Annotated in this window: 53 protein-coding genes and 1 pseudogene; 30 read left to right on the forward strand and 24 right to left on the reverse strand. The window is 59.2% G+C overall.

Annotation, left to right across the window (positions count from 1 at the left end; all coding sequences use genetic code 11):
* The 3 genes from JMJ97_RS01925 to JMJ97_RS01935 all read left to right on the forward strand — a co-directional run.
* On the forward strand, window positions 1–774 hold a 774-nt coding region (locus tag JMJ97_RS01925), incomplete at its 5' end, for a hypothetical protein (RefSeq protein ID WP_260698971.1).
* A gap of 250 nt (window positions 775–1024) precedes the next feature.
* Window positions 1025–1660: a GyrI-like domain-containing protein gene (locus tag JMJ97_RS01930; protein WP_260698972.1), complete on the forward strand. Its 636-nt coding sequence runs from the start codon at window positions 1025–1027 to the stop codon at window positions 1658–1660.
* A gap of 50 nt (window positions 1661–1710) precedes the next feature.
* Window positions 1711–1962: a histidine kinase dimerization/phospho-acceptor domain-containing protein gene (locus JMJ97_RS01935; protein ID WP_260698973.1), complete on the forward strand. Its 252-nt coding sequence runs from the start codon at window positions 1711–1713 to the stop codon at window positions 1960–1962.
* A gap of 79 nt (window positions 1963–2041) precedes the next feature.
* Here the strand turns inward: JMJ97_RS01935 and JMJ97_RS01940 are convergent, their stop codons facing one another.
* From JMJ97_RS01940 to JMJ97_RS01965, 6 genes are read right to left on the reverse strand one after another with little or no spacing between them, the layout of a single operon-like run.
* Entirely contained in the window at window positions 2042–3439 is a 1398-nt protein-coding gene (locus JMJ97_RS01940; RefSeq protein WP_260698974.1) for a sensor histidine kinase, read from the reverse strand.
* A gap of 26 nt (window positions 3440–3465) precedes the next feature.
* Window positions 3466–4128 carry a response regulator transcription factor gene (locus tag JMJ97_RS01945; protein ID WP_260698975.1) on the reverse strand — a complete coding sequence of 221 codons (663 nt, stop codon included), beginning with the start codon at window positions 4126–4128 and terminating at the stop codon, window positions 3466–3468.
* Window positions 4129–4173: 45 nt separating this feature from the next.
* Window positions 4174–4362 carry a hypothetical protein gene (locus JMJ97_RS01950; protein ID WP_260698976.1) on the reverse strand — a complete coding sequence of 63 codons (189 nt, stop codon included), beginning with the start codon at window positions 4360–4362 and terminating at the stop codon, window positions 4174–4176.
* Window positions 4355–5170 carry an ABC-2 family transporter permease gene (locus JMJ97_RS01955; RefSeq protein ID WP_260698977.1) on the reverse strand — a complete coding sequence of 272 codons (816 nt, stop codon included), beginning with the start codon at window positions 5168–5170 and terminating at the stop codon, window positions 4355–4357. The genes JMJ97_RS01950 and JMJ97_RS01955 overlap by 8 nt, the downstream gene beginning before the upstream one ends.
* Window positions 5170–5940 (reverse strand): ABC-2 family transporter permease, encoded by a 771-nt coding sequence (locus JMJ97_RS01960; RefSeq protein ID WP_260698978.1) that lies wholly within the window; start codon window positions 5938–5940, stop codon window positions 5170–5172. The genes JMJ97_RS01955 and JMJ97_RS01960 overlap by 1 nt, the downstream gene beginning before the upstream one ends.
* A complete protein-coding gene (locus JMJ97_RS01965; protein ID WP_260698979.1) occupies window positions 5937–6665 on the reverse strand; it encodes a lantibiotic protection ABC transporter ATP-binding protein in 729 nt (242 codons plus the stop codon). Before JMJ97_RS01965 ends, JMJ97_RS01960 begins: the two co-directional genes overlap by 4 nt.
* 374 nt (window positions 6666–7039) lie before the next feature.
* Here JMJ97_RS01965 and JMJ97_RS01970 point away from each other — a divergent pair, with 374 nt between their 5' ends.
* Entirely contained in the window at window positions 7040–7408 is a 369-nt protein-coding gene (locus tag JMJ97_RS01970) for a hypothetical protein (RefSeq protein WP_260698980.1), read from the forward strand.
* A gap of 370 nt (window positions 7409–7778) precedes the next feature.
* Here the strand turns inward: JMJ97_RS01970 and JMJ97_RS01975 are convergent, their stop codons facing one another.
* Entirely contained in the window at window positions 7779–8198 is a 420-nt protein-coding gene (locus JMJ97_RS01975) for a YjdF family protein (RefSeq protein ID WP_260698981.1), read from the reverse strand.
* Window positions 8199–8506: 308 nt separating this feature from the next.
* Between JMJ97_RS01975 and JMJ97_RS01980 the strand changes: the two genes are divergently transcribed.
* Window positions 8507–8737, forward strand: coding sequence for a hypothetical protein (locus JMJ97_RS01980; RefSeq protein ID WP_260698982.1), 231 nt, complete (start codon window positions 8507–8509; stop codon window positions 8735–8737).
* 12 nt (window positions 8738–8749) lie between these two features.
* On the opposite strand, the gene JMJ97_RS01985 is transcribed toward JMJ97_RS01980, so the two are convergent.
* Window positions 8750–9190: a MerR family transcriptional regulator gene (locus tag JMJ97_RS01985; RefSeq protein ID WP_260698983.1), complete on the reverse strand. Its 441-nt coding sequence runs from the start codon at window positions 9188–9190 to the stop codon at window positions 8750–8752.
* A gap of 105 nt (window positions 9191–9295) precedes the next feature.
* On the opposite strand from JMJ97_RS01985, the gene JMJ97_RS01990 reads away from it, so the two are divergent.
* From JMJ97_RS01990 to JMJ97_RS02000, 3 genes are all read left to right on the forward strand, one after another.
* Window positions 9296–9835, forward strand: a complete 540-nt coding sequence (locus JMJ97_RS01990) for a flavodoxin family protein (protein ID WP_260698984.1) — start codon at window positions 9296–9298, stop codon at window positions 9833–9835.
* Window positions 9836–9896: 61 nt separating this feature from the next.
* The gene (locus JMJ97_RS01995) at window positions 9897–10664 is read left to right on the forward strand and encodes a carboxymuconolactone decarboxylase family protein (protein ID WP_260698985.1); all 768 of its coding nucleotides are present in this window, start codon (window positions 9897–9899) and stop codon (window positions 10662–10664) included.
* Between the two features lie 2 nt (window positions 10665–10666).
* Window positions 10667–11638, forward strand: a complete 972-nt coding sequence (locus tag JMJ97_RS02000; protein WP_260698986.1) for an alpha/beta hydrolase — start codon at window positions 10667–10669, stop codon at window positions 11636–11638.
* A 77-nt stretch (window positions 11639–11715) separates the two neighbouring features.
* Here JMJ97_RS02000 and JMJ97_RS02005 read toward each other — a convergent pair whose 3' ends face one another.
* On the reverse strand, window positions 11716–12021 hold the full coding sequence (locus JMJ97_RS02005; RefSeq protein WP_260698987.1) for a hypothetical protein: 306 nt from the start codon (window positions 12019–12021) through the stop codon (window positions 11716–11718).
* Between the two features lie 197 nt (window positions 12022–12218).
* Window positions 12219–13139 carry a procyclic acidic repetitive family protein gene (locus JMJ97_RS02010; RefSeq protein WP_260698988.1) on the reverse strand — a complete coding sequence of 307 codons (921 nt, stop codon included), beginning with the start codon at window positions 13137–13139 and terminating at the stop codon, window positions 12219–12221.
* A gap of 321 nt (window positions 13140–13460) precedes the next feature.
* Here JMJ97_RS02010 and JMJ97_RS02015 point away from each other — a divergent pair, with 321 nt between their 5' ends.
* Window positions 13461–13991 (forward strand): flavodoxin family protein, encoded by a 531-nt coding sequence (locus JMJ97_RS02015; protein ID WP_260698989.1) that lies wholly within the window; start codon window positions 13461–13463, stop codon window positions 13989–13991.
* Between the two features lie 194 nt (window positions 13992–14185).
* Here the strand turns inward: JMJ97_RS02015 and JMJ97_RS02020 are convergent, their stop codons facing one another.
* Both JMJ97_RS02020 and JMJ97_RS02025 read right to left on the reverse strand, forming a co-directional pair.
* On the reverse strand, window positions 14186–14560 hold the full coding sequence (locus JMJ97_RS02020) for a DUF6508 domain-containing protein (protein ID WP_055309967.1): 375 nt from the start codon (window positions 14558–14560) through the stop codon (window positions 14186–14188).
* Window positions 14561–14569: 9 nt separating this feature from the next.
* The gene (locus JMJ97_RS02025) at window positions 14570–16303 is read right to left on the reverse strand and encodes a DUF262 domain-containing protein (protein ID WP_055309968.1); all 1734 of its coding nucleotides are present in this window, start codon (window positions 16301–16303) and stop codon (window positions 14570–14572) included.
* A 270-nt stretch (window positions 16304–16573) separates the two neighbouring features.
* Between JMJ97_RS02025 and JMJ97_RS02030 the strand changes: the two genes are divergently transcribed.
* Both JMJ97_RS02030 and JMJ97_RS02035 read left to right on the forward strand, forming a co-directional pair.
* A complete protein-coding gene (locus tag JMJ97_RS02030; protein ID WP_260698990.1) occupies window positions 16574–16879 on the forward strand; it encodes a flavodoxin family protein in 306 nt (101 codons plus the stop codon).
* Window positions 16880–17044: 165 nt separating this feature from the next.
* Window positions 17045–18334 (forward strand): ATP-binding protein, encoded by a 1290-nt coding sequence (locus tag JMJ97_RS02035; protein WP_260698991.1) that lies wholly within the window; start codon window positions 17045–17047, stop codon window positions 18332–18334.
* Between the two features lie 96 nt (window positions 18335–18430).
* On the opposite strand, the gene JMJ97_RS02040 is transcribed toward JMJ97_RS02035, so the two are convergent.
* The 3 genes from JMJ97_RS02040 to JMJ97_RS09575 all read right to left on the reverse strand — a co-directional run bounded on the left by JMJ97_RS02040 (window position 18431) and on the right by JMJ97_RS09575 (window position 24254).
* Window positions 18431–20671 (reverse strand): DNA gyrase subunit A, encoded by a 2241-nt coding sequence (locus tag JMJ97_RS02040; RefSeq protein WP_260698992.1) that lies wholly within the window; start codon window positions 20669–20671, stop codon window positions 18431–18433.
* A 45-nt stretch (window positions 20672–20716) separates the two neighbouring features.
* Window positions 20717–22714, reverse strand: coding sequence for a DNA gyrase/topoisomerase IV subunit B (locus JMJ97_RS02045; protein ID WP_260698993.1), 1998 nt, complete (start codon window positions 22712–22714; stop codon window positions 20717–20719).
* A 157-nt stretch (window positions 22715–22871) separates the two neighbouring features.
* Window positions 22872–24254, reverse strand: coding sequence for an ATP-binding protein (locus JMJ97_RS09575; protein WP_040358713.1), 1383 nt, complete (start codon window positions 24252–24254; stop codon window positions 22872–22874).
* 406 nt (window positions 24255–24660) lie between these two features.
* Here JMJ97_RS09575 and JMJ97_RS02055 point away from each other — a divergent pair, with 406 nt between their 5' ends.
* Entirely contained in the window at window positions 24661–25677 is a 1017-nt protein-coding gene (locus tag JMJ97_RS02055; RefSeq protein WP_161145419.1) for a hypothetical protein, read from the forward strand.
* Between the two features lie 112 nt (window positions 25678–25789).
* Here the strand turns inward: JMJ97_RS02055 and JMJ97_RS02060 are convergent, their stop codons facing one another.
* Window positions 25790–30157, reverse strand: coding sequence for a hypothetical protein (locus JMJ97_RS02060; RefSeq protein WP_260698994.1), 4368 nt, complete (start codon window positions 30155–30157; stop codon window positions 25790–25792).
* Between the two features lie 155 nt (window positions 30158–30312).
* Complete coding sequence (locus JMJ97_RS02065) at window positions 30313–31317, reverse strand: helix-turn-helix domain-containing protein (protein ID WP_260698995.1); 1005 nt, start codon at window positions 31315–31317, stop codon at window positions 30313–30315.
* A gap of 26 nt (window positions 31318–31343) precedes the next feature.
* Between JMJ97_RS02065 and JMJ97_RS02070 the strand changes: the two genes are divergently transcribed.
* The 4 genes from JMJ97_RS02070 to JMJ97_RS02085 all read left to right on the forward strand — a co-directional run bounded on the left by JMJ97_RS02070 (window position 31344) and on the right by JMJ97_RS02085 (window position 33201).
* Complete coding sequence (locus JMJ97_RS02070; protein WP_260698996.1) at window positions 31344–31559, forward strand: hypothetical protein; 216 nt, start codon at window positions 31344–31346, stop codon at window positions 31557–31559.
* 414 nt (window positions 31560–31973) lie between these two features.
* A complete protein-coding gene (locus tag JMJ97_RS02075; protein ID WP_022093836.1) occupies window positions 31974–32294 on the forward strand; it encodes a PadR family transcriptional regulator in 321 nt (106 codons plus the stop codon).
* Window positions 32281–32904: a DUF1700 domain-containing protein gene (locus JMJ97_RS02080; RefSeq protein WP_260698997.1), complete on the forward strand. Its 624-nt coding sequence runs from the start codon at window positions 32281–32283 to the stop codon at window positions 32902–32904. The genes JMJ97_RS02075 and JMJ97_RS02080 overlap by 14 nt, the downstream gene beginning before the upstream one ends.
* Before the next feature lie 15 nt (window positions 32905–32919).
* Window positions 32920–33201 carry a hypothetical protein gene (locus tag JMJ97_RS02085; RefSeq protein ID WP_260698998.1) on the forward strand — a complete coding sequence of 94 codons (282 nt, stop codon included), beginning with the start codon at window positions 32920–32922 and terminating at the stop codon, window positions 33199–33201.
* Window positions 33202–33261: 60 nt separating this feature from the next.
* Here JMJ97_RS02085 and JMJ97_RS09650 read toward each other — a convergent pair.
* Window positions 33262–33489 (reverse strand): annotated as a pseudogene (locus tag JMJ97_RS09650) (leucine zipper domain-containing protein); the annotation flags it as partial.
* A gap of 376 nt (window positions 33490–33865) precedes the next feature.
* Here JMJ97_RS09650 and JMJ97_RS02090 point away from each other — a divergent pair.
* Window positions 33866–34408 (forward strand): hypothetical protein, encoded by a 543-nt coding sequence (locus JMJ97_RS02090; protein ID WP_260698999.1) that lies wholly within the window; start codon window positions 33866–33868, stop codon window positions 34406–34408.
* Window positions 34398–35162: a trypsin-like peptidase domain-containing protein gene (locus JMJ97_RS02095; protein ID WP_195621436.1), complete on the forward strand. Its 765-nt coding sequence runs from the start codon at window positions 34398–34400 to the stop codon at window positions 35160–35162. The genes JMJ97_RS02090 and JMJ97_RS02095 overlap by 11 nt, the downstream gene beginning before the upstream one ends.
* 168 nt (window positions 35163–35330) lie before the next feature.
* On the opposite strand, the gene JMJ97_RS02100 is transcribed toward JMJ97_RS02095, so the two are convergent.
* Window positions 35331–36482 (reverse strand): sensor histidine kinase, encoded by a 1152-nt coding sequence (locus tag JMJ97_RS02100; RefSeq protein ID WP_260699000.1) that lies wholly within the window; start codon window positions 36480–36482, stop codon window positions 35331–35333.
* Complete coding sequence (locus JMJ97_RS02105; protein ID WP_260699001.1) at window positions 36479–37171, reverse strand: response regulator transcription factor; 693 nt, start codon at window positions 37169–37171, stop codon at window positions 36479–36481. Before JMJ97_RS02105 ends, JMJ97_RS02100 begins: the two co-directional genes overlap by 4 nt.
* Window positions 37172–37318: 147 nt before the next feature.
* Here JMJ97_RS02105 and JMJ97_RS09715 point away from each other — a divergent pair, with 147 nt between their 5' ends.
* The 5 genes from JMJ97_RS09715 to JMJ97_RS02130 all read left to right on the forward strand — a co-directional run bounded on the left by JMJ97_RS09715 (window position 37319) and on the right by JMJ97_RS02130 (window position 43801).
* On the forward strand, window positions 37319–37390 hold the full coding sequence (locus JMJ97_RS09715; RefSeq protein WP_254179316.1) for a CD1871A family CXXC motif-containing protein: 72 nt from the start codon (window positions 37319–37321) through the stop codon (window positions 37388–37390).
* A gap of 205 nt (window positions 37391–37595) precedes the next feature.
* Window positions 37596–38285 (forward strand): 4Fe-4S binding protein, encoded by a 690-nt coding sequence (locus JMJ97_RS02115; protein WP_249934446.1) that lies wholly within the window; start codon window positions 37596–37598, stop codon window positions 38283–38285.
* A gap of 29 nt (window positions 38286–38314) precedes the next feature.
* The gene (locus tag JMJ97_RS02120; protein WP_260699002.1) at window positions 38315–39286 is read left to right on the forward strand and encodes a TlpA family protein disulfide reductase; all 972 of its coding nucleotides are present in this window, start codon (window positions 38315–38317) and stop codon (window positions 39284–39286) included.
* Between the two features lie 253 nt (window positions 39287–39539).
* Entirely contained in the window at window positions 39540–42794 is a 3255-nt protein-coding gene (locus JMJ97_RS02125) for an ABC transporter ATP-binding protein/permease (RefSeq protein WP_260699003.1), read from the forward strand.
* Between the two features lie 53 nt (window positions 42795–42847).
* The gene (locus JMJ97_RS02130; protein ID WP_260699004.1) at window positions 42848–43801 is read left to right on the forward strand and encodes a tRNA dihydrouridine synthase; all 954 of its coding nucleotides are present in this window, start codon (window positions 42848–42850) and stop codon (window positions 43799–43801) included.
* A gap of 171 nt (window positions 43802–43972) precedes the next feature.
* On the opposite strand, the gene JMJ97_RS02135 is transcribed toward JMJ97_RS02130, so the two are convergent.
* Entirely contained in the window at window positions 43973–44218 is a 246-nt protein-coding gene (locus JMJ97_RS02135) for a glutaredoxin family protein (RefSeq protein ID WP_260699005.1), read from the reverse strand.
* A gap of 51 nt (window positions 44219–44269) precedes the next feature.
* Window positions 44270–45097 carry a TipAS antibiotic-recognition domain-containing protein gene (locus JMJ97_RS02140; RefSeq protein WP_260699006.1) on the reverse strand — a complete coding sequence of 276 codons (828 nt, stop codon included), beginning with the start codon at window positions 45095–45097 and terminating at the stop codon, window positions 44270–44272.
* Window positions 45098–45238: 141 nt separating this feature from the next.
* Here JMJ97_RS02140 and JMJ97_RS02145 point away from each other — a divergent pair, with 141 nt between their 5' ends.
* The 4 genes from JMJ97_RS02145 (at window position 45239) to JMJ97_RS02160 (ending at window position 50518) form a co-directional block, all read left to right on the forward strand.
* Window positions 45239–45976, forward strand: coding sequence for a tRNA (N6-threonylcarbamoyladenosine(37)-N6)-methyltransferase TrmO (locus JMJ97_RS02145; RefSeq protein WP_253276064.1), 738 nt, complete (start codon window positions 45239–45241; stop codon window positions 45974–45976).
* Between the two features lie 112 nt (window positions 45977–46088).
* Entirely contained in the window at window positions 46089–47303 is a 1215-nt protein-coding gene (locus JMJ97_RS02150) for a MalY/PatB family protein (protein WP_260699007.1), read from the forward strand.
* Window positions 47304–47459: 156 nt separating this feature from the next.
* On the forward strand, window positions 47460–48329 hold the full coding sequence (locus JMJ97_RS02155; RefSeq protein ID WP_260699008.1) for a substrate-binding periplasmic protein: 870 nt from the start codon (window positions 47460–47462) through the stop codon (window positions 48327–48329).
* Complete coding sequence (locus JMJ97_RS02160; RefSeq protein ID WP_260699009.1) at window positions 48326–50518, forward strand: hybrid sensor histidine kinase/response regulator; 2193 nt, start codon at window positions 48326–48328, stop codon at window positions 50516–50518. The genes JMJ97_RS02155 and JMJ97_RS02160 overlap by 4 nt, the downstream gene beginning before the upstream one ends.
* A gap of 70 nt (window positions 50519–50588) precedes the next feature.
* On the opposite strand, the gene JMJ97_RS02165 is transcribed toward JMJ97_RS02160, so the two are convergent.
* Window positions 50589–51068 carry a pyridoxamine 5'-phosphate oxidase family protein gene (locus tag JMJ97_RS02165; protein WP_117746139.1) on the reverse strand — a complete coding sequence of 160 codons (480 nt, stop codon included), beginning with the start codon at window positions 51066–51068 and terminating at the stop codon, window positions 50589–50591.
* Between the two features lie 42 nt (window positions 51069–51110).
* Window positions 51111–53915: an ATP-binding protein gene (locus JMJ97_RS02170; RefSeq protein WP_260699010.1), complete on the reverse strand. Its 2805-nt coding sequence runs from the start codon at window positions 53913–53915 to the stop codon at window positions 51111–51113.
* A 245-nt stretch (window positions 53916–54160) separates the two neighbouring features.
* On the opposite strand from JMJ97_RS02170, the gene JMJ97_RS02175 reads away from it, so the two are divergent.
* From JMJ97_RS02175 to JMJ97_RS02185, 3 genes are all read left to right on the forward strand, one after another.
* The gene (locus tag JMJ97_RS02175) at window positions 54161–54586 is read left to right on the forward strand and encodes a potassium channel family protein (protein ID WP_260699011.1); all 426 of its coding nucleotides are present in this window, start codon (window positions 54161–54163) and stop codon (window positions 54584–54586) included.
* Between the two features lie 35 nt (window positions 54587–54621).
* Window positions 54622–55155 carry an LOG family protein gene (locus JMJ97_RS02180; protein WP_260699012.1) on the forward strand — a complete coding sequence of 178 codons (534 nt, stop codon included), beginning with the start codon at window positions 54622–54624 and terminating at the stop codon, window positions 55153–55155.
* A gap of 125 nt (window positions 55156–55280) precedes the next feature.
* Complete coding sequence (locus tag JMJ97_RS02185) at window positions 55281–56585, forward strand: chloride channel protein (protein WP_260699013.1); 1305 nt, start codon at window positions 55281–55283, stop codon at window positions 56583–56585.
* Window positions 56586–56653 lie beyond the last annotated feature (68 nt).

Below are 56653 nucleotides of genomic sequence, written 5' to 3' on the forward strand. Positions count from 1 at the left end.
ACCGCAGGAAGCTTGGATACGCCTAGGCGCGGTCCAAGAAATCGTCCGCACCCCCATTTTCGTCACATGCAAATAAAGCACTTTGAATCTCTGCCGTCTCTTCTTGGGAAGAAATACCTCGTAGAAGGGAAGAGCTTGTTCCGATACGGGAATGCGTTGTTCTCGGACCAGTCTATGCTTGCGCATTGCCCCGACCATCGTAGCTTTCGATCATTTATAGATGCAATCACTACAAACGATTTGACGATTGCCGACTTTTACGAAGGGTGCTCAGCCTCACTTGAAGAATTGGTCAACGAAGGGTTTATCTGCATCTCCGTTGATGGCTTCATCGAAGCAACCCCCAAGACGAAACTGCTTTACCGGGTTTGGCAACGTGGCGCTTTCCCGATGTGTCTTCTGCCTGAAGAACTCAAGGCAACTGTCGATGGATTAATTTCGGAGAGGATGCTGGAATACTCAGAACACCTGTTGACTCCAAATGAGGCAGACTACATGAATTTCATGTTTAACGATGCCAAGTTCAGCAACTCAATGGCTCTTCGCAACAGATATGATCACGCCGACGGAGCCGTCAGTGATCCTAATTCGCAGGGGATTGAGCATGATTACTGCTATTTGCTCACTTTGCTCATTTGCCTTGTTCTTAAAATCAATGAGGAACTCTCTGTGTTCACCGGAAAAGGTGGAGTTGAGGATTTCGTCGATTGGCCTTGGATCGACGAGAAGATGCTTAATGATATCCTCACCCGCATGCCACAAGGACAAGAGTGAATGACGCTATCCAGTGAGTATCAAATGGGTACCACTTTGCGGAACATCCTCACGCACTGCATGCAACGTGATGGAATCAGAGCAACACCATAAACCTTATGGACGCTTCTCCTCATTGAGTGGGAATAGAACAAACGTTCGATTCTGTGTTATAATATCCTGCAATGGGCGCGGCCTCTTCCGAAGCCGCGCCCATTGCTATATTTGGTCGGATATCGACGGAAACTCAAGCTCAGGGAGGTTTGTTGCGATGGCGTACGATTTCAAGAAGGAGTTCAGGGAGCTCTACAGGCCGTCGGGCAAGCCGGGCGTCGTAACCGTTCCGCCTATGAGCTACGTTGCCGTGCGGGGCAAGGGCGATCCCAATGCCGAAGGCGGCGAGTACCAGAACGCGTTGCCGCTGCTCTACGGCGTCGCATATACCATCAAGATGTCGAAGAAGGGCCCGCGGGAAATCGAGGGCTATTTCGACTTCGTCGTGCCGCCTCTCGAGGGCTTCTGGTGGCAAGACCGCGCCGATGGCGAGATTGATTATGCGCGGAAGGATGACTTCAACTTCATCTCGTGCATCCGTCTGCCCGATTTCGTCACTCGCGAGGACTTCGACTGGGCAGTTTCGGAAGCTGCCGCCAAGAAGAAGCTGGACTTCTCGGCGGTCGAGCTGCTGAGGGTCGACGAGGGCCTTTGCGTTCAGTGCATGCATACCGGGCCTTACGACGACGAGCCGGCGACCATAGACGCCATGCGCACATTCGCGGCGGAACGGGGCTACGCCCCCGACTTCTCCGAAGCCCGTCTGCATCACGAGATTTACCTCTCCGACCCGCGCAAGTGCGCGCCGGAGAAGCTCAAGACCGTGATCCGTCATCCCATAAAGTTGATTTAGCGAAGCGAGTGACGCCGATCGCTTCGGCTTTTTTTGGGGGGGGGCTCACCGTGGCGTGGTCGGCAACGGGACGCGCCCTGCGACCGGTGGCGGAGGCCGAGGCGCGGGAGCACGCGTTCGTTTGCACCGCCTCGCACGACCTCGTCACCCCGCTCATGGCGGTGACCGCGAACTGCGACGTGCTTGAAGCGGAGGCATCCGATCAGGCCGGCCTTGCGTCCTGGGTCGCCAACATCCGTGCAGCGGCGGACGAGATGACGACTCGCATCGCCGACATGCTCATGCGCATGGGCGGCGACTAGACAGGGTGATCCCTGCAACGGGCATTATTATCCGGGAAGCGTTTGATTGCGAGCCACGCCGGTGTGAGGGCCCGAGTCGTCAGGCCCCGCACAGGGGGACCGCGATGGTGGCCACCGCGCCGCCCGAGGGGCTGTTGGCGAGCGAGACGGAGCCCCCGTGGGCGCTCGCGGCCTCGGAGGCGGCGTGGAGGCCGAGCCCGTAGTGGCGGCCTCCGTCGCGCGAGGAGCGGGAGGAGTCGTCTGTGAAGAGGCGCTCACAGCCGCGTTCGAGGGCGGCGGGAGAGAAGCCAGGTCCGTCATCAGCGACCTCGATGACGAGGTACCCGCCCGCGACGTCGCAGGAGACCGCCACGCGCGAGCGCGCGTGCTCGGCGGCGTTGGCCACGAGGTTCGCGGCGGCTCGCGCCAGGGCGGTTCGGTCGAGCGGGGCCTCGGGCGCGCCCGCGACAGCGGGGCCCGTGGCCGCGTCGAGCGTCACGCCTCGCGCCCGGGCGATCTGGGCGGCCTCGGCGAGGACCTGCTCGCAGAGCTCGGCCGGCCGCATGGGGGCCCTCTCCGCCCCGCCGGACCCGCGCGAGGCCTCGATGAGCAGGCGCACGTAGCCGTCGAGCCTTTCGACACTTCCGGCTATGTCGCGCGCGGCGGCCGCGAGGTCGGCGTCCTTCTCGTCTTCCAGCTCCTCCGCCACGAAGTCGGCGTTGGCGCGCAGCACGGTGAGCGGCGTCTTGAGGTCGTGGGCGAGCGACGCCACCTGTTCGCGCTGCCCCCGCTCCGCGGCCCAGCGGGCCTCGAGCGACTCGGCGAGGGAGGTCCGCATGGCGTCCATCGCGGCGAGGACGTCGTTCACCTCGCGCACGTTGGTGCTGCCGACCGCGAAGTCGAGCTCCCCCGCGCCGACGCGCTCCGCCGCCTCCGCGAGCGGCGCCATCTTGCGCGAGATCACGCGGCTCGCGCGGCGCGCCACGAGCGCGAGCGCGAGCGCGCTTCCCGCAGCGGCGCCGACGAGCATGAGGTTCTGCGGGTTGGGAAGCAGGCCGGCGAGGTCGCGCGAGACCCACTGCGGCAGGTACTCGCTGACGAGTGCGCAGGCCCCGCCGCCCTTGAGCGGGAACGCGGCGTAGGTGAGGCCCGAGCCCCCGCCCTCGATCTCCACTGTGCCCGGATCCGTGGCGAGTGCCGCGCGGGCCATTTCCGTCGCGTCCTCGAGCCGCGTGCCCTCGAGGTCTGTCATCAGCACGTATCCGTCCTTATTCAGGATGAGGTAGCGGTACGCCGTCGGCACGTCCTGCTGCCCGCAGACGCCGTCGCGTGCCAGACCCTCCGCGACCTCGCGCGCATTGGCCGGCCCCCAGCTTGCCTCGTAGACAAAGCCCGCGTTGATCGCCGCGGAGAGCGCCATGAACGAGGCGAGCCACGCCGTGGCGACCGCCGCGAACGCGTAGGCGAAGTAGCGCGCGATGACGAAGGAGAGCGGCATGCCCCCGCGACCTCGCGCCCCGGTCCTCAGAGCTGCCACTTGTACCCCATCCCCCAGACGGTCGCGATCGGATCGGCGCCGGCCTCGGAGAGTTTCCTCCGGGCGCGGCTGACCTGCATGGATATGGCCGCGTCGTCGGCGTCGCTCTCCCAGCCGAGCACTGCCTCGCGGATCTGCGCGCGGCTCATGACCTGCCCGGGGTGGCGGGCGAGGTACTCGCAGATGGCGTACTCGGTGGGCGTGAGCGGCACGGCCTTGCCGCTCACGGCGAGGCCGCGCGCCCCGAGGTCGATCCGCACCTCCCCGAAGGAGAGGGCGTGCGAGCGCGGCCGGCGCTCACGGCGTAGATGGGCCGCGACCTTGGCGCGCAGCTCCGCGGCCCCGAAGGGCTTGCGGACGTAGTCGTCGGCGCCCAGGCCGTAGCCGGCCACGGCGTCCTCCTCGGCCACGCGCGCGGTCAGGAAGATGATGGGCCCGTCGAAGTCCGGGCGGATCTGCCGCACGAGCTCGAAGCCGTCGAGCCCCGGCATCATGACGTCGCAGAGCACGAGGTCGAAGCGCGAGAGGTCCATCCCCGGGACCGCCGTCGGGTCCGCTGCCTTGACGACCTCATGACCGTCGCGGCCGAGGACGCGCGCGAGCGCGTCGAGGATCGCCCGCTCATCATCCACTGCCAGTATCCTCGCCATGTTCGACCTCCTGAAACTCCCGTCGGCATTGTACTTGCGCCGCGCTCAGCGGTCCAGAGCCCCGCGCGCAGCCGCGGGCGCGGGCGCCCACATGGCGATCTCAGGGTTGGGCAGCACGCGGTCGGCGATCGAGCGCAGCGCCGACCCCCAGCCGGCGTCGAGCAGGGCATTCCCGCCCAGGACGAGCGCTGCGGAGAGGAGGGCGAGCACGGCGGCGAGCGGCTTCCTACTCATCTGCCCTCCCGTCCTCGAAACGGCAGAACCAGGCCAGAAGGACGGCGGCGGCTGCCAGGGTGAGCACGAGGCCAGCGAGCGCAGTCGTGAGGAGAGGGCCCGCCGCGCGTGCGGCGTCGATGAAGGCCTCTACCCCGAGCGACCCCAGGCGCGCGGGCCAGGCGAGCGGCACCCAGCTCAGGGGCGTCGCCAGGGCACCGGTGAGCTCGCCGGTCATGAGGCCGTGCGCAAGTCCGCCCACTGAGAAGAACGCGAGGAGCATCCCCGCCGCGCCGGCGCCGATGGCGGCGTTGCGGCCGAGGCGCAGGGCCACGCCGAGCTCCAGCGCGTAGAGGGGCAGGCTGCCCAGCACGATGCCCGCCCAGGCGGCCGCAAGCGGAGCGGGCCCGAGCGGCAGGCGCCCGGCGACGGCGAGCACGGCCCCGAACACGCCGAGCGCCACGGCCAGCGCGCCCGCGCCGAGCGCCGCAAGGGCGAGCAGCTTCGCCGCGACGGCGCGCCCGCGCGAGGGGACCGCCGTGAGGTTGGCGAGGCGCCCGGCAGTGCGCTCCTCGTCCACGGCGAGCCCGCAGACGATGGCGGACATGAGCGGCATGAGGGCGCCGAGGAACTGGGCGTAGGCGTCCGCGCCCAGCGCCGGGTCCCATCGGGTTACGGAGAAGTACTCGCCGCAGGCAAGACCGGCTGCCAGGCCGCAGACGAGGTGCACCGCCGTGAGCGGGGAGCGCGCCAGGCGCAGGGCCTCGGAGAGCAGGGCCCGCGGGAGAGTCATGCGCGGCGTCGGGTCGGAGAGTCGTGTCATGGCCATCACCTCTCCTCGGAGCGCGCGAACCAGGCCGCGCCCGCCGCCGTGAGCGCGGCGAATGCGAGCGCGCAGACCGCAAGGCCCGCCAGTGTGAGCATGCCGTCCGCCGTGAGCGCCCCGCCGAGCGCCATGTCCGCCGCGAGTGGCTCGCCGCTCGGCAGCACGGGGATGAAGCTCGTGGGGATGACCATGCTCGCCGACGGCGGAAAGAGCTGCGGCAGCGGCACCAGCGACCAGGCGAACCCACCCACGAGCTGTGCGGCGAGCGGGCAGAAGATGCCCGCGAGCATGCCGAGTCGCGCTGTGAGGAAGAGCCCTGCGGGGATCATCCACGCCGCGGTCACCGTGTTGGCGAGCGCGCAGAGGAGCATCGTGAGCGTGCCCGCGGCCGTGAGGCCCTGCGAGGAGAACGCCGAGCCCGCGAGGTAGATGCCGAAGACCACGAGGTTCGAGAGCGTGCAGAGCGCGAGGCACCAGAGCGCCTTGGCCCACCAGGCGCGCCCGAGCGGGAAGCCCAAGCCTAGAAGCCCCCGCATCCGCGTGCGCGTGTCCGCCCGCGCGACGCACGCCACCACGAGCGAGAGGGCCACGGGCAGGAAGAGCGCGTACCAGTAGTTCCACGCGCTGAAGATCTGCACGCCCCGGTAGGGCATCGCGCCGAGCAGCGGCATCGGCAGCGCCATGAGCACGGCCAGGCGAACCGGTGCCGCGTGGCGCGACTTCAGGGCCTCGGCGCGCAGGCACGCGAGCAGGCCGCCTTTCTCGCCCGTCATGCCGCCACCTCCCCGCGCGCTCGACGCCCCTCCCGGCAGACGCTCATGAAGAGTTCCTCGAGGTCCTGCCCGGGCCGAAGCGCATCCTCGTAGGCGAGGCGCCCCCCGTAGATGATGCCGATGGTGTCAGCCATCTGCTGCACCTCGGAGAGGATGTGGCTCGAGACGATCACCGTCGTACCCGCCGCCGCGAAGCCGCGGATCTGGTCGCGCAGCTCCTCGATGCCGATGGGGTCGAGGCCGTTGGTGGGCTCGTCGAGCACGAGCAGGCGTGGCCGGGCGATCAGCGCCAGCGCGAGCCCCAGGCGCTGCCGCATGCCCATCGAGAAGCGCCCGGCGCGCTTCTTCCCGGTGTCCGCGAGGCCCACGGCGGCGAGCACCTCATCTACGCGGCTCTCGGGAAGGCCCAGCAGCGTGGTGCGCACGCGCAGGTTCTCGCGCGCGGTGAGGTTGGGGTAGAGCGGCGCCTCCTCGATGAGGCTGCCGATTGCGTAGAGGTCCTCGCGGCGCCAGGCGTGCCCGGCAAAGAGGATCTCCCCGGCCGTCGGCCGCAGCATTCCGCAGATCATCTTGAGCGTTGTCGACTTGCCGGCGCCGTTGGGGCCGAGCAGCCCGTACACCTCGCCCTCGCGGATATGAAGGCTCACGTCGGCCACGGCGTCCTGCGCCTGGTCGCCGCGGCCGAAGCGCTTGGTGAGCCCGCGCGTCTCGAGCATGTAACCCATGGGTTCGTCCTTTCTCTTCCGGGCGCGCGGGCCGAGTCGCCGTGCCCGCGCGCCTTACCTTTCGGGTTCACCATCCATGGTGGGGCGCGTTTCTAACGAAGCCGTAACGGCCGTTGGGCTCTTTTGGCGCCAACCCTTCTCGACCCGTAGGCCACTCATGGTATGTTTATCGCGATAACAAGGACGGAGGTGCCCGCGGCACGCAATAAGTACCCGGAGGAGGCGGTCGAGAAGATCAGGGGTGACGGCCCAGCGAGTGTTATTTTGCGAGCTATGCGCATTGAAATCGACCTTTCGTGGTATAAACTACTCGCCGGAAGCCGCGGCTTTCAGAGTACGGCTTACGTGTACGTTTAACCTCCGTGGGCGACGGGGTGCCGCAAGGCGTAGAATATCGCCCACCTGTAGGGGCCTGCAACGATGCGGGCCCCGCTTCGTATGAAGGGGGCGTAACCGATGAAGATCGTATCCATCCCCAGGACTTCTTCGATCTCGTCGAGGGCGACCGCGAGCCCATGCTTAAGCACAATCGCCCCTGCATCGTGGTGGTGAGGCTGCGTTTCCGCGGGAAGCGCAGGGACTTCGCCGTGCCGCTGCGCTCCAACATCGCCCCTAACGTGCCCAAAGACCAGTACTTTGTGTTGCCACCCCGCCCCACGACGCGCCCCGGCTGCCGCCACGGCATCCACTACATCAAGATGTTCCCCATAACCAAGGCCTACCAGCGCCGCTTCAGGACCTAGGGCTCGGCCTACTACGAGACGTTCCGGCGCATCATCGATGGCAACACCAAGCGCATTGTCTCCGAGTGCCAGGCGTACCTCGACCGCTACGAGCGCGAGGGAAGGCCTCGCTTTGCCGTCGACATCGACCGCATCGTGGGGCTGCTGGAGGGCGAGAAGTAGGGCACCTCGGCTCAGTCTCGAGCCATGCGGAGTCGCTCCGCATTTTTGAACGCCGCGTGTGCGTCCCAAATACTTGAGAAACAAGCTGTGAAGTGCAGTGGCGCGCCCGTGCCCGCGCGCAGCCGTTACCATCAGCGTCTACGCGGCGTCGGCTTCAAGTGGAACTGACGCCGCTGCTGTATATGGTTTGCCTTGCTGCGAATGGCGATCAAAGCCCGCGATGTTTCTGCTTGCGCTTCAACTTTCGCTGCTCGAAGCGCGTCTCCGCCTCATCCGCGCGACGCTGACTTCTTGCTTGAGCCGACTCCCGCTTCATCGCTTCCCGCTGTGCCGCGAGCGCCTGTTGTGCCTTGGTGCTCATCGCGGGCCGTTTAAGGGCTTTCACTGCCTCGCGAGCGCGCCGCTTGGGGTTCTTCGCGGACTTGCTCGCCTCGGTCGGATCGTGGCCGAAGAACGAGAGCTTCGCCCATTTGTTGACAACGAATCGCAGGATCTCCTCATTGGACGGTTCTGCGCCGAAGACGATGCGGGCGGCGCCGTATCTGCCGTCCTCGACGTGCTCCGCCAGCCCGACCCAGAATTGGCCGTCGTGATATACGGTCAGGGTGGACGACACGCTGATCTGCATGGTTGGTTCCTCCTTTATGTAGATGACCATGCAGAGAAGGGACAACCAAGGAGGCAGGTTACTGATGCGGACTAGCGCACGCCCACGACTACCCGACGGGGACTGTGTTTTCATCTCTGGTGGTTGGATTGTAGCACGTGCGAATGCGCCCGGCATCGCTGCTGACATGGCGCTACTGGGATTCGCTCCTCGATGCATCCTTGTGCACATTGCCTTCTCGGTTTCGAAACTTTAGAAATAATCGAGTTTCGAAACCGAGAAGGAGTGGATTATGGCTTGGGTAGACCGCAATACGTACCGACTCCACCGTGTTGGAGAGGCTGGCCGAGTACATGATGGACAACTCCGGCAACCTCAACTCGCCCAACAACATCGCCAACGTCCTCGACGCCAACAGAGTTCCCACCAACCACGTCACCGTCGGGCGCTATATCTTCTACCTCCGCGACGCCTTCGTCTTCTATGAGGCAAAGCGCTATGACATCAAGGGGAAGAAGTACATCACTAACCGAAGAGGACTCCTCACCGAATTCCCTTGAGATCGGGCGGCATTATTGAGTGTGGGCGTTATCGTAGGTATCTTTGATTTCTTTTGGCAAATTGTCGGGAATCAGCGCCTTCACTCTATCCTCGTTGCCATCTTGGATTGCCTGCTCGTAGTACCAGCATTTGAACTTCAACATATCCAGCGCACGGTTCATGTTTGCGATCTCCGACTCCATGTGGGCCTTCTGCTCCTCGAACATGGCCTTGCGCTTGGGATATGTCGATGGGCCCTCCGCGCACCATTCCATGAACAGCCGGATGTCCTTGATCTCCATCCCAGCCTTCTTCAGGCATTCGATGACCCGAAGCGCCTCGAGCTCCGTATCGCCGAATCGGCGAATGCCGGACGTCCGCTCCAATTCCGGAAACAATCCCTGCTTGTCGTAATACCGCAGCGTGGAAACGGGCAGACCGAACATCTCCGCCACCTGTCCGATTGTGTACATGGTCCCTCCGTACGAATCTCGAATTCACTCCTTGACCTAAAGTCAGGTTTAGGTATTACCTTCATTCTCGTCAATATAAATCGCGAGTTCAAGGGGTATTCCGTAATGAGCAAAACGGTTTTGATAGTCTCCTCAAGTCCTCGAAAGAACGGCAACTCCGAGACGTTGGCGGACGCGTTCGCCAAGGGCGCGCGGGAAGCGGGCCACAGCGTGGAGACCGTGCGCCTGCGCGAAAAGCAGCTCGGCTTCTGCAAGGGCTGCCTTGCCTGCCTGAAGCTGGGGCACTGCGTCATCCAGGACGATGCTGTGGGAATTGCCGCCAAGATGCACGATGCGGATGTGTTGGTGTTCGCAACGCCCGTCTACTACTACAGCGTCTGCGGCCAGCTCAAGACCATGCTGGACCGCGCCAACCCGCTTTTCAGCTCCGATTATGCATTCACCGAGGTGTATCTGTTGGCGACGGCGGCGGAGGACGGGTGCTCGACCTTCGACGGCGCGAAGAAGGCGGTGCAGGGATGGGTTGACTGCTTCCCTCGTTGCACGCTTGCCGGAACGGTACTCGCCGGCGGCGTGAACGGCGTGGGCGAAATCGCCGGGCATCCCGCTCTTGACCGGGCGCGACGAATGGGCATGGGAGTCTAGGCGCGGCTTAGTTGCGCGGAAGCAGTTTTGCACTCAAAACCATCGACAGGAGGAATCAAACATGACGATTAAGCAGACGGCGGGCAGGGATGCCCTGGGGGACTTTGCCCCCAAATTTGCACAGCTCAATGACGATGTGCTGTTCGGCGAGGTGTGGAGCCGAGAAGACGGGCTTTCCCTTCGAGACCGCAGCGTGGTGACGGTGGTGGCCCTGATGGCGCAGGGACTGACGGACTCTTCGTTCCAATACCATCTGATGTCCGCAAGGAACAATGGCGTGACTAGGACGGAGATAGCGGAAATCCTTACGCACGCGGCGTTTTATGCGGGATGGCCCAAGGCATGGGCGGCCTTCCGCATGGCGAAGGAGGTCTGGGCGGACGAGGGCGACGGCACCGACGCAAAGGCCCGACACCAAAACGAGATGGCTTTTCCCATCGGTGCCCCCAACGACGCATTTGCGAAGTACTTTATCGGGCAAAGCTACCTCGCGCCCCTTTCCACCGAGCAGGTCGGCGTCTACAACGTGACGTTCGAGCCCGGCTGCCGCAACAACTGGCACGTCCATCACGCCAAAAGCGGTGGCGGACAGATCCTCGTCTGCGTGGCCGGTCGAGGGTTTTACCAGGAATGGGGCAAATCGGCACAGGAACTGCGCCCTGGCGACGTGGTCAACATCGCCCCGGGTGTGAAACATTGGCACGGTGCGGCGCCCGACAGCTGGTTCTCCCATCTCGCAGTGGAGGTTCCGGGCGAGGAGGCCTCCAACGAGTGGTTGGAGCCCGTGGACGACGAGCAATACCTTAAAGCGACTGACAAGGAGGCTTAGGCATGGAGCAGTTGAAACTGACGCGGGAATGGGACAAGGTGTTCCCCAAAAACGACAAGGTTGAGCACAGCAAGGCGACCTTCCACAACCGCTACGGCATCACGCTGGCTGCCGACGTGTACGTGCCTAAGAACGCGGAAGGCAAGCTGCCCGCCATCGCCGTCAGCGGCCCGTTTGGCGCGGTGAAGGAGCAGTCCTCCGGTCTGTACGCGCAGAAAATGGCGGAGCTGGGCTTTTTCGCAATTGCCTTTGACCCGTCCTATACCGGCGAGAGCGGCGGTACGCCCCGCTATGTGGCATCCCCGGACATCAACACCGAGGACTTCTGCGCAGCGGTGGATTTCCTCTCCGTGCAGGAAAGCGTTGACCCGGAGCGTATCGGCATTATCGGTATCTGCGGTTGGGGCGGCATGGCAGTCAATGCGGCGGCCATCGACACCCGTATCAAAGCTACCGCGGCTATGACCATGTACGATATGACCCGCGTGACCGCAAACGGCTATTTTGACGCCGAGGATTCCGAGCAGGCGCGCTTTGAAAAGCGGAAAGCGTTGAACGTGCAGCGCACCGAGGACTATAAAAACGACGGCTATGCGCTGGCGGGCGGCGTGGTCGATCCGCTACCGGAGGACGCGCCGCAGTTTGTAGCGGACTATTACGCCTACTACAAAACTCCGCGAGGCTACCATCCCCGCAGCCTGAACTCCAACGGTGGTTGGAATGTGACGTCCTCGCTGTCGTTCCTGAATATGCCGATTTTGCAATACAGCAGCGAAATTCGCTCTGCGGTATTGCTGGTGCATGGCGAGAAAGCACACTCCCGCTATTTCAGCGAAACCGCGTACAGCAAGCTGACGGGGGACAACAAGGAATTGCTCATTATCCCCGGTGCCAGCCACACCGACCTCTACGATCAGATGGACGTCATTCCGTTTGGAAAGCTGAAAGCGTTCTTTGAGGAGTATTTGAAATAAGACGCACCTTGCTTTTTACTTATTAACGGTCATGCATTTAGCGAGGACGGTTTGCGGCAAGACGCCTCGCCGCGCTACTAGTCGTCGGCCCGCGCCGCCGAGAACAAGGCACCCAAGTCTGCCTGGATCGCCTCTGCCTTGCTTCCAAGCTGCAGCGGAGCCGAATCGCCCGAGATGTTCACGCTCAGCAGGTGCGCATCCGGCAGCTTTGCGGTCATGCTCCAGAACGGGAGTGTAATGATGCCGGGGGTCATCTCGCCCACGCCGAGCTCCAGCAACAGCACGCGGCTACTACCGCGCTCGCGCACGAAGCGCTCGTATCGTTCGAGACTCTCGCGCCATACCGTGCCCAGCAAAAACGTGTCGTCTCGCACCCACGGCACAAGCTGCCAGCCGCAGTGCGGGCATCGGGGGACATCATCGCTGCGGATCTCGAAGCCCGCACTGCCCACGTGGTTGTAATGATTGGCGTGAAGGCGGCCGTTGGAAAGAAACTCATTTCCGTGGGGAAGAAACTTCTCGGTGAGTAAAGCTCATCGGAGCGGGGATAGAGCTTTGTCTGCGGGGTACGAAATGCTGGCTAGCGGTTGCGACGCCTTGTTGCGGAAATGCCAACTGCTGCAATTACGCCACCGGCAACACTCAGGGCGGCTGCCATCGCACCGTTGTCGCCCGTCGCGGGTAAGGTGGTCCCGGCTGGTTTAACCGCCGCTACTGCCTTAGTGGAAACGGGATTTGCCGCGGGCTTGTCTGCCTTGGGCTGCGGTGTGGGCTCGGGCTTGGTTTCCGGTTCGGGTTTGACCTCTGGGCTCGGTTTAACACTTGGATCGGGTTTGGAACCGCTCGTATCGGTTGCAATCAAGTGCACGTCGCTGTCGAAGACGTAGCGGATGTAGTAATCGTGCCGCGTTTCGTGCATTATCCCCTGCCCGCTGTCGAAGTCACGGTCAACGTGTGTGCTAAGGTGAGTTGAGCTGATGAGGTTCAGCCTGTAAGGGATTTGGTCGTCGGCGTAGCCGCCTGTAAAGACTGCGGTTGCTCTAACGTGATTGTCGATCATGGTCAGGGCAATAGAGACGCTGGCCTCTTTGGGGTTCTCGGTTTTTATAAGGCCTTCGGTATCGGTGTCAATCTTGAAGAGAAGGACGGTGTCGTTAAGCCCGTAGATGAAGTCTTCGGGTTTGTCGGGGAAATCGTATACAAACGCCTCATTCTGGACCAACATAAAGGCAGGAGGGAGCTCCAGGTCATAGTTATGGTCGACAACGGTGGTAGCTGTGAGGCTGCCTTCCGCGTTGGCTTCGTCGCAGGTAATGGGTGCTGCGACATCGGTTTCGGGCATTTCTGTCGCCAGTGCTGCGCAGGGTAGCAAAAGCAGTCCTGCCACAAGAATGCTTACTCCGAAGGCGGCGATTCTGGCGTCTGCATGACGCTTGACGTCGCGGATAGACAGGCCAGTCCGTTTGTTATGGGTCTGCGGTGCAACATACTGTCCATACATAAGACGTTCCTTGTTCGTAGGCCGGTTTCCGCGGATCTATATTGCGCCTGGCCGATGCGGCTAGGCTCTTTCACGCGAACGCTTATGCGAGCAGGGAGAAAGCTCAAGCTAATTTTCTCACAGTCGATACTTTGCGAGCAACGATTTGCTGTTCAATTCTCGGAGAGAGAATCAAGGTGGCCGAGGAGTTATCAGGCAATGAGATTGTGTCTAGAGAACACGAACGAGAGATGCGATCTACAGACGACTGAATAGCTCCATCCGTTTTGGTTACAACGAAATGTATGCCGCGCGCCTGCGGCATGAAGAAGGGAGATTCTTATGAATATCGTTGTATTGAGCGGTAGCCCGCGCAAGGGCGCCAATACCGACACCATGGTCGAGGCGTTTGCTGAGACCGCGCGTGAGGGTGGCCATACGGTCGAGGTCATCCGCGTTGCCAGTAAGAAAATCGCTGGTTGTCTGGGGTGTCAGTATTGCTTCGCCCACGAGGGCACTTGCGTGCAGAAGGATGACATGGCCAACGTGATCGAGTCGCTGAAAGACGCCGACATGGTTGTCTTCGCTTCGCCTATCTACTGGTTTGATATCACCGCGCAGGAGAAGGCCGCCATCGACCGCCTGTACGCCTTCGGTGCCACGGGTTTCCCGTTCACCAAGACGGCCCTTTTACTCGATAGTCACAGTGAGGGCGTCTATGATGCGGCGATTGCTATGTACAAGTCAACCTGCGCGTACTGCAAGTGGGAGGACCAGGGCATTGTCACCATTAGCGGTATGACCGAGCGCGACAGCATGGCATCGTCGCTCAAGTTGGAAGAGGTGCGAGAGCTCGCTCGCAAGCTCGCCTAAGGGCAAGAAGAACGCATGGCAATCGGTGTTGGTGGAAAGCCTACTTCTCTTGCCAAGAGGGTTACTGATTGCCATGCATAGTTGCTGACATTTTCTTTTGCAACTTTTGCTATTTTTTGCAAGTTTTGCTATCAGCTGTAACTGGCCTTTATCTGAGGAACGCTCCTTGATTTATTGCTTATCGTTGGTAGCTGTCACGGTCGAAATGTCTTCGCGGCAGTCGATCGGCCCTCGTCGAGCTCCTTCAGCCGGGAGAGGCAACGGTCCAGAAACCCGCTCCTGGCTTGCGCGGCAAGGAGTCCGTCGCAGAAGCGGTCGCCACGAACGCACCACGTGATGCATGCACGTATCAGGTCAATGTCCCCATGGTCGATGTCGCAGCTGTCTATGCCTTCCGAGGTGTCGATGCTATGGCGTTCAAGCGTCTCGAAGTAGCTGGTGTCCGCGAACCCGTCCAGTTCATAGAAATCGTCGACGAAATCCTCGAGTCCGAACGTCCCGCCCCCAAACTCGACATTCATGTTTCTGTCCGCCAGCTTGCCAGCGTACTTGGTTAGTCTTTCGAACATGTTCGCTCCTTAGCTCAAAAGCCCGTTGTCGCCCAGGTAGTCCACGAAGGCATCGATGATCCGTGCCGTGCGAGTCGCGATGTCTATTTCGGTGAAGTCTCCCATGACTTGCGTCAGGCGCTTGAGTTCCGCGATATTTGTTCCGGCTTTGCGCTTGCCGTTGCCGTCGGTGTATCCCTCATAGTACTTGCGTTTATCGCAGAATCTGTAGTCGGCCGCGCGGATGTTTACACGCTTCTCGAGCAGCGCCTTGTTACCCAGCGCCTCCAGGCTGGATTGATCGACGAGCGGGTCTATCTCGTTGCGCTTCTTGGCATAGATGTGCTCAATTTCGAGCGTGGTGTCTAGGTCCATGAGTGGTTGATCTGGGTCTGCGTACGCCCACCAAGTGAGCATGGACTTCGTTACAGGCCTGCCGTTGGTGAACACGTAGGTCCGGAATCGCTCAGCAATATTTGCGCGATTGAAGTGGTGGTTAGGAAACTCCACCGGGCGGTGCTCCACGATGTTGATCATCTCGGGATACACTGGCGAACGCAGCGCGTTCACGCCGGGTCGCTCAATGGCGTAGGCGAAAATGAATGCCGTGATCTTGTTTAGAAAGCCGTAGAGTGCCTCGTCATCGAGGACACCTTTGCTGTCGCTGTTGGCAAGGAACCATACGCTTAGCAGATAGGTCCACATGCCGTTGGGGGCGTAGTTCAGCACGAAGAGCCTGCGGAGCACGCGCTCGCTGAATCCTTCCTGCGCGTCGACGCGTTGCCAGAAGCCGAGCAGGGCCTCAAGATCGCCGAGCGTGGCGTCCTCCTTGAGTATGGCGTAGCCATCGGCACCGAAGAAGTCGCGCAACGATGCGGTGGTCGTGTCGCGGATGCCTTTCTTCGCGCGGCGGTAGTACATATAGCGCGTAAATAGCTCATCGGTTGGTGTACCGCGCATGGGCCGGAAGATAGCGTTCGCTCCCTCCTCGAGCCCCTTCCAGCGACGGATGAACTCATCCTTGCGCCCCGTGTCGGAATAATGCTTGTAGAACTGGCTCTTGAAGATGTCGGCATCCGAGAGAGGCAACCCTCGGTCGTTTAGAGTCGAGAAGATGCGTAGCGCGGTGTCCTGCGACTCCGCTTCAATGGGCAACAGTATCACATTGTTGATGACGCGTGTGGCCATGTAGACGGTGTAGGTGGGCCACTCGCTCACCAGTTGCTCAATTTTCCTCTGGAAGAAAGCAAAGTTGCGGGCATAGGCGCTTTTCCAGCCATCGCCTACATTGCCCTCTCGTAAAATCTCGAGGAATTCATTTTTGTCGTTGTCCGATGCAACCTCGGAGTCGATCTTGAGACGCTCCATGTCGGGCTCGTCGAACTCGTCGGTCTTCCATACACAACGGGCGATTGCCTCGCGCATCTTCACAGACTGCTTATCCTTCATGTTGGTGAACTTGTCGTAGAACGCGCGGAGCAGCAGCATGATGGTGGTGAGGCGTTGCTGGCCGTCAATGATCTCGAGTTGGCCAGAGAGGTTCTTAAAGGTGACGATGGGTCCTAGGAAGTATTCGTCGTTCTCGCTGTCGAAACGCTCGTAGTCATCGCCTGGAAAAGCGAACGAGAACAGGTCATCCCACAGCGTTGCGCATTCATCCTCGCCCCAGGCGTAGGGCCTCTGGTAGTCGGGGATGAGGAAGTCTGATCGCTTATCGGTGAGAAGATCGCGAATCGATCGCTGGTCGATGTTGAGCTTGGACATGAGCTGTACCTTCCGCGCGGGAACAATCAAGATGACACGGATTATATCGCCGAAGTCGTCATTCGCTCTATTGCTGCGAGCTACCGAATCTAGCAACCTCTGGCCAACCCTTACGGTTTCATGTCGTGATTCATATCGGCGCCGATCAATGCCCGTGATGCTTCTGCTTGCACCTTCTTTGGAGAGCGCGAACGAGAGATGCGATCTACAGACGACTGAATAGCTCCATCTGTTTTGCTTACAACAAAATGCGTGCCGAGCGCCTGCGGCATGAAGGAGGGAGTCTTCGCTTCGCCTATCTACTGGTTTGATATCACCGCGCAGGAGAAGGCCGCCATCGACCGCCTGTACGCCTTCGGTGCCACGGGATTCCCGTTCACCAAGACGGCCCTTTTGCTCGATAGCCACAGCGAGGGCGTCTATGATGCGGCGATCGCCATGTGCAAGTCAACCTGCGCGTACTGCAAGTGGGAGGACCAGGGCATTGTCACCATCAGCGGTATGACCGAGCGCGACAGCATGGCCTCTTCGCCCAAGTTGGAAGAGGTGCGAGAGCTCGCTCGCAAGCTGGCCTAAGGGCAAGAAGAACACATGGCAATCGGTTGTATCGCGAGTATATGAATAGGGGTGTATTCCCTCAAGTACCGTATAGAACAATTTTTAAACGCAGAAAAATAACTGAAAACAAATTAATCCGCGTTAAAATATTGTTAAACAGAAATTCATGAGGGAAGGTTGCGTATGCGTCGCAAGGCAGACGAGCTCCTTAGGGAATGGCGAGACAAGGCTGATAGAAAACCTTTGCTGGTCAAAGGCGTGCGCCAGTGTGGCAAGACCTATCTGCTCAGAACGTACGCCCAGGATCTTTTCGAATCGGTTGTCTACGTTAATCTTGAGAACGACCGGTCGGCGCGAGCAGATTTTTCGGGCGGTCTTGACCCTCATTCGATCGTACGCGCGATCGAGGCTCGTACGGGACAGCGTATCGTGCCTGGCAAAACCTTACTGTTCATTGACGAGATCCAGGCATGCGAGGAAGCGCTCACTTCCCTTAAATACTTTTGCGAAGATGCTCCCGAGTATTACGTTGCGGCTGCTGGGTCGCTTCTTGGGGTTGCCATTAACCATCAGTCGTATTCGTTCCCCGTTGGAAAGACCGACTTGATTGAGATGACTCCACTCGATTTCGAGGAGTTTCTCTGGGCGATGGGGCACGATCAACTGGTCGACGAGATACGCTCGTCATTCGAGCTAATGGGTCCTCTTGCGCCAAGCCTTCATGAAAAGGCGCTTGGGCTCTATCGACAGTATCTTGTTGTTGGCGGAATGCCCGAGGCGGTCCAAACGTACATCGATGATCAGTCAATCATTGATGTGGCCGAAAAGCATCGGATTATTCTCGACGGATATTCCGCCGACACCAATAAATATGCTGATGAACGCTTGAGCGCAAAGACGCGTGCGTGCTTCGATTCCATTCCACAGCAGCTTGCCAAAGAGAATCGTAAATTTCAATACAAGGTAGTGCGAGCGGGAGGCAATGCGTCTCTCTTTGGAGATGCTCTCGACTGGCTTGTATTGTCGGGTACGGTGGCGCGCTGCAGCCTAGTCGGGCAGATCGAAAGCCCGTTAGAGGCCTTCGTTAACCCCTCTGCTTTTAAAATCTATCAGGCGGATACGGGGCTGTTCGTCTCCAAGGCCGGTGCTCAACGCGCCGATATTCTTGCCGGCATCGGCGGTACATTCATGGGTGCACTTACCGAAAACTACGTTGCCCAACAGCTTTCAGCCATGGGTTATCCGCTGCATTATTGGGCGCGAGATAATCGTGCGGAAATCGACTTTGTAGTAGAGAAGCAGGGATGCTTGTCTGCGATTGAAGTCAAGGCGGGGGAGAACACAAGATCTCGAAGCCTGTCCTCACTTAAAAAGACCCATCCGGGCGTGCGCCTTATCAGACTATCGACTAAGCCCTTTGGAATGAATGATGGGCTTATGTCTGTTCCGCTTTATGCGGCATTTTGTCTATAGGGATGATGCTGCTGTAATGCATGGGGCTCGGAGCGCAGCATTTACTGCGCTCCGGGCCCCGCCGTTTTGAGAGCTTATGGCGGTTCTGCCGTCGTCCTAGTCAAACAGGCTCGGCATGTCGTTTTCCTTCATGAGGGCACCGGCGGAGGGTAGGCTCTGCGCGGTGAACTTTTCGGCCGAGACGCCGGTGCCAAGGATTTCCTCGGTCGTGCCGACGGTGGTGACCGAGCGGCCCTTCTTGGCGGTAAAGGCCTGGACACCCTGCGTGTTGGTGGTCGTCTTGGTCTTGAGCAGCGACGTGTTGAAGTTCATCAAACGATAGTCGCTCGAGACCAGCGCGATGTCGCGATCTGTGTTGAGCACCTGGGCATACAGCAGCTTGCTGCCACCGTAGATGGCGTTCTTGAGGCGTTTGCGGTTGGTCTTGGTGACGTATCCAGAAAGCGCGACGCGCACCACGCGGCCGTTCTCAAAGACAAACAGCACGTCGGCCTTGTAGTCCTCGGGGTCGATGGCCCAGATGACACTCTCGTCGGGTTCCATCTCAAGATCGGTCGGCAGGTACGAGCCCAGCTGGGCCGACTTGGTGTCCTCAAACGCCGCAACCTTGCACTTGTACACCTGGCTCTTGTTGGTAAACACGAGCAGCTCGTGCGTGTTGGAGGACGGGAACTCGATAAAGGGCTTGTCGCCGTCCTTGTACTTGAGCGTGGTGGCCTTCTTGAGCACGCGGTCCGTCATCTTTTTGAGATAGCCGTCGCGTGAGAGCATGATGGTCACCGGGTACTCCTCGACCTCGGGCTCCAGGCTTACCTCGATAACCTCATGGGGCTCGATCCTGCCCGTGCGGCGCGGCATCACATACTTTTTGTTGACCGCTGCCAACTCGTCGCTGATGACCTTCTTGATGTTCTCCTCGCTGGAGAGGATCTCCTCAAGCTCGGCAATCTCGCCCTCGAGCTTAGCGATGTCCTTGGTGCGGTTGAGGATGTACTCCTCGTTGATGTTGCGGAGCTTAAGCTCGGCAACAAACTCGGCCTGGGTTTCGTCGATGTCGAAACCCTTCATAAGGTTGGGTACGACCTCGGCTTCGAGCTTGGTGCCGCGGATGATGGCGATGGCCTTGTCGATGTCGAGCAGGATTGCCTCAAGGCCGTGCAGCAGGTGCAGGCGCTCGGACTTTTTGCCCAGGTCAAAGTTAATGCGGCGACGCGTGGACTCAATACGCCACTTGACCCACTCGTGCAGGATCTGACGCACGCCCATAACGCGAGGGTAACCATCGACCAACACGTTGAAGTTGCACGAGAACGAATCCTGCAGCGTGGTCGAGCGATAGAGCTTGGCCATGAGCTTGTCGGGGTCGACGCCGCGCTTAAGGTCGATGGCGATGCGCAAGCCCGAGAGGTCGGTTTCGTCGCGGATGTCAGCGATCTCCTTGACCTTGCCCTCTTTGGAGAGCTTGACGATGCGCTCGATGATGACATCGGTCTTGGTGGTGTAGGGGATCTCGTAGACCTCGATGATGCGCTCTTCGGGAATCCAACGCCAGCGGGAGCGAATCTGGAAGCTGCCCAGGCCGGTCTCAATAATCTTTTCCATCTCCTCGCGGCGGTAGATGATCTCGCCGCCGGTCGAGAAGTCGGGCATGGGCATGTACTCGAGCAGGTCGCAATCGGGATCCTGCAGGTAGTGCATCGTGGCGGTGCAGACCTCGTTGAGGTTGAAGCCGCAGATGTCGGACGCCATGGCGACGCCGATGCCCTTGTTGGCCGAGACAAGGATGTTGGGGAACGTGGTGGGCAGCAGGCGCGGCTCCTTCATGGCACCGTCGTAGCTGTCGACGAAGTCGACCGGGTCCTTGTCGATGTCCTTGAAGATCTCGGCGCTGATGGGGGAGAGCTTGGCTTCGGTATAACGCGAGGCGGCGTAGCTCAGGTCGCCCGAATAGTACTTGCCAAAGTTGCCCTTCGACTCAACGAACGGTGCGAGCAACGCCTCGTTGCCGGTTGCCAGGCGCACCATCGTCTCGTAGATCGCGGCATCGCCGTGCGGGTTGAGCTTCATGGTCTGGCCCACGATGTTGGCGCTCTTCTGGCGCTCGCCCTTGAGCAGACCCATCTTGTACATGGTGTAGAGCAGCTTGCGGTGCGAGGGCTTAAAGCCGTCGATCTCGGGGAACGCACGCGAGACGTTGACGCTCATGGCGTAGGGCATGTAGTTGACCTCGAGCGTCTGCGTGATCGGCTGGTCGGTGACCTCGGAGTGCAGGCCGATGACGTTCTCGGCGTTGACCTGCTTTTTCTTTGGCTGGTTCTTCGTCTTCTTCTTTGCCACGATATCCTCTTGAACTTCTTAAGGGCCGTCGTTATCGATTTGCTGCTACTGCAGGTCCAGCTGGTCCAGGTATTCCTTGCCATGCTCTGAGATATGGCGCTTGCGGCCTGCCTCGTCATTGCCCAGCAACAGGTTGAACATGGTCTCCATCTTGGTGACGTCCTCGGGCTCCACCTTGATCAGACGACGCGTCTCGGGGTTCATAGTGGTGAGCCACATCATGTCCGGGTCGTTCTCACCAAGACCCTTGGAGCGGTTGATGGAGCACTTTTGGTCGCCAATCTCCTTGAGGATGCCGTTCTTCTCGAGCTCGGTGTAGGCAAAGTAGGTCTTCTCTTTGCAGTTGATCTCGTAGAGCGGCGATTCGGCGATATACACGTAACCCTCGTCGATAAGCGTGGGCACCAGGCGGTAGAGCATGGTGAGCACGAGCGTACGGATGTGATAACCGTCGACGTCGGCGTCCGTACAGATGATGACCTTGTTCCAGTTGAGGTTGTCCAGGTCAAAGGCACCAAGGTTCTTGATGCGCTTGTCCTTGATCTCCACACCGCAGCCCAGCACGCGCATAAGGTCCATGATGATGTCGGACTTAAAGATGCGCGGATAGTCCTCCTTCAGGCAGTTGAGGATCTTACCGCGGACGGGCATAACGCCCTGGAACTCGGCATCGCGCGAGGTGCGAATGGCGCCTGCCGCCGAGTCGCCCTCTACGATGTAGATCTCGCGGCGGCTCTTGTCCTTGGAGCGGCAGTCGATGAACTTCTGCACGCGGTTGGCCATGTCGGTCTTCTGCTGTAGGTTGGTCTTGATGCTCTGACGCGTCTTCTCGGCGTTCTCGCGCGAACGCTTGTTGATGAGCACCTGCTCCATGATCTTGTTGGCAGCGTCTTTGTTCTCGATTAGGTAGGTCGAGAGCCGCTCCTTAAAGAAGGCCGTCATGGCCTGCTGGATAAAGCGGTTGTTGATGGCCTTCTTAGTCTGGTTTTCATAGGACGTCTGGGTGGAGAAGCAGTTGGTCACCAGCACCAGACAGTCCTGGACGTCCTGCCACTTAATGCCGCTCTCGTTTTTGTTGTACTTGCCCTGTTGCTTAATGTAAGCATCGATGGCACTGGTCAGAGCGCTGCGGGCGGCCTTCTCGGGCGAACCGCCGTTCTCGAGCCACGATGAGTTGTGGTAGTACTCCTGCATCATGAAGGTGCGCGAGAAGCACATGCACGCGGTAATCTTCACGTTGTAGTCGGGCAGGTCCTCGCGATCGCGACCGCGACGGTCGGCCTCGATAAAGAAGGGCTCGGTGAGGTAGTCGGTACCGACCTTCTCGAGCACGTAGTCCTCGATGCCCTTGGGATAGCAAAAATCCTCTTCGGAAAACTCGCCATCGTCGCCCTCGATACGCAGGCGGAAGGTCACGTTGGCGTTGACCACGGCCTGGCGGCGCATTGTCTCGCGATACCAATCGTGGGGGATGCTGATGGAGGTAAAGACCTCAAGATCGGGACGCCACTTGATGGTGGTGCCGGTGCGGTCCTCGTCGCTGGGCTCAATCTCGAGTGCCTTCTTTTTGGCGCCGACGACCTTGCCCTTCTTAAAGTGCAGGGAGTACTTGTTACCGTCACGCCAGACGGTGACATCCATGTACTCGGAAGCGTACTGAGTCGCGCAGGAGCCCAGGCCGTTGGTGCCGAGCGAGAAGTCGTAGTCGCCGCCCTGGTTGTTGTTGTATTTGCCACCTGCGTAGAGCTCGCAAAAGACGAGTTCCCAGTTAAAGCGTTTTTCGGAGGGGTTCCAGTCGAGCGGGCAGCCGCGGCCGTTGTCCTCTACCTGAATGGAACCATCGCGAAAGGCGGTAAGGATGATGAGCTTGCCGTAGCCCTGGCGCGCCTCGTCAACGGCGTTGGACAGGATCTCGAAGGCGGCATGCGCGCAGCCGTCGAGTCCGTCCGAGCCAAAGATGACGGCGGGGCGCAGGCGTACGCGCTCCTCGTCCTTGAGCTGGCGGATACTGTCGTTACCATAGTTTGCGGTGTTTTTTGCCATACTCGCTCTCTCGGTGCTCCTTTGCTGCGTTTAAGTCATATAGATAGTCAAGGTAGCATAGCCCAGCCCACAGACGATTCCAACCAACACGAAATCCATCGAACAACCGTTCGATTAGATAATGAATGCTTGGAATGCGGGAGGGACCTGTCCTGTCCTATCCAAACATCTGCGGCAGGTCGATGAAGACGGTTCGATCGCTTTCGCCAGCTTCGAAGCCCGAACGGGAGAAGAATCCATAGCGATGGCACTTGAGTCCCGTTGCCTCGACTTGGGCGATTTCCTCGTCGACCATTTTTTGCGTGATGGGGGATTTGCGGAACTTTGCTTCGTAGAATGCGTAGCCCTCGGGGTCTTGCGTTACCACATCGAATTCGCCGCTCGTTTTGTTTGCGGGGTCGTCGTACCAGTACTTGCCTATGGCGTCGAAAGCCGGTTCGATCTTGCCGGTCCTGTTCTGCCGCACGAGGTATTGACGGCAGATCTCCTCGAACATATGAGGAACGTAGTTTTCCTCGAAGTCTTGGAAGACGTGACGATCATAGAAGACTTCCGGGTCGAGCAGCTGACGCGCTGAGGCATTGCGGAAAACATAGCGATAGTAAAAGAGCGAAAGCGGATCCACTACAAAGTAGCCAGACTTGCGCTTGTTCGTAGGGTCGTTGATGGGTGCACGCTTTTGGACGATTTCGAGTGACATGAGCTTGTCGAGCACGTCTGCCATGGCCGGACCGCTCGAGACGTGCGACTGTGCCAGCACGTCCCCCCAACGGGAGTAGCCTTGTGCGAGAGCCCCGAAAACTTCGTTGGCGTTGGTCATCTTCGAGATCTCGGCGTTGAGATAGGACGGCACCTCGCTTTCTAAGCGGGCGCCAGGTTCCGTGACGAGCTCGATGATGTTGTCGCGTACGCTTTGGGATTGATCGATGAGGCGATTGTAAAAGGGGATACCGCCAAAAACGCTATAGAGCCGCACCTTGTCCTCGGGCGAGAACGCGGGATAGAACTTCGCAGCGTCAAAGTAATCCATGGGCTTAAGCTCAAGCGCGAGATCAATTCGCCCGTAGAGGGGGCTTTCATGCTCGATGAGGGATTTCATAATCTCAACGTAGGAGCCGCACAGGACAATGTTTAAACGTGAGTCTTCCCTGTGGGCGTCGATTGAGGTCTGAAGAATGCTGTCTAAGCCTTTAACCGCATCTCTCAAGTAGGGGTATTCGTCGAGAACGAGGGTAATGTTCTTGTCTTTAGCTTGGGCAAACAGAAATTCGATGAGCTCGCGGATGCCTGTGAAGGCGAGCGGAGGAAAGCTCAGCGCTTCAGCAACAAGGACGGACAGACTCTCGAGGTTGTCTGCCTCGGAGGTTTGGCGGCACTCGTAATAGACCGTTGCGACGTCCGACAAATCGGTTAGCGCCTGCTTGATGAGCTCACTTTTTCCGACGCGACGCCTGCCGTAAATGAGAACATTGCGCTGCTCGGGTGCTTTGAGCGTTTTCTTAATACGGGCGAGCTCACGCTCCCTGCCAATAAATTCCACTTACTCGGTTCCTTCCGACTCGGTTTTGTCCGAGTTAATTGTATCGCATGGATCAGTTTATGCTCGAGTTTACTCGGACAAAACCGAGTCGGTTCTGCCCGAGTAAATTTGAAGGCGGCCGAATGCGTCTTGCTGCGTTTGCGGTTGGATACGTTGTCGAAAACGTGTCGTGCGGATTGTTGGATCGAATCGAACATTGGGACAGACGTCTCGTTTTATGGGCCGGGGGCGTGCATGTGCGAGTTCTTTTGGCCCATAAGGAACGCTGGTGGGTCGTTATTTGGGCCACGGGTCACTTCGTCGGCGCCGTGTTTCGTCATACGCTCATAGTGGAAGCCGATGCCACGGGGTCGACTTGGGACTCGGGCAATGGATGAGCTGCAAGCCGAAAGGAGCGGTGAGAATGATGAGGCCCATGACAAAGAAACTGCTGTTAGGAATTCCCACCGTGACGCTTTCGGCCGTGCTGGCGTGTACAGTGGCCGGCTGTGGCGGTAGTGCTCCGAGCGGCTCGCCTGGCGGTTCGGGCGGCAGCGCGCCTGTGCAGGAAAAGCCCAGGGCCTATGATTCGCAGACGGTCGAGGTGGCAGGCATTACCTATGAGTCGGTGGCTCACGGTACGTTCTATCGCGGCGATGCCAAGCTGCAGGACGGCTTTTACCTGCACATCAAGATCACCAACAACAACACAAAGAACAGGACGTTCAGTTCCTTTAACGTGCATGCTGCCCAGGGCGATCTTGAGGCAGGCGACCCGTTGTTTACTTCCGGCAAGGCGGCCGTGCTCGACTACGTTGCAAGCGAGGCTCCCGATGAGCTGCACGAGGGCATCGACCTTTCCGAGAGGCCAGATATCGGCCCGGGCGAGACCGTTGAGTACGTGTATTTCTGGGCGCCCAAGACGGCGTACTACGGGCCCATCACTGTCGAGTTCGTAGACGCTTATGCCCCCGCCAAGAATCATGAGGCCATGCACTTTGACACCACGGGATGCGAGACCAAGGAGTTCAAGGCGGCCGGCGGCGTGGCCGATTCTGGCGAGAAGGCAGATTTAACGGGAATCGACTGCGCATCGTACAGCATCGAGGCCGCCGATGGGTACACGCTGGATTCGTCCGACGAAGAGCGCGAAAAGGCAAACTTCTTCCACGACGAGACTGGAGGACGCCTGAACATCAGCATCTTCCCGCGCTCGCCGGAGGAAGAGGTTGCAAGCCTAGAGCAGGTCTACGAAGGCAAGGAGACAACAACCGACCAGGTCGAGTACAACGGCATAACGTGGCTGCGCTTTACCGGTCCCGACAACGGCCATACGCTGTTTGCGACGGCTCCCGCGACGGGCGAGACCGTCCGCGTGTCGATTGGCTGGAAGATCGATTGGGACGCCGCCGCGCCCATGATGGAGGCATTGAAGCTCAAGTAGCGGGTTGCGATTCCCATGTCAGGCGACTCAGGGCTGGCTCCGAGTTATCGGGGCCAGCCCCTTTTGGTGTTCGATGAGCCGAGTCGGCGTCTCTCACAAAAGTAACTAGGAGCTAGCGAGACCTATCCGAATTGACCTCATTGGCGGTGTCTTTTTCGAGCGCCGTGCGGCGGGCGCTGTAGGCGATGAGGCCGGCGCCTGCCGCGGCGAGTGCTGTAGCGGCTGCCGTAAGGGGAGCATTGACATCGCCCGTGCCAGCGAGCGCGCCCGCTTTTCCGGAGCGCTTGTTATTGCTGTGGTCCTTGCCACTGCCGGAGCTCCTTCCGCCGGAGCCGCCGCCCTCGTCGGTACCGCCGCCACTCGAGCCGCCATCGTCGTCTGCTGTCATCGGGGCGTCGTGAAGTTCTGTCGTATCCGCGCTGTCGCATACGCCGACCTGAACTTCTGAGCGTTCGCATGCCGCGTCGGGCACATGAAGCTCGTGCAGTACGGCACCCAGCGCCGAGTTTGCGCCCGGTCGAATTTCCTCGAGCGTTACGGGATCGAGCGCCACCAGATTACGCGCCTTCGCATATAGCGTTACGCGTTTGCCCACCTCGTCGCTCCAACTCTCGGGGATGGCGAAGCTCATGCGGAATTGTGCCGTGCAGCCCGGTGCCAGCACGGCGTTTCCATTGTCGGCAACCAGCGGGTGCGTTGCAAAACGTGTGTCCAGCGTCTCGAGCGCGTACTTCACGTGTGCCATGTCGTTGGCCGAAGCGTCCTCGGCAAGCTCCGGATCGTAGATCGATGCCGTGCGTGCGTTCGCTCCGAATCCGATGGATGCGCTGGAGAACGGCTGGTTGGAACCCTCTCGGTACAGATCGATCGTTCCGGCGGTCAGCAAGGTGTTGCCGTCGTTTCGCACCGTGACCATGAAGGATTCGCCTGCTGCTCCGGGCACCACCGCGCCCGAGGTAGCGACCGCGCCCGTCGGAGTGGCACACGCCACTAAGGGCACTTCGATGCCGTGTAGTTCTGCCTCGCTCTTCTCCGCGCTCACAATGTGCGTGGCGAGCGCGGAGAGCATGCTCCCCGACGTCAAAAATGTCGTTATCTGATCGACGGGATGGTCCAGCTCGCACATCACGAACGGCTCCGTAAACAGATCGCCTGCCAAGGTGCTGGCGAAGATGCGGAAGTGCTTGCCCATCACTGCTACCGGGTTGCCTTCTTCGTCGTAGGTTTGCCCCACCTTGCCATCGGTGTTCTCTACATAGAGCACGCACCTGCCGTTGTTGCTTACGCTAAACGATGCCGGGCCACAGCCTGCGGCACCCACGGGCTGCGTTGCAAACGCCGATGCGCCTCGCGTCCAAGTAATATGCTGCAGTTGCTCGTTGACGGTTGCCAAAAAGCCCGAATGTTGTGGCCACGGCACCGCGTGGGGTACTGTGGCATCTGGCGGCATAACGCCCCAACCCGCGATGGACTGGCCGATCACGGCATACGATGCGCAGCCACAACCGTTTGCAGTTTCGTATGCAACGGGCACCACCATTTTGCCGTTGATATTCTCGGGCGCGCCGAGCTCGATGCTCGACGGTGCTTGCGGAAAGCGGAGAACTTGGCGGAACGTCAGGCTGTCGCCCGAAACGTCCGACCACAGGGTAAAGCACTCCAGCGCAACCTCAGCCTCGCTGCCGAGCGCCTTTTCTGCGGTGGTTCCGCGGCGGTGGAGGTAGGCACCCGACAGGCGCCCGTCGACCAGCGTCTTGCCCACCGTGATGCGTGGGCACTGCAGACAATGGTGGCCATCCTCCTGAAGGCGGCCGCGCGAGATGCTGCGCCACGACGTGTGCGATACCACGCGAACTCCGTCGTTGCTTATGCGCAGGCGCACAACGGACAGTATGCCGGATGTGCTTGCCGTATCGAAAAGGGTGTTGTCGCCGTCGGGGCGCTCGCCCGAGACCAACAGCACGTAGGCGTCCTGGTTTTCTCTTCCGTCCGTATATTCCACCACGTCGAAGTCGTAATCGTATATGCCGTCGTGCTCCACGTCGTTCTCGCCAAACCCAAGGGGAAAGTCCACGGGCGTGGGAGCGGACCACGTGCCGTTTGCCTTTGTGTGCACCACCAGGCGCGAGCGACCATTGTCGCCGTAGCGCACCGAGGCGATACGGAACAGGCATTCTACGCCGGCAATCATTGCCAGCTTCATGTGGGCTTCGCTGAGCACGCCAGCAAACAGCACGTTGTCGCTCGAGGGCTTGATGCCGCCACGCTCGTCCTCCGACACGCCGGCAGAATCGGCGTTCGGGTCGGCAACGGTGTTCGTTGCCTGACCGATGTAGGTGTACTCATACATCGGCGCGGCGTTTTCGTCGTTCTCTATCAGTGCATGGACGAAATGCTCGATCTGTCCCGTGTCGTCGCTTTCTGCATCCGCCTCGAGCTCAATGCGCGTGACCGCTTGATCCCAATCGCGCACGACAGGCGCGGCGTTTACGGCAGTGGCCTTAACCTCGGCGCGTGCGAGCAGTTCGGCGTTGGTGACGATGGTGGCCGATGCGATAAATTGCGGCACGCCGCCCGCCTCGATGTCGCCGGGCGTGCCGAAGCGGGCATCCAGCGTGTAAGGCGTATCTCCACCCAATGCGAGCTCAGAGCGCTGGAGTACATACTGGTCGCCATTGTCCACCGACATATTCCACGAATCGATGAGTGTGGGCCACGACCCCGACCAAGCCTTGGTGGTCCACTTGAACATGACGAACTGGAGTATCACATCGACATCGACGTCTGCACCTACGCGCAGTCGCGGAAGCTGGTGTCCATCTGCCTTCTCGTACCCAATGAACAGCGTGAGGGATGCGGCGCCGCGCACGGCAGACGAAGCGACGCCTGCAACGCCGGCGCCAAAGGTGACGGCAAGCCCGATCTGGATGGTGAACGAGCCCGACGTGTTTGAATAGTCGAGCGAAATGTTTTTAAAAAACGCCGCGCCGCTGCCGTGCGTGTGGGCACCCACGGCGAGCGCCAGTTTTGCCAGCACCCAGGGGTTGACGTTTAGGAAAAATGGCACCGGTCCTAGGGTAAACTGCTCGGTCCAATTGAGGTCGGTTCTTACCTGGAAGAGGGCCTTAATATTGCCGTATGCGGGGTCGTTGTTGTTACCCCAGGTTTTGCCCACCCAATCGTAGGCGAGCGAGCCGTACAGCTGTGTGGCGATATCCATCGTGAACAGCGGCGTGCAATGGTGGCGAAGGAGCTTGGTGTTTCTTGGATCGGTGCCCGATCCGGCACTCATACTCTTGTACTGATTCCACTTCCCCTCCATCTCGTCGAGGTAGCGGTTTGCCTGCTTGGCGCCCGACTCGCGCGGCGATTTCTTCCAGTATTCCGGATCAGGGTTGCCCGAATCGTTCATATAGCTGGCTGGTTTGTATCCTCCGCCAAACAGCACGTATCCAGCAAACGAGAAATCGAAGAGGATTGGAAATGTGGGCATCCAACACGTGAACTTATTGCCGCCGATACCGGGAAACGCCGCGGGGAAATCAAACGGAGTGATCTCTTGGTCCATGGTGGTGGGAATGATGGTGGTCGAGCCCGATTCCGCCTTTGCGGCCGGCGCGGTGACAACGGCCATAGGGGATGAGAGCGTGTAGGTTTTGCCCTGGTAGTCGAGCATAAAGCGCAGCTTGCACCCTTCCTCCAGAAGGCCCGAAGCTGCATCGAGGAACGTGTCTTCAAGCGTGAACGTCGCCAGATTATCCGCGCCCGATGCGCTGGCCTTGATCTGGCCGATCTGCGTGACGGTTTCGGTTGAGCTGCCCGCAGCGGGCATCACTTTATTGATATGCAACGTTGCCTGCCCGCCCTGCGGCAGATGAGCCTGCACGGTAAAAGCGTGCGTGTCGGGCTGGTCGTTTGCTGCTTCGTCCGCTGGCATTGCCATAAACGTGGCGTCGGCGTACTGGATGTCCCATTCGTCGAACGTGAGCTGTCGAAAGTACGGCTCGCCATCGGAGAGCGGACGTGTGGGTGCGGTAATAGCGGTGCCGCCCTGGATACGCGCAAGGGGAATCTCGACATCGCGGTAGCCTGCCATGCTAATGGAGATGCCGCCGTTAAAGTCGTACGCGTCGAGAAGCGTTGCCTCGTCCACGTAGCCTTCTGAAAGAGGGGCGACCTCAAAGATGGCCGTGCCTTCGTCATCGGTCGTGGCGGTGAGCTGCTTGCCTGCGGCATAGCGCGATGTGAGCGTGACCTGGGCACCCGTGATGGGCGTATTCTTGTTGGCGACGTCGACCACGACCACACCAAACATGGTGCGCGAGAGAACGAGCACCCTGAAGGGGTCTTTTTCGTCGGCATAGGCTTCGGTGGGCGCGATCGGCAATATGAAGGCGTTTGCGCTTCCCGGCACGCGCGGCAACATAATGCTCGCCAGCGAGGACGCTCCGGCAACAAGTAACGAACGGCGATCAAGCATCTTTGGCTCCCATCCCGCAGGTATCGGTGGAAATAATCCAATTTTGCGAGAAGGTGCCCCGTGGTGGTAGTGCCGTTCAAGGGTCAAAATGTCCAAATTGATCGAGCGAAGCGCCGGGTTCCGGAACGCGTTCGATGCGCTTGGCAGCCCGGTTGTTAACGCAACATATGCGCGACCAGCTCGGCGCGTGTGCCGATACCAAGCTTTGCGTATACGCCGGATAGGCGGTTTTTGACGGTGCCCGGCGATACTCCCATATGGCGTGCGATTTCGGCGTTGGTCCACCCACGACAGGCGAGCATGGCCATGGTGAATTCCGTGGTCGTTAGATCGTCGGCCACGTCCTCGCCCGAATCAGGGTTGTGGATGCGCCGCCAGCCGTAGCTGAAGCGGTACGTGATCTCGATGATGCGCGCGAAGTCGTTTGGGTATTGCGTTTTTAGGCACGCCTCGATGAGCCCCTGTAAAAGGCCGTGGTGCTCGCCAATGAGCTCGATAAGGCCGTCGGGGCGCGCAATGTTCCAAGCGGCTCCGAAGTGCGTTTTTGCGGCGTCGACGTCTTTGAGACTCATGCATGCCATGGAAGCTGCCAGGTGCAGGAACAGTTCCGAGATGGGATAGCTTCCCTGTTTCATGATCAGGGCGTTTTCCGCCATGCCCAGACTGCGGCCATATTCGCCGCGCAGGTACAGGGCATGCGCCATCACGTAGCTGGCGAACAGGCGCAGGCCTTCGGGCAGATGCGCCGCAAGCGGATAAAACTCTTCGGCAGAATACGGGGAGGGCAAGTGCAGCAGGACGCTCGCGGCCGAGGCGAACAGGATATGCGTGGCGTGGACGGCGGGTGACTCCTCGTCGGTTGGCATATCGAGGATGCCAGCAAGGCACCGGCGGGCGTCGGGGATACGGTTGAGCGACAGGCTGGCATATCCGCAGATAAAGCATGCGGAATAGCGCAGTGCGGGATCGGTGGCGTCAAGATAGGGGCGCGCCGTCTTGGCAGCGAGGGCGGCCTGTCCGCGAAAGTATAGAGCTTCTGCCGCGGCAATGGCGCGCGAATCGGGGTCGGAAATGCCTGCAACCGCAGCGTCAATCTGCCCCGGCACAAAGGCGGTGCACATCAACGGCATAGGAACGCGTGGGTAGCCATCGCAGTCCATCTTCCATCTCCCATCAGGTGGCAACTATGCAGCAATTGTACTCCTGTCGCTCGGGACTGGAATTTTTGGGTATTGCCTACGATTATGCCGAACGCATAAAGGAAGAGTCTATTGGCGATGCTCTCAAGGTGGCTACCGAAGCCAAGCTGACCTCGATATTAGGAAAAATTGCCACCCCTGCAAAAAGCTCTGTCGCAGTGATGGGAAACGCATCTTCTGGGCATTCCGGCGTCTCCAGCTAGCGCTGGACTGCTGCTGTCGCCTGCGCGTTGGCGAGCGGAGCGTGGGGACCGTCCGGCGACCAGCGGTGACGGGCGAGCCCTGCCGCGTGCGTGGGCCTCCATCGGCGTAGACCCATGACCCCTATGGCATCGGAGAAGTCCACCATCGCGTCCAGGACCTTACCGTCCGGCACGCCCAGCCTAGCGGCTCCCTTGAACCCAAGGTTGAAGGGGGGTGTTGTACAAGGCATATGGGGCCGAGTGGAAGTGGATCAAAAGAGCGTTACTTGACGTTTCATGCATAATGCCAACCGCCCCGCGATATCACGTTCGCAGCGCGCAGGGGCCGGAGAATCTTCGCGATGAGAGTTGACGTCTAATACCTTGCATCGTATAGTGTGTATAGCATAGTATATGACGAGAGGAGGTGTGCGGATGGAGGCACAGATGAAGCGCGGCTTCCTGGAGGCCTGCGTGCTCGCGGCCGTCTCCGGCGAGGAGTCCTACGGCTACCAGATCGTGAAGGACGTACCGGCGAGCATGGGGCTCACGGAGTCGACGCTCTACCCGCTGCTCAAGCGCCTGGAGAAGGCCGGGTGCATCACGGCGCGCTCCGCCGAGCACAACGGGCGGCTGCGCCGGTACTACCGCATCACGGACGACGGGCGAGCGCGCATCGAGGAGTTCCTGGCCGAGTGGCCGTCCGTACGGGAGATTTACGCATACGTTGAGGAGGCGCACCATGACGCGCGATGAGTTTCTGGGCCGGTTGGGCGAGCTGCTCGCCTGCCTGCCGGCCGAGCAGGTGGAGGAGACCAAGGCGTTCTATGCGGAGGCCATCGCCGACCGCATGGAGGACGGTATGAGCGAGGAGGAGGCCGTGGCCGCCATGGGCACGCCCGGCGAGGTGGCGGAGGCCACGCTCGACGACCTGCCCGCCGTGCCGCGCGCGATCGCGAGGACGCGCCGGCGCAGCACCGCGCTGCTGTGGGTGCTGGCCATCGTGGGCTCCCCGGTGTGGGTGCCGCTGCTCGCCGCCTTCGCCGCCGTGGCCGTCACGGTCTATATCTGCATCTGGGTGCTGGCGCTCTGCGTGTGGATCGTCGCGGTGGCACTCGGGGGCGTGGGCGTAGTTTGGCTCCTGCTTGCCGTAAGCGGCGTCATCATCGGCCACTTCCCGTACGCCCTCGCCTCGGCGGGCGTGGGGCTCGGCCTCGTCGGCGTGGCGCTCTTCGTTGGTGCTGGCGCTTGGGCCGCCTCAAAACAAATTGCGCGCCTCTCGGCGCTCTGGGCGAGGAAGGCCGCCTCGCCCTTCTGGAAGGGTAAGGGCGAGAAGGGCGGCGCTGCCGCGCATCTCGCGGCGTAGAAAGGAGTGAGTACCATGACCAGTGCGAAGAAGATCTACCTCGCCGTGGCGGGCGGGCTCGTTGCCGCGGGTGTTGTCCTCGCGGGCATTGGCTTTATCGCTTCGGGTTTCGACCCGGCCGTGTTCACAACCCAAGTCGACACGCGCTACAGCACCATCGTGCTCGGCGGCGTCGAGGTGGACGACCCGATGGGCCTCCCCCTCATCGAGCAGCTCGCCAATCTGGGCGAGATCGACACCTCCGGCATCACCGCGTCCGAGTCCCCTGCTGCTCCGGAGGCGCCCACCGCTCCCTAAGCATAGCGCGCCCGGCGCCAGCCCGGGCGGGGCGAGCGGCAGTGACGAGCGCGCCTCGCGGACCCGGTTCTCGATCTCGCGCGGCGTGGACCTCGCGAGCCTGCGCGGGCGGCTACTGCGGTCGGACATGGGCTCTCCGGACCTGCTGCGGCGCAGCCACTTGCTCGCCGTCTGGCGGCTGACGCCCATCTGACGCGCGGTCTCGGCGACGCCGAGGCCGGACTCTATGCGCGAGACGAGCGTCTCGCGCCCCCTCGGGGTGAGCCTTGCGTTAGGATGTTGCTCCATGGGAGGGCTCCTCTGCTGTTCGTCTAGACAACTCACAGCATGTGGGAGCCCTCCCTATTTGTCACTACCCGGGTGTAAACAACCTATTGGCACAGAACAGCTAGAACAACCGATGCCGCCTCACTGCGCCGAGAAACCCCCGGCGCCGTGAGGCGGGCGGCGGAGTGAGCCAACAGCAAAGCCATGCCGCTATTAGTAGCCTGTCGCCAGCAATCTGCAAGTCACTAGCACCCCACAGCCGTGCCGGCAGCATCCCTTGGTCGCCATATCAGCCGCACGGTATAATCTATCCATCGATATATTGGTTGAACCATGGTGTCTCTGCTGTGACCATAAACTTCCGCAAGACGCTAGGACCTTGTTCTAAGGAGATCTGGTGGAGAAAGGTCAAGAGAACCCACCACAAGACCAGGCGCTTGCCCATAGAGTCAGGTGGGCTGACCTCGACAGCGTATTCGAGCACATGGGCGACAATGCTAGCGTTGGAGAGGCAAGTAACGGCATCCACCTCATAAATGACCGGGAGCACGTCGCCGTGCGCCAGGACCACGAGGTTCGCATCCCCAATGAATACCTGCAGGAATCATACGTCGGACAGCGCGACAGCGACCTGAGAAAAGCAAGGGAGATGCTCCTTCAGGCCAAGCAGGAGCGCCCTTCCTACAAACCTGACATCCTTTTAGGTCTTGCGACAACGTTCCTGGGCTGGTTTCTCGGGGGTTTGTCGTCATCTGTCAATCTCGCATCTTTGCCCGGTATCTTGATGCTCTGCGTAGCACCGTGTGGCGCAGTAGGACTCTTTGTCGCTTTTATCTTTATCCGAAAAGAAGAGAAGCAGGGCAAATCTGATCTGGCCGAGCGCGTCCTAGAACACCTGGCGGATCCCGATGACAAGGAGACCAAGACCGATGAACATTAATGATACGAGCACGCAGCTGCTCTTTACCACGGTCCCCATCGTGGGCATTACTACCGAAGGCACGGGCGTCTCGGGTACAGGATTCTTCTTTTCCTATGACCTTGAAGACGGGCGAAAAGTGCCCCTGCTCATTACCAACCACCATGTCCTCAAGGATGTGATTCAGGGTCGCTTCGTCATCAATCTAGCCGAAGGTGACGCCCCGTCACGCGAGACCATCAGCGTGAACTTCGACAAGTCATTCATCGAGGGGAAGAAGCTCGGAGAGCTCGACTTGGTTGCGATGCCGGTGGCCCCTGTTCTCAGCATGCTTGAAGAAAACGGGAAGAGGCCCTTCTACCGATCCATCGACTCTGGACTCATCCCGAAGAAGAGTGTGCTGGACAATTTGGCGGCGCTCGAGCAAATCACCTTTATCGGATACCCCAGCGGGCTCTATGACGACTACAACAAGACCCCCCTCATCAGGCAAGGCTGGACTTCCACGCCCGCTTGGAACGACTACAAGGGTAAGCGCGAGTTCCTCGTTGACGCATCTGTATTCGAGGGCTCCAGCGGCAGTCCCGCCTTCATCCTCAACCAGGGCAGCTATCCCACGACCGACGGAATTGCCATCGGCTCCAGGCTGCTGTTCATGGGCGTAATCACTCAGACGATTACGAAGGAGAAGAGTGAGCACCTCGATTTAGGTACAGTCATCAGAAGCGACGCGATGCTCGACAAGCTCAAACCTTTCGTGGAAGGTCTACTGTAGCTAAGAGCACCGTCAAAAGCAGTGACGCCCCTTTGCTCCTTTCCCTAGGATGAGGTGACTGAGCTCGGCATGCTGGTTGACATCTGGTTCCCCAACGGCTCATAGTACAGACACATGGAAAGCCTTCGGGTTTTGTAAGGGCGGGACCCACTGGGCCTCGTTCTAGTTTTACTGTTCGGTTAACGCTGCAGATCGTTTTGGAAGGCTTACGAGCATGGTGGTTCCGTTCTCGGAACTTGCTTCGACCTCTACCGTGCCACCGTGAAGCGCCACAATCTCCCAAACGAGCGCTAGTCCGAGTCCTGCGCCGCCGTATGCCCTGCTGCGGGATTTGTCTAGACGAAAGAACGGCTGGAAGATGCTCTCTCGGTACTGCTTGGGTATTCCCGGGCCCTCATCTTTGACTCGTAGGAGCACGTGGCTGTCGCTGTCGCTGATGGAGACGTTGACAGTCGAGTCGGTGCGGCTGTAGCGGATAGCGTTTTCGACCAGGTTGAACACCAGCCGGTACAGCAGCGTGTCGCTCCCGATTACTAAAGCGTCTCCGGCGCAATCGAGGGTTACGCCCTTATCCTCGGCAAGTGGCGCAAGGTCGGTGAGGACCTCTTCGGACAAGGGACCAAGTTCCACATTGTCCTCGCAAGGAACGCTGCGGAGCTCACTCATCTCGAGCAATACCTTGGCCATTCGAGACATGCGCTCGGTTTGTTCTTGTAGCAGGCCGAGCAGCTCGGCTGTTTCGGGTTGCAAACCGGAGTGCTCGGAGATGAATAGCTCAATCTGTGCTTGCATAAGGGCGAGCGGGGTGCGCAGCTCGTGTGCGGCGTTGCCGGTAAACTGACGCTGTGCAGAGAATCCTTCGCCAAGACGAGTGATCATGTCGTTGAAAGAGGCGCTGCATCGTTGTAGCTCGGTGGGCACATCTTCATTGAGTCTGATTTCGCTTAGGTTGTCAGGCTGCACACGCTCAACCTGCGCTGCAAAAGCCCGTAGCGGTTTGAGTGCACGGCCGCTCACAAAGTATGCCAGCGCGCCGCCAAGGAGTGTGACTCCAGCCGTGATGTACCAGGCTGTCGTGCCAAAAGACTCCTGTGCGTCGTTTACGACGATCGTGACCTCGTCATCGAGGCTCCCCTTCGTTGGGTCAAACGCCTGAGGTGCATCTACGCCGGCTGCGCTAAGGGCCGAGATGTCACTGCCGATGGCATCCATGTAGCGCATGCCCGTATAGCCGACCAGGCAGTTTGTCAGCACGCATGCTGCACACGTGAGCAGTGCCGTCATAATCGTTATGCGCCATTGCAGCGAAAGCCTTTTCATTCGCTATCCTCCATAACGTAGCCCTCTCCAATCCGATTGCGAATCGGGTCGTATCCCAAAGCGCTGCGTAGCTTTTTGCGGAGTGACGAGATATGAACGCGGGTTGCGTTGCTAAAGCTGTTCACGCTGCTATCCCAAACGTGCTCGATCAGCTCCTCCTGACTTACCGGACGCCCCTGATTAAGCATCAGGTATTCCAAGATTCCCGTTTCCTTGCGCGTAAGAGATAAAGCCTCGCTGTCCACAGAAGCGATGCGCGCCTTGGTGTCAAAGCGGAGCTTTCCGCAGGCTAAAACTATGTCGCTTTGTGTAAAGCGTCTTAGGGTAAGGCTGCGAATCCTTGCCGCAAGCTCGTCCAGATGAAACGGCTTGGTGAGGTAATCGTTGGCGCCGGCATCGAGTCCGGCAACTTTATCGGATACTTCGCCACGTGCGGACAGAATCAGTACCTTGGTCTCGCAATCGGTTTTCCTAAGTTCCCTGAGCACGGTCATGCCATCGATACGGGGAAGGTTGAGGTCGAGCACCACGAGGTCAAAGACTTCGACGTCCAGCAGGTCGAGCGCCTCCCGTCCATCGTGACAGCAGTCGACGCTGTACGCCAAGTTTCGCAAGCTGCGCGCGATTGCATCGCACAGTGCTCGCTCGTCTTCGACGATCAAAATACGCATAACAGTCTCCTTGCACATTCCAAATCGCGCTTAACACGGATTTTATAGTCGATATGGTCCAATGGTCGCGTAACGAAAGGAGTGGTTGGGTTGTTCAAAGCGGTAAAACCCGTGGTACAGGTCGCTTTGTTGATCGTCGGAATTGCCATGGTGTGCTTTGGCGTTATGCGTGGCGAGGCGGATGCCGTGCTGGCCAAAGCGATTAGGCTGTGCTTGGAGTGTATCGGAATTGGATAAAAGAGAAAACACTGCGTCGCATGTTTTGGCCCGATTTCGCGGATTCATTCAGGCGGCGGCAACACTTATTACCAACATTCACCTGCCAAACTTTGCCAAAGGCGGCATCTATCAGGGCGCGGGAAAAACAGTCTGCGTACCTGGACTTAATTGCTATTCGTGCCCCGCGGCATCGGGTGCGTGCCCCATCGGGTCGTTCCAGTCGGTGGTAGGTTCATCCAAGTTCAACTTTTCTTACTATGTTACCGGTACGCTCATTTTGCTCGGCGTGCTGTTGGGACGATTTGTATGCGGCTTTCTTTGTCCGTTTGGCTGGCTTCAGGAGCTGCTTCACAAGATTCCCGGCAAAAAGTTCTCCACGAAAAAGCTTAAGCCGCTCACGTACATCAAGTACGTCGTGCTGCTGTTTGCCGTGGTGCTGCTGCCCGTCTTGGTGGTTAACGACGTGGGCATGGGCGACCCGTTCTTTTGTAAGTACATCTGTCCGCAGGGCGTGCTCGAGGGCGCCATTCCGCTGGCCATTGCCAATGCCGGCATTCGATCTGCGCTGGGACATCTCTTTACTTGGAAACTTGCCGTTCTCATTGCCGTGGTAGTGCTGAGCGTTTTGTTCTACCGCCCCTTCTGCAAATGGATTTGTCCACTCGGCGCATTCTATGCGCTCATGAATAGGGTGTCCTTGTTGGGGATTCAAGTCGATGCATGCAAATGTGTCTCGTGCGGCAAGTGCTCAAAGGTTTGTCAGATGGACGTTGATGTGGTCCGCGCGCCCAATCATGCCGAATGTATCCGGTGCGGAAAGTGCATCGGGGCCTGTCCTGTCGATGCCATCAGCTATCGCTATGGCCTGGATGTGTCGGCGGAAAAGCTTCCCTTGACCGCCGATAAAAAGTAAACAAGCTTCGACAAAACGGAGGAATGACTATGAAGCTTTCTAAGATTGCGGCCCTGTTTATGGTGCCGGTATTGGCCTTGTGCCTTGTGGCATGTTCGGCGCCCGGTGGCAATGCGAGCGAATCTGCGAGCTCCGATCCTAAGATCGCAGAACTCACTGCGCAGAAGCCGGCCAATGCCGACGAGGCCGCCGAGCTGTATGCGAAGCTCATGCAGAAGGAGAACGAGATCTTTTCGAGTGATAACGCGCTGTGGGAAAAGGTATTCAATGCGGCAAATAAAGACTCGGCAATGATTGAGGACGGCAGCAATTACGGCGATTTTCTGCTCAAGACCATCGACGGCGCCAAGGATGAGTTCACGGCGGATGAGCTTAAGACACTCAAGGCCGGTGCACAACAGATCAAGGAGATCGAGGACAAGCTCGAGAGCCTGGAGAAGGAGTTCCCCGGCTGTGGAAGCACGCCGAGTGCAGGCGAGAGCGTCGACGCTTCGACCGCTGGCATGACGGCTGGTGCCAATGCCTCGAGCGAGGCGACGAAGTTTCCCAGCTTTACGGGCAAAGACCTGGATGGCAACGACGTGAGCAGCGACGAGCTGTTCTCTAAGAACAAGGTCACCGTCATGAACTTCTGGTTCACCACTTGCAAGCCGTGCGTGGGTGAGTTGGGCGACCTTGAGGACCTGAATAAGGAGCTTGCCAAGAAGGGCGGCCAGGTCGTGGGCGTCAATTCCTTTACGCTCGATGGCAACAAGGGCGAGATTGCAGATGCCAAGGACGTGCTGAGCAAGAAGGGCGTGACGTATAAGAACATCTGGTTCAAGTCGGATAGCGAGGCCGGTAAGTTTACGTCAAATTTGTTCTCATTCCCGACAACGTATGTCATCGATCAGAATGGAAACATCGTAGGGGATCCCATCGTGGGAGCCATCAGCTCCGCCGAGCAGCGTGCGGCACTCGACAAGCTTATCGACCAGGCGATTGCGAATAGCGAGCAGTAAAAACGTGTAAAGCATGGCGAGGATCGTGTGTCGCTGTGCGAAGTAGTCCGCTACCTTTCAAGATAAACTTCACCATATAGAGGTCCCGCTCGGGACCTCTTCTTTTTGGGCGCCGTCCCGTTCGTTTTTTGGCGTGGTTCTCTACATTCCTCACGGGCGCCGGTAAAAATGGGGATAGAGTAGGACAAACGCGTCGAATACGAACGGCGGGGGAGAGCGGGCGAGCGTGTCCGCGCGGGAGAGGTTACCGTCCATGTTGGAGCTCAAGGATATTTGCAAGCGATACGTTACGCAGTCGTTTACGCAGGTGGCGCTTGACAACGTAAGCCTGTCTTTTCGCGATAACGAGTTCGTGGCCGTTCTGGGCCCTTCGGGGTCGGGCAAAACTACGATGCTCAACGTTATCGGCGGACTGGATCACTTTGATTCTGGCGACCTGCTGATCGATGGCATCTCGACCAAGGACTTTCACGATCGCGATTGGGATGCCTATCGCAACAACCGCATCGGCTTTGTGTTCCAGAGCTATAACCTCATTCCGCATCAGACCATTTTGGAAAACGTGGAGCTGGCGCTCACGCTCACGGGCGTGGGGCATGCCGAGCGCCGCCAGCGTGCGCGCGAGGCGTTGGAGAAAGTCGGCCTGGGCGAGCACGTTAACAAGCGCCCGAGCCAGCTTTCGGGCGGACAGATGCAGCGCGTGGCCATTGCCCGCGCCCTGATCAACGATCCCGAGATTGTGCTGGCAGACGAGCCGACCGGCGCTTTGGATTCAACGACATCCGTACAGGTCATGGATTTGCTCAAGGACGTGGCGCGCGACCGTCTGGTTATTATGGTCACGCACAATCCCGAGCTGGCGTACCAGTACGCCACACGCATCGTCAACCTGGCGGACGGCAAGATCACCGACGATTCCGACCCCTTTGATGTTGCCAAGGCCGCGCGTCGCGAGGCTAAGCCTACGCGCAAAACCTCGATGAGCTTTGTGACGGCGCTGGGGCTTTCTGCCCGAAACCTCATGACCAAGAAGGGCCGCACGGCCATGACGGCCTTTGCGGGCTCGATTGGCATTATCGGTATCGCGGCGATTCTGGCGCTGTCCAATGGCGTAAACGGCTACATCAAAAAGGTCGAGGAGGATACGCTCTCGAGCTACCCGCTCACCATTTCCAAGCAGGATTACGACCTGTCGTCCATGATGGGCGGGCAGGGGGCCACGGATGACGAGGCGTCCAACGGCGAGGATTCGTCCGACGACAGCGCCGGCGGCAAGGCTAAGGGAACCGATAAGATCCCCGTGGTTACGGCCGTAAAGGACATGTTTGCAAGCGTTAAGTCCAACGACATGACGAGCTTTAAGGCATGGCTCGATGCCGGTGGCGACGGCATCGATAAAGAGGTCAACGCCATTCAGTACGGCTACGGTGTGACGCCGGTTGTCTATCGTGCGGGTAAGGGTGACGAGAAACCCGTTCGGCTTGTTCCCAACGCCATGACCGAGGCCATGAGCGGAGGCGCGAGCTCGGCGGCAACGGTGAACATGGAATCCATGGGAACCTCGGTCTTTAACGAGATGATTGACGACCAGAGCCTGCTCGACAGCCAGTACGATGTCGTCGCCGGTCATTGGCCCACGTCTGCCAACGAAGCCGTGATGGTGCTTTCGAGCCGCGGTACGGTGGGCGACTACACGCTCTATAGCATCGGTGCGCTGGATATCGATGAGCTCAACGATCTGGTAAACAGCGCCATGACGGCTGACGGTAAGATTGAGACGCCCGAGACCGGTACCGACTTTACCTACGACGATGCGCTGTCCACGACGTTTAAGGTGCTGTCGCCGGCCGATGCGTATCGCAAAAACGAAGAGACCGGCATATGGACCGACATGTCTGGTGATGCCGACTTTATGGCCGCCAAGGTTGCCGACGGTATCGACGTGCGCATTGTGGGCGTGGTGCGACCTAACGAGACGGCCAACGCGAGCGCATTGTCTCCGGGCATTGCCTATACGCATGCGCTGACTCGCCAGCTTATGGAGCGCGCCGCCGATTCGCAGATTGTGCAGGAGCAACTCGACCACCCCGAGACGGATGTCTTTACGGGCAAAACCTTCGACGAACTGCAAGGCGAGGCCAAGCAAGGCGTGGATCTGGGCAGCATGTTCAGTGTGGACGAGGCGGCGCTCAAGAGCGCGTTCTCGTTTGATGCGTCTGCGCTCTCGGGTGCGGCCGGCGGTATGGACCTTTCTGGCATCGATCTGTCGGGGCTGGACATTGACCTTTCGGGCGTTGGCAAGGACATCGACTTCAGCGACATCATGGCAAAAGCGCCAACCCCAGATTTCTCGGGCGTCTTCGATGGCTTGGAACTTACGCCCGATCAAATGCAGCAGGTGGGAACGCTGGCCAACCAACTGTTTGAGGGCTTTTTGCGGTCTGATCAGTTTAGGGCGCTGTCACCCGAAGACCTTAAAGACGCGTCAAAGCTCGCTGCCGCATTCTCGGCATATCTTGAGCATGATACCGCAGCCCAGCAATACCTGGCTCAATTGAAGGCGCTCGGCGGCGATGCCCTGGCCGAGTGCCTGCAACAGGCGATGACCGACTATGTGCAAAAGCAGCTGGCTCCGTATCTGCAGCAGGCTATGGATCAGGTGATGAAGGCAATCAGCGAGCAGATAGCGTCGACGGTATCGTCCCAGCTCAAGGCGGGCGCAGCGGGGCTTATGGACCAGATGGCGACGCAGATGTCTTCGAGTTTTGCCAACCTGGCGAGCGCCATGCACGTGGATGCGAGCGCCTTTGCTCGTGCCATCCATTTCAACATGGACGCCGAGGACCTGAGTTCGCTCATGATGAGCTATGCCAAGGCTTCGAAGCTCACCTACGACAACAATCTGACCACGTTGGGCTATGCGGATGAGGCAGACCCCATCTCGGTTAAGATTTTTCCGCGCGACTTTGAGGCCAAGGAGCGCGTGCTTGATCACATCGACGCGTACAACAAGCAGGTCAAAGCCTCTGGCCACGATGAACAGGCAATCTCGTACACCGACTACATGGGCATCATCATGGGCTCAGTGACCGACATCGTGAACACCATCAGCTTGGTGCTCATCGCATTCGTGAGTATCAGCCTGGTGGTGAGCTCCATCATGATCGGCATCATCACGTACATCAGCGTGCTGGAGCGCAAAAAGGAGATTGGCATTCTGCGCGCGATTGGCGCGTCGAAGCGTAACGTGGCAAACGTGTTCAACGCCGAGACCTTTATCGAGGGCCTCATTGCCGGCGTCTTTGCTGTTGTCGTCGTGGTGGCCGTGAGCTTCCCGGTCAATGCTTGGGCGCTTGCGGTCAAACAGGTCCCCAACCTAATGAGTCTGCCCGTGCAGGATGCGCTGGTGCTCATTGCAATTTCTGTGTTGCTGACGGTCGTTGCCGGCCTGCTGCCGGCCCGCAGCGCATCCAAGAAGGACCCCGTCGAAGCCCTGCGCTCCGAATAATGCGACAAAGGGACAGTCCCTTTGTCACGTTCGTTGATATGAGAGAAGAGTAGATGATTCTATCGTTGGCCCCCATGGAGGGGATTACCGGGCATGTGTTCCGTCGCGTGCATGCGGAGTGCTTCGGCGCGCTCGATTGCTATTACACGCCGTTTTTGCCGCCGCCGCGGGTGGGAAACCGCTTTGGCGGCAAGGCGTTTAAGGAGATTGATCCTGCCAATAACCAGGGGCTCAACGTGGTGCCTCAGCTGATGTCCAAGAACGCGGACGAGTTTGTGTGGGCGGCACAGGTGCTCGCCGACATGGGCTACCGCGAGGTCAATCTCAACTTGGGTTGCCCTTCGGGAACGGTTGTCGCCAAGGGCAAGGGCTCGGGTTTCTTGCGCAATCTCGACGAGCTCGAGGCGTTCTTAAGCGATGTGTGCGAGCGGTCGCCGTTGCCGGTGTCGGTAAAGACCAGGCTGGGGCTGGAGAATGACGACGAATACGAGCGCGTGCTCGATCTGTATTGCCGCATGCCGTTGGCAGAGCTGATCGTGCATCCGCGCGTACAGAAGGACCGCTATACGGGCTCGCCGCGCAAAGAGTTTTATGGCGAGACACTGGAGCGTGCGCCGTTTCCGGTGGCCTATAACGGCGACATTTTTGATCTTGAGGATATGGACGCGCTGGTGGAGGCCTATCCCGGCACGCGCCATGTGATGTTGGGGCGTGGCCTGCTCGCGAACCCCGCTCTGGCTCGCATGGTCAAGGGCGGCCCTGCTGCAACGGCTGCTGAGCTGCAGCGCTTCCACGACACGCTGTTTGCGGCATATGCAGAAGAGATTGGCGGTAACGCGGTCTTTCGTATGAAGGAGTGGTGGTTCTACGCCAAGTGCGCTTTCGCCGACCCCACTACCGTCCACAAGCTCGTACGTAAGACCAAAAAGGTCGACGAATACCGCGCCGCCGTCGAGCGCGTCTTTCGCGAGCAGCCACTTGCGCCCATAGCCCGCTTCCACGGCTAGCTAGTCATTGGGGACGTTCTTTAACGACTAGTCATTTAAGAACGTCCCCAATGACTACCTCTGCAAAAAACTGTACACCAGCATCCAAAGATGTCGGAAATGGTCGACTTTGGATGCTGGCGTACATGTTTGGGTCGTATAGGTTGGGGCGAGCCGGTCGCAACGCGAGTGTTAGAGTAGGTTCTCCTGTGCCCACGCGATGATGTCGCTCGATTCGTAGAGTGGTTTGCCGTCGATGAACAGGCAGGGAACCTGGCGTTTTCCGCCGACGGCGATGAGTGTCTGCTCGGCTTCGGTATCGGTCGAGATATTGCGCTCGGGAATGGTCACGCCGTTATCGGCAAGGAATCGCTTGACCTTTATGCAATACGGGCAGCCGGTCATAACGTACAGCGCGAGCTCGTGATCAGTAGCCATAGGTCTCCAATCGGTTGAGGTTTTGATTGAAATACCCAAAGCTGCCGCGGTCTATGCGTGAGCCGACGACGACTCGATGGCCTGTACCAGAAACGCCGTGGCTCCGGTGCCGCAGGGCTTGTCGTAGTAGTCGATAAAGCGCTGGTCGGCAAGATAGCCGTGGGCAAGGCCCAGGTACGCTTCGTTCTGGGGCTCGCATCCCCAGTTGAGAGCAATCCAGCGACGATGCATCGCGACAAGCTTGCGAGCCTCGCTTCCGTCCGCATCGCCGTCGCTCATGGCGATCGATAGCTGACCCAGAATTGCGCGTTCAAGTTCTTTCATGTCATTCCATGTCTCGGGATCCATGTCCAGCAGCGCTTCGTTTGCTGCATCGATGGCCTCATCGCCATAGCGCGCCCGCGCTTCGGCTCCGTAGCGCTCCTCGTTTTCCTGCACGGTGCGCCAGCGCTCCAGTTGCGGCAGGACGGCGCCCATGAGCGAGACGGCTTCATCGACCGACATGCCGGTGTTTTGCGCCAGCCGCGGGGCACAATCCTCGATCATCGCCTCCATCGTGGTGTCGTAGGTGTACTTGCCGTGGTCGTAGCACCACTTGCAGTAATGATCGGTCGCGGCGCCCGTGGCATCGGTGCCGCAGTCGTCGGGCGTGAGTATCATGCCGCAGCTCTGGCAATAGTGCTCGGGCATTTCGAGCAGGTGAGACAGGGGCTCGCCGGTCACGGCGGCGATGAGCTTCATCATGTCGATACCTGGGGTGACTTCGCCGCGTTCCCAGCGGCTCACGGCTTGGCGCGTGACGAAGAGCTTGGCGGCGAGCTGCTCCTGGGTAAGGTGATGGACGCGACGGACAGCGATGAGCTTTTCTGCAAAGGCCATAGCGGCTCCTTTCTGCTGGTTGATGGCTTAAGCATACGCGGCGGCAGGTGCCCTTCCAAGCAACCGTTGGTTGCATGACGGGGGACCGCGGCGAAGAATTGCGCGCAGCGTCCCACGCCTCCATGCCGTACAATGACCGGCATGGAACCTATTGCACACATACATACCGACCTGCCGCAGAAGTTCGGTATTCCGCGCAACAGCTTTTTGGCGCCTCATCTGCAGGGACGCATCGTTTTTGAGCCGGAATTTGCCTCCAATGCAGCGGTTGAGGGTCTGGACTCCTTCTCTCACCTGTGGCTGCTGTGGCGTTTTGAAAACGGCACGCCCGGCGGCACGGCTAAGGACATAGCTGCCGATGCCAAGTCGCAGGACAGGTCCGGTACCAACGCAAAATGGTCGAAGACCGTGCGCCCGCCGCGCCTGGGTGGAGCCGAGCGCGTGGGCGTGCTTGCCACGCGCAGTCCGTTTCGCCCTAATCCCATCGGTCTCACCTGCGTTAAGCTCGACCGCGTGGAGCTTACCGACGACGGCCCCATCATCCATGTGCTGGGAGCAGATCTGCGCGACGGCACGCCCATCTACGACATTAAGCCCTACATTCCGTTTGCGGACTGTCACCCGGATGCGACCGGCGGCTGGATTGAGGATGCTCCGTGGCAAGAGCTCGATGTTGAGTTTCCGCAAGCGCTACAGGATATGGTCCCGCCCGCAAAGCTCCCCGGCTTGGTCGAAGTCCTTCGCCAAGACCCACGCCGCGCAGGCAGCAAGCACGAGCCAAACCGCATTTACCACTTGGCTTACGCCGGGCTCGACATATCGTTTACGGTCGATGAAACCCAGCTAACCGTAGTCGCCGTCAACGACGCGCGAGACTAACCAGCCATTCGCCCGCACCCGTCAAATTAAGCGCCAAACCCCGCGCCAAAACCGCCCGTGCTGGTGGACAATAGCGCCTATCGAAACAGTCTACTTTGCACGGGGGTCCAGCATGAAATACGACTTCACTTCAATCATCGACCGCCACGGCATGGACTCCATCGCCGTTGACTCTTGGGGCGAGATCCCCGGTATGGCTCCGAACGCACCCGACGAGGGCTTCGACCGCATCCCCATGTGGGTGGCCGACATGAATTTTGCCACGGTGCCCACGGTCCAGGAACACATCATTCAGCGTGCCCAGCACCCCATGTTTGGCTACTTTAACCCGCGCGCTGAGTACTTCGATCGCATCATCGAATGGCAGAATCGCCGCAATGGCGTCGAAGGTTTGAGCCCTGAACATATCGGCTACGAAAATGGCGTGCTGGGCGGCGTCGTGTCGACGTTGCGCGCGTATGTCCAGCCGGGCGATGCGGTGCTGGTCCACAGCCCCACCTACATTGGCTTTACCAAGTCTATCGAAGCCGCGGGCTATCGCATTGTCCACAGCCCGCTTAAACTCGACGACCAGGGCGTGTGGCGCATGGACTTTGAGGACATGGAGTGCAAACTCGCCCAAAACCACATCCATGCCGCGGTGTTCTGCTCGCCACACAATCCCTGCGGCCGCGTGTGGGAGCGCGACGAGATCGAGCGCGCCATGGACATTTATCGCCAGCACGATTGCGTGGTGATCTCGGACGAGATTTGGTCCGATATCATCCTGCCGGGTCACAAGCATATCCCGACGCAGTCGGTGAGCGAGGATGCCCGCATGCGCACGGTTGCCCTCTATGCGCCCAGCAAGACGTTTAACCTGGCGGGTCTGGTCGGCAGCTACCACATCATCTACAACGAGACGCTGCGCGACCGCATCTGCGCCGTGTCCAACAAGACTCACTACAACGAGATGAACGTCCTCTCCATGCACGCGCTTATCGGTGCCTATCAGCCGCAAGGCTACGAGTGGGTGGACGAGCTCAACCAGGTGCTTGCCGGTAATATCGAGTACTTCTGCAATTACGTGGACGAGCATTTTGAGGGCGTGTCCTATTCGCGTCCGCAGGGCACGTACATGGTGTTTCTGGGCTGCACCGAGTGGTGCCGCGAGCATGGCCGCGATATTCAGTGGTTGCTCGACGAGGGGGCGCGCGTGGGCGTGGGGTATCAGGACGGCCGCCCGTTCCACGGGCCCTGCCACATTCGCGTGAATCTGGCGCTGCCGCTTTCGCGCGTAAGGGAAGCGTGCGACCGCTTGGACCGCTACGTTTTTAATGCACGGTAAGTGAGCACTGCATGCGGGGCCTTCTGCCAAGCCGGCTGGAAGGTCCCGCATGGTAAAACGTCTGTAACCATTGGGCGCTCGAGTGGTTTTGTTTGCTATTTTGTTTGCTATTATTTTTTACCATTTCAGTCTGTAAACAGGATCGTCTGGAGCTCGATGAAAAGACCCCGTCGCTCGGTTGCCATTTCGTTGTTTGTTGCGCTTGCAGTGGCGAGCGCCTTTGTCGTAGCGATGGCCGGCTGTTCCGGGTCGAATGGCAGAGCCTCGACGTCTGTATTAGAAGGTCTGGACGCCTCGCAAGTCAAAGACGACAATCTTAAGACGCTCAACGTCGGCAGCGACCTCTATCCACCGTTTGTGTATACCGACGAGTACGGCGATATCGTTGGCCTGGACGTCGAGATATTGACCGAGGCTTTGGCCCGCATTGGTTACAAGCCAAAGTACCAGCTGATCGACTGGGAAAAGAAGAAAGAGCTGCTGGCGAGCGGCGAGCTCGATTGCGTCATGGGCAGCTTTAGCATGACGGGTCGCGAAAACGAGTATCGTTGGGCCGGCCCGTACCTTGCGAGCCGCCAGGTGGTCGCGGTCGATCCCCAGAGCGATATCTACACGCTTGCCGATCTTGAGGATAAGATCGTGGCGGTTCAGTCCACCACCAAGCCCGAGGGCATTTTGCTCAATCGCACAAATGAAAACGTTCCGCAGATCAAGGAACTCTACTGCTTTTCGGACCGTTCATGCCTGAACCCCGCGCTCACCGAGGGTCTGGTCGATGCCATCGCCGCACATGAGCCCTTACTGCTCACCTACGAAAAGGACTATGGTATGACGTATCGTATTCTGGATGAGCCGCTGCTAGAGGTCGGTTTGGGCACCGCTTTCGATATCAACGATACGCGCGGCATCGACGTTAAGCTCACTCATGCCTACCAAGAAATGCTTGCCGATGGCACCATGGAACGCCTGGTGTCAAAGTACTTTGATGACCCTTCGCCATTTTTGAATATGGAGGGCCTGTCATGATCGATGCGCCCGACAACGCCGTAGAGGAGCGGGACAATCGTTCGGCAGGGGCATGGCTCCTTGTCGCTCTGCTGGGGATAGTGCTCTCGGTTGCTGCCGGCATGATGAGCTACGGTTACATGACGGCCCAAGCCGAGCAGCGCTTTGCCGACGTTGTCGATTACGTGGCGACGCAGAGCCTTTCCTACGATGCATTCAATAGCGCCTATACGACCAAAAACCTGATACGCGTTATGGAGATTGCCGGAGAGGCAGCGCGCGATATGGAGCGCGACGGTTCGGTGGATAACACAAGGCTGGAGCTATATGCCGACCAGTTCAACGTGAGCGCACTGATCGTGACGGACGCATCGGGCAATTTGGTGTCTGAGTCCTCGACGGATGGCGTGGGCTACGAGTCGCTTGCTACGTATCTCAAGGAAGCACCCGTGCTGGAGGTGGCAACTCATCCGCTTAAGTCCTATACCGCCCGCATCACGCTTGCGGATGATTCGGTCGCAGACATTGGCTGCGTGACTCGGCAGGATGGCGAGGGCATCGTTATCGCGGTAAGGCATCAGAGCGCGAAGGCGGTTGCAAGCAATACACTCAAACTGCAGAGTTTGCTCGAAGGCTATGAAACCATCGATAGCGGCAATATCGTGATCGAAAGCGACGGCAAGGTCGTTGCGACCAATGCCGTTGAACCCACTGTATTGGGCGTATTCGATCTGCCTGCGACGGACGTCTTCATTGTCGACGGTATTAAGGATCGATGCCTGGCCGGTAAGGTCAAATTGATTAACGCCGACGGCGAGTGGTATTTGGGCACATTTGGAAAAGCGCACAAATTCTATGTGTACACCTATGCTCCGGCGCGGCGTTACTTTGAGGTTGTCGCGGCTGTTGCTGCCGGCGTGCTGGCGCTCTACAGCGGTTTTATAGCCGTTGTTGTGATGGTGCGTCGCCGCGCTGATCGCCGACGTTTGACGGACTTGCTGCAGCAGGAGCGCGACTATGGCGACAAGCTGGCAAAGGCGGCGCGTGAGGCCTCGTCTGCCAATTCGGCAAAGACGGAGTTTTTGCGCCGCATGAGCCACGATCTGCGCACGCCTATCAACGGCATTCGCGGCATGGTCGAGGTTGGCGATGCCAATGCGGACGATCTGCAAAAGCAGACTGAGTGCCGCTCAAAAATCTGGACGGCATCGGGACTGCTGCTCGACCTCGCCAACGAGGCACTCGATATGAGTCGCCTGGAGAGCGGGCAGGTCGACCTGAACCTCGTACCCACAAATTTGGTGGCACTCAACTGTGAAGTGCGCGATATTCTGGAGCGCCAGGCCGAGGAACGTCTGGTGACAATTATCTGCGACCAGCAGACGCTTGATCATCCCTATGCACGGGTGAGCGTGACGCACCTCAAGCGCTTGTTGCTCAATATTGCCGGCAATGCCGTCAAGTACAACCGCCGGGGCGGTTGTGTTCGCCTGGTGTGCCGCGAGGTGGAGCCAACGGATGGCGTCCCCGTCTATGAATACACGATCGCCGACAACGGTATTGGCATGAGCGAGGAGTTCCAACAGCACCTCTACGAGCCGTTTTGCCGCGAGGAGCAGCGGGTGGAAGGTGCTTCGTCGGGAACTGGCCTGGGCGCGCCTATCGCAAAACAGCTGGTCGAGCTTATGGGCGGAACCATGAGCTTTACGAGCGTCTTGGGGCAGGGGACGACGTTTACCATCCGCCTGCCGTTCGAGAAATGCAAGCGCTCCGAGATTCCTCAGGCAGTGCGCGTGGATGCGGGTGATGGCGATGCGCTCCAGGGCTTGCGCGTTTTGCTCGTAGAGGATAACGATCTGAATGCCGAGATCGCGCAGTTTACACTCAGCCGTGCCGGTGCCGTCGTGACGCATGCTAAGGATGGCGAGTCTGCCGTTGAGGCGTTTGCCGCGAGCGCACCGCACGAGTACGACGTGGTGTTGATGGACATCATGATGCCTGGCATCGATGGCCTTGAGGCCACGCGTCGGATTCGAGCACTCGATCGCGAGGATGCCGCGACCACGCCGATTATCGCCGTGAGTGCCAACGCCTTTGCCGACGACCGCAGACTTTCGCGCGAGGCGGGCATGGACGCGCACCTGAGTAAACCCGTGAGCTCGCAAGAGCTCGTCGAGGCGCTTGCGCACATAGCTGCCGACGCTTCATAAGCATATGGCCCGGTTCCAAGGTGGGTTGGAACCGGGCCATATTGCTATTTGTGAGTTTTGCTTTTGAGGCTTACTTTTCTTGAATCTGCTTGCCGCAGAGATGCTCAATCGTAATCTCGTAGAGCTGGACGCCCTTAATGTCCTTGGCGATTTCCTCTTCGACCTCCTCGGCAGAAGGGTAGTACTTAAGCGCGAGCTGGCGGACTTTATCCTCGATAAACGCGGGGGTGTCATTCGCCAGGCGACAGCGGCCAAAGACCACGGTACTCATAACGTAGGGAGCCCAGTCACCGTCCTTGTACCACTCGTTGCCGTAAACGGTAAAGCAGACCTTGTCATCGCGCTTGAGTGCGTCGACCTTGTGGCCGGCCTTGGCGCCATGGAAATAAATCTTGTCGTGCTCGGCGTCAAAGAAGTAGTTGACGGGAATGGCGTACGGGTAGCCATCGTCGCCGTTGACGGCAAAGACGCCGCGCTTGCAGGTAGCGAGCAGTTCGCGCGCTTCCTCGTCGGTGATGGCGCGTTTCTTTCGACGTAAGGGCCTAAACATCGTTGGCTTCCTTTCTGGTCGTGCGTGGTGGTTGAGCACAAACTATAGCGAAACGGATCCGTTTTTCTTGATGCGGGCGAGTATGTTTTTGAGCTTGTTAAAGTCGAGCGGTTTGGACAGATGGGCGTTCATGCCGGCGTCGTGTGCCGCCTTGGCGTCCTCGGCAAAGGCATTGGCGGTGAGCGCGATGATGGGAATGTCGGCTGCATCGACCTTCTCGCTCAGGCGAATCGCGCGGGTCGCCTCATAGCCGTCCATGTCCGGCATCATAATGTCCATCAGAATGGCATCGAAGCTGCCGGCGGGACGGCCAACGTATAGGTCGACCGCTTCGTTGCCATCGGCGGCGCGAGTTACGACAATGCCTTCGCTTTCGAGCAGCGCCTGGGCAATCTCGGCATTGAGCTCGTTATCTTCTGCCAAAAGAACGTTCATGCCGGCAAGCGAGCAGCTGTCTGTTTGCTCGTCCGCGCGTTCTCTTGCCTGAGGGTCTTTGTCGATATCGAGCGGAATCTGGACGTTGAACGTACTCCCCACGCCAACCTCACTCGAAATCTCAATCGTGCCGCCCATCAGTTCAATAAGCGACTTGACGATTGGCATGCCCATGCCGGTTCCTTGGAACTTGCTGCGCGCATCGTCACCTTCTTGGGCAAACGGCTCATAGATATGCTTTAAAAACTTGGGAGTCATACCAATGCCGGTGTCCGAAACGCTAAAGCAAAAGAGAGCGCGCCCGTTATCGAGTGGCTTGGTCTTTGAGCTAAAGGTGACGGAGCCGCCGTGCTTGTTGTACTTAATGCTGTTGTCTAACAGGTTGATCATGATCTGTCGGATATGGGTGGGACTGCCGATCATGTATGGCCCCGTGGCGTACGGCAGACTATTGTCCTGCATTGTGATGCCGTTACTGGACGCGCGGAGCTTGCACAGCACCAGTGTATCGTCACAGAGCTCTTTGAGGTTAAAAGGCGTATGCTCCAGTGTTAGCTTGCGGTCTTCGATTTTGCCCATCTCGAGGATGTCGTTGATCAGCGAGAGCAGGTGATTGGCGGCAACGCGCGCCTTGGCACGGCTCTCGCGGGCGACCTGGATATCGCCTTCCTTCAATTCCTCGATCTCGATAAGGCCCAGGATGCCGTTGAGCGGCGTACGGATGTCGTGGCTCATGCGCGTGAGGAATGCTGTCTTAGCGGCGTTGGCAGCATCGGCTTTTTTGCGCTCGGTCCGAGCGCGTACGAGCGCCCAGATGAGCAGGACGATGCCGACCGACAACACACCGATGAGGGCAGCTGCAACGGCGGCACGGTTGCGATAAAGGAATTGAAGGGTGTTGGATTCCTGGGCCGTGTACGACGTGGAGGAGTAATTGCTTGCGGAGAGCGATTCTCCGGCATTGATGATGCCCTTGTTGATGATTCCCAGCAGCTCGGGCCTTCCGCGCGAAATCCAGCACGAGAGCTCGCAGGTGTCAGGGAGCTCGGCCGTCTCGCAGTTCTCGAGATCATAACGGTCGCCGATGGTTTTTACGCGTGAACTGGGGGCGAGGATGCAGTGCACCGTTCCCTTCCTGAGGGCGTCGAACGCTTCATCGTCGGATTGGCATTCGGTCACGGTCGCTGTGGGGAACAGACTTTCGAGTACATTTCGGTTGATAAACGATGATTTGGTACAGGCGATGTTCTGAAGGTCTTTGTTCAGGTTGCTTCCGGTGTGGATGGCGGTGAGGGTTGTGGTCCCCAACGATATCGACTGCACAACGCCTGATTGCTCGGCAAACCAGTAATCTCGGTATACCGGCAGCGCAACGTCGATGCTTCCCTTTGACAAGGCCTTTGACATCATCTTGTAGTTATCAAAGGCGACGGTTTTGACCGTAATGCCAAATTTATCGTGCAACGTCGTCGCAAGCGATGCGAGCGAACCTTCCATTTTGCCATCTTCGTCTTCGTTGCAGTAGGGGAGTTTGCCCGTAATGTAGCCGAGCGTGATGGTGTTGTCATTTGCTTCGAGCCAGGAACGTTCGGGGCCGTTGAGCGATGATGAACCGCTGTTTTGGGCCGAGTAGTTAGATTTGACTTCGTCGATATAGCGTGGGTTGACGCGGGCGATTGCCGACATGGCGGCATTGATGTCGTCCCTTAGGTCGGGGCGGCTTTTGGGGACGGCAAAGTAGTAGTCGCTCGAACCAACGTAGAACATGGGTGACGCATCGGGCGACGAGAGCGTGTCGTTCATGATGATGGCGTCGACCTCGCCGTTTGTGAGCGCGCCAAAGAGGGCGCCGCCAGTGTCGATTTCTTTATAGGTGCAGGTAATGCCTTCGTTGGCGAGCCACTGCTGGCCAACGAAGGTTTGCATAACGTCGGGGTTGTAGCCGATGGTAAGGCCTTGGAGCGCTTGGGGGTCGCCCTTGGCCAGATCGTCGCGATCGGGCTTGGCGTAGATGTAGTAGCGCTCGGTGCCCTCGGGGTTCGAGGAAAAGAGCAGCTTTTGGGCGCGTTCCTCGGAGTAGGAGATGTTGGGCATGAGGTCGATCTCGCCTGCCTCGAGCATGTCCATAAGCTCGGTGAAGGTGCCGGAGACGTATTCGTACCGCCAGCCGGGCGTGTAGTACGACAGGGTCTGGAGGTACTCGTAGCCCCATCCCGAAAGACGCTCCCCGGGGGTGCCGTTCTGGAAGCCTTCGCTGTTGACGAGCCAACCAACGCGGACCGTCTTGACTGGCTGACTAGAGTCATCGGCAAAAGCCTGGACAGGCGCGATAGAACTCAGCACGACAAGCGCGGCAAGCACAACGGCCAGGGCGCGATATATAACTGAACGAAGGACAGTGGCGGCTCTCACATGCAATCCTAACGAATCGAGACATTACCGCATAAGGATACCAGCTCAACCTGCCCAGTCGGCAGCTGCACCGCTAAACGCTCCCGCCCGGCAGTCATTGGGGACGTTCTTAAACGACTAGTCATCGGGGACGTTCTTGTTTGACTAGTCATTTAAGAACGTCCCCAATGACTAGTTTCGTTTGCGGGGGAGGCGTGGGACAATACCGAGCGAACGTGATTGGGCGTCTGGGAAAAGGGGTCGCGATGAACAAGTTGAGGACGCTTGCCGACGTGTTGCGCCAGGCTGGCTTTGCGCGCATCACGGGCCTGTTTCTTATCTTCTATCTGCTGTGCTCGACGGCCGTTTGGCTGTCCGAGCCCACGACCCTCACGTTTGGCGATGGCCTGTGGTTTAGCTTTGAGACGGTCTCGACCATCGGCTTTGGTGACATTCCGGCCGAGACACCGGTTGCCCGCGCCATTACCGTCATTCTGAGCGTCATCAGCATCTTCTACATCGCCATGCTCACGGGCGTGGCGGTGAACTACTGCAATACGCTTATCAAGATGCGTCAAAAGGACACCATGGCACGCTTTATGGATGATCTGGAGCATTTGGAAGAGCTCGATCACGACGAGCTTGCCGATCTTTCGCGTCGCGTGCGCGAGTATCGTCGACGCCAGCGCTAAGACGAACGTCGTGCGCCACAACAGGGGGGGCAAATATGAACATCACCGTGTATCTGGGCGCCAACGCTGGCAATGACCCGGTGTTTCTGCCTGCAGTGCGAGAGCTCGGCACGTGGATTGGCTCCAACGGCCACGCGCTGGTATACGGCGGCTCCAAGTCGGGCCTGATGGGTGCGCTCGCCGATAGCGTACTCGAGGCGGGTGGACACGTGACGGGTGTTGAGCCGAGCTTTTTTATCGAGGCAGAGTTTCAACATGACGGTATCGATGACCTCATCGTGACGAGCGATATGGCGGAGCGCAAGGCCAAGATGATTGAGCTCGGCGATGCGTTCATCGCCTTTCCCGGTGGGACGGGCACGCTCGAGGAGATTGCCGAGGTCATGTCCGCGGTGTCGTTGGGACACCTGAGTGCTCCGTGCATCCTGTATAACCTGGACGGTTACTACAACGACCTCAAGGCGCTGCTCGAGCACATGATTGATAAGGGCCTATCGAGCCCGCGGCGCCAGCACGGCATCTACTTTGCCGACGATTTGCGCGAGATTGCCTCGATTATCAACGGATAAGTCTTGAGCCTGCCCCACTATGGCTCCCAATGGTGCCGTTCGCGGCGTGGATGGTTAGCTTGTCTGGGCAACGCTCGCTCTACAATAAAACGTATCTATGTCGACTTTGACCGCGGGAGGACCCGATGGATAACCTTGCCAAACCCACAAACCGCGCGCTATTTTTAGTTAGCGTTGCCGTGACCGGTGCGTTCGCAGGTGCCGCGGTCTGGCTGTTCTTTTTTGCGATGGAGCACGGTATCGACTATCTATGGACCGAGATTCCGCACGCGCTGGGCGTCTCTTCGCCCGAGCTTGCCAGCGGCCCGTTTGGCTTTTTGCCGTACCCGTTTTTTGTCTGCCTGCTGGGCGGCCTGTTAATCGGTCTATACGAAAAGATGACAGGCACCAAGACCGATGACCTCAACCAGGTGATGGCTAAGGTTAAGCAAGACGGGCGCTACCCGTACGACAACCTGGGCAAGCTTTCGCTCGCGGCATTGCTGCCGCTGCTGTTTGGCGGAAGCATTGGACCGGAGGCCGGCCTGACCGGCGTTATCGCTGGTCTGTGCAGCTGGGTCGGCGACCGCATGCGTCGCTTTGGCGCCGAGTTTAGGGAGCTTACGCTGTTGGGCACTCAGGCCGCGCTGACGGCGCTCTTTACCGCGCCCGTCTTTGGCTTTGTGGCACCGCTTGCCGGTAGCGCCGACGACCAGGGCGAAGACGCCGACGATGAGTCCGCGTCCGGCGAGATCACCATCAAGCTGCCCAAGGCGCAAAAGACGGTGGTCTACGGCATTGCGATTGCCGGCGGTCTGGGCACCTACCTACTGCTTGGCCAGCTTGTGGGCGGCGGCATGGGCATGCCCAGGTTCGAGTCCGCCGAGGTGGGCAACCTGGAACTTGCCTGGCTCATTCCGCTGGCGATGGTCGGCACCGTATGCGGCTGGCTGTACTTTGTCTCCGAGCACGCAAGCGAGGCACTGTCCCATGCAATAGGGGAGCGCCCTGTCGTCAAGGCCATGCTGGCCGGTCTGGCGCTCGCCATCTGCGGCACGGTCCTGCCCTACACCATGTTTGCCGGCGAGACCCAGGCCGACGTGCTCATGGAAACCTATCTGACCATTCCCGCCGGCGTGCTTATCGCGACCGGTCTTGTCAAGGCCATGCTGACCCCCGCCCTCATCAACCTTGGTTGGCGCGGCGGCCACTTCTTCCCGGTTATCTTCTCGGGCGTAAGCCTGGGCTATGGCCTGGCCATCCTCACCGGCGCAGATCCGGTCTTTTGCGTCGCCGTCTGCACGGCATCGACGATGGGCGCCGTCATGCGCCAACCCGTTATGGTCGTGGGCTTGTTGCTCATGTGCTTCCCGCTCAAAGGCATCGTCTGTATGATCATCGCCGCCGTCATCGCCGCCGGCATTCCGCTGCCCAAGTCGCTGCGCAAGTAGCACGGTGGCGCACGGTCGATACAAGCACCCTAGGCCCGGTGTGGCGCTGTGTCATGGATTTGCGAGCG

This window comes from Collinsella aerofaciens, from assembly GCF_025289055.1.
Lineage (GTDB): Bacteria > Actinomycetota > Coriobacteriia > Coriobacteriales > Coriobacteriaceae > Collinsella.

Excerpts from the sequence above, each read along its gene's own strand:
- JMJ97_RS01930 (WP_260698972.1), top strand. The coding sequence starts at position 1,025 with ATGGCGTACGATTTCAAGAAGGAGTTCAGGGAGCTCTACAGGCCGTCG.
- JMJ97_RS01940 (WP_260698974.1), bottom strand. The coding sequence starts at position 3,439 with ATGCCGCTCTCCTTCGTCATCGCGCGCTACTTCGCCTACGCGTTCGCG.
- JMJ97_RS01945 (WP_260698975.1), bottom strand. The coding sequence starts at position 4,128 with ATGGCGAGGATACTGGCAGTGGATGATGAGCGGGCGATCCTCGACGCG.
- JMJ97_RS01950 (WP_260698976.1), bottom strand. The coding sequence starts at position 4,362 with ATGAGTAGGAAGCCGCTCGCCGCCGTGCTCGCCCTCCTCTCCGCAGCG.
- JMJ97_RS01955 (WP_260698977.1), bottom strand. The coding sequence starts at position 5,170 with ATGGCCATGACACGACTCTCCGACCCGACGCCGCGCATGACTCTCCCG.
- JMJ97_RS01960 (WP_260698978.1), bottom strand. The coding sequence starts at position 5,940 with ATGACGGGCGAGAAAGGCGGCCTGCTCGCGTGCCTGCGCGCCGAGGCC.
- JMJ97_RS01965 (WP_260698979.1), bottom strand. The coding sequence starts at position 6,665 with ATGGGTTACATGCTCGAGACGCGCGGGCTCACCAAGCGCTTCGGCCGC.
- JMJ97_RS01975 (WP_260698981.1), bottom strand. The coding sequence starts at position 8,198 with ATGCAGATCAGCGTGTCGTCCACCCTGACCGTATATCACGACGGCCAA.
- JMJ97_RS01985 (WP_260698983.1), bottom strand. The coding sequence starts at position 9,190 with ATGTACACAATCGGACAGGTGGCGGAGATGTTCGGTCTGCCCGTTTCC.
- JMJ97_RS01990 (WP_260698984.1), top strand. The coding sequence starts at position 9,296 with ATGAGCAAAACGGTTTTGATAGTCTCCTCAAGTCCTCGAAAGAACGGC.
- JMJ97_RS01995 (WP_260698985.1), top strand. The coding sequence starts at position 9,897 with ATGACGATTAAGCAGACGGCGGGCAGGGATGCCCTGGGGGACTTTGCC.
- JMJ97_RS02000 (WP_260698986.1), top strand. The coding sequence starts at position 10,667 with ATGGAGCAGTTGAAACTGACGCGGGAATGGGACAAGGTGTTCCCCAAA.
- JMJ97_RS02010 (WP_260698988.1), bottom strand. The coding sequence starts at position 13,139 with ATGTATGGACAGTATGTTGCACCGCAGACCCATAACAAACGGACTGGC.
- JMJ97_RS02015 (WP_260698989.1), top strand. The coding sequence starts at position 13,461 with ATGAATATCGTTGTATTGAGCGGTAGCCCGCGCAAGGGCGCCAATACC.
- JMJ97_RS02020 (WP_055309967.1), bottom strand. The coding sequence starts at position 14,560 with ATGTTCGAAAGACTAACCAAGTACGCTGGCAAGCTGGCGGACAGAAAC.
- JMJ97_RS02025 (WP_055309968.1), bottom strand. The coding sequence starts at position 16,303 with ATGTCCAAGCTCAACATCGACCAGCGATCGATTCGCGATCTTCTCACC.
- JMJ97_RS02030 (WP_260698990.1), top strand. The coding sequence starts at position 16,574 with ATGAAGGAGGGAGTCTTCGCTTCGCCTATCTACTGGTTTGATATCACC.
- JMJ97_RS02035 (WP_260698991.1), top strand. The coding sequence starts at position 17,045 with ATGCGTCGCAAGGCAGACGAGCTCCTTAGGGAATGGCGAGACAAGGCT.
- JMJ97_RS02045 (WP_260698993.1), bottom strand. The coding sequence starts at position 22,714 with ATGGCAAAAAACACCGCAAACTATGGTAACGACAGTATCCGCCAGCTC.
- JMJ97_RS02055 (WP_161145419.1), top strand. The coding sequence starts at position 24,661 with ATGAGGCCCATGACAAAGAAACTGCTGTTAGGAATTCCCACCGTGACG.
- JMJ97_RS02060 (WP_260698994.1), bottom strand. The coding sequence starts at position 30,157 with ATGCTTGATCGCCGTTCGTTACTTGTTGCCGGAGCGTCCTCGCTGGCG.
- JMJ97_RS02065 (WP_260698995.1), bottom strand. The coding sequence starts at position 31,317 with ATGGACTGCGATGGCTACCCACGCGTTCCTATGCCGTTGATGTGCACC.
- JMJ97_RS02070 (WP_260698996.1), top strand. The coding sequence starts at position 31,344 with ATGCAGCAATTGTACTCCTGTCGCTCGGGACTGGAATTTTTGGGTATT.
- JMJ97_RS02075 (WP_022093836.1), top strand. The coding sequence starts at position 31,974 with ATGGAGGCACAGATGAAGCGCGGCTTCCTGGAGGCCTGCGTGCTCGCG.
- JMJ97_RS02080 (WP_260698997.1), top strand. The coding sequence starts at position 32,281 with ATGACGCGCGATGAGTTTCTGGGCCGGTTGGGCGAGCTGCTCGCCTGC.
- JMJ97_RS02085 (WP_260698998.1), top strand. The coding sequence starts at position 32,920 with ATGACCAGTGCGAAGAAGATCTACCTCGCCGTGGCGGGCGGGCTCGTT.
- JMJ97_RS02095 (WP_195621436.1), top strand. The coding sequence starts at position 34,398 with ATGAACATTAATGATACGAGCACGCAGCTGCTCTTTACCACGGTCCCC.
- JMJ97_RS02100 (WP_260699000.1), bottom strand. The coding sequence starts at position 36,482 with ATGAAAAGGCTTTCGCTGCAATGGCGCATAACGATTATGACGGCACTG.
- JMJ97_RS02105 (WP_260699001.1), bottom strand. The coding sequence starts at position 37,171 with ATGTGCAAGGAGACTGTTATGCGTATTTTGATCGTCGAAGACGAGCGA.
- JMJ97_RS02120 (WP_260699002.1), top strand. The coding sequence starts at position 38,315 with ATGAAGCTTTCTAAGATTGCGGCCCTGTTTATGGTGCCGGTATTGGCC.
- JMJ97_RS02125 (WP_260699003.1), top strand. The coding sequence starts at position 39,540 with ATGTTGGAGCTCAAGGATATTTGCAAGCGATACGTTACGCAGTCGTTT.
- JMJ97_RS02130 (WP_260699004.1), top strand. The coding sequence starts at position 42,848 with ATGATTCTATCGTTGGCCCCCATGGAGGGGATTACCGGGCATGTGTTC.
- JMJ97_RS02135 (WP_260699005.1), bottom strand. The coding sequence starts at position 44,218 with ATGGCTACTGATCACGAGCTCGCGCTGTACGTTATGACCGGCTGCCCG.
- JMJ97_RS02140 (WP_260699006.1), bottom strand. The coding sequence starts at position 45,097 with ATGGCCTTTGCAGAAAAGCTCATCGCTGTCCGTCGCGTCCATCACCTT.
- JMJ97_RS02145 (WP_253276064.1), top strand. The coding sequence starts at position 45,239 with ATGGAACCTATTGCACACATACATACCGACCTGCCGCAGAAGTTCGGT.
- JMJ97_RS02150 (WP_260699007.1), top strand. The coding sequence starts at position 46,089 with ATGAAATACGACTTCACTTCAATCATCGACCGCCACGGCATGGACTCC.
- JMJ97_RS02155 (WP_260699008.1), top strand. The coding sequence starts at position 47,460 with ATGAAAAGACCCCGTCGCTCGGTTGCCATTTCGTTGTTTGTTGCGCTT.
- JMJ97_RS02160 (WP_260699009.1), top strand. The coding sequence starts at position 48,326 with ATGATCGATGCGCCCGACAACGCCGTAGAGGAGCGGGACAATCGTTCG.
- JMJ97_RS02165 (WP_117746139.1), bottom strand. The coding sequence starts at position 51,068 with ATGTTTAGGCCCTTACGTCGAAAGAAACGCGCCATCACCGACGAGGAA.
- JMJ97_RS02175 (WP_260699011.1), top strand. The coding sequence starts at position 54,161 with ATGAACAAGTTGAGGACGCTTGCCGACGTGTTGCGCCAGGCTGGCTTT.
- JMJ97_RS02180 (WP_260699012.1), top strand. The coding sequence starts at position 54,622 with ATGAACATCACCGTGTATCTGGGCGCCAACGCTGGCAATGACCCGGTG.
- JMJ97_RS02185 (WP_260699013.1), top strand. The coding sequence starts at position 55,281 with ATGGATAACCTTGCCAAACCCACAAACCGCGCGCTATTTTTAGTTAGC.